The sequence below is a fragment of the Soonwooa buanensis genome, assembly GCF_900167905.1.
GTDB lineage: Bacteria > Bacteroidota > Bacteroidia > Flavobacteriales > Weeksellaceae > Soonwooa > Soonwooa buanensis.
Genome location: NZ_FUYZ01000013.1, coordinates 1 through 57,146, shown reverse-complemented (window position 1 = coordinate 57,146; position 57,146 = coordinate 1). Strand labels below are relative to the sequence as shown.

General features: G+C 35.4%; 58 protein-coding genes (1 of these 58 running past the window's edge). 36 read left to right on the top strand and 22 right to left on the bottom strand.

Annotated features, from left to right (window positions below; genetic code table 11):
- Positions 1–489 carry the 3' portion of an FKBP-type peptidyl-prolyl cis-trans isomerase gene (locus tag B5X62_RS14400; protein ID WP_079668186.1) on the top strand. The gene continues 213 nt to the left of window position 1, outside the view, so 489 of the gene's 702 nt are visible here — the last part of the coding sequence; its start codon lies off the left edge, out of view; the stop codon is at positions 487–489.
- 181 nt (positions 490–670) lie between these two features.
- Here the strand turns inward: B5X62_RS14400 and clpB are convergent, their stop codons facing one another.
- Positions 671–3,262 (bottom strand): ATP-dependent chaperone ClpB, encoded by a 2,592-nt coding sequence (clpB, locus tag B5X62_RS14395; RefSeq protein WP_079668185.1) that lies wholly within the window; start codon positions 3,260–3,262, stop codon positions 671–673.
- A gap of 449 nt (positions 3,263–3,711) precedes the next feature.
- Here clpB and B5X62_RS14390 point away from each other — a divergent pair, with 449 nt between their 5' ends.
- The 7 genes from B5X62_RS14390 (at position 3,712) to B5X62_RS14355 (ending at position 8,519) form a co-directional block, all read left to right on the top strand.
- Entirely contained in the window at positions 3,712–3,969 is a 258-nt protein-coding gene (locus tag B5X62_RS14390; RefSeq protein WP_079668184.1) for a hypothetical protein, read from the top strand.
- A gap of 124 nt (positions 3,970–4,093) precedes the next feature.
- Complete coding sequence (locus B5X62_RS14385; protein WP_079668183.1) at positions 4,094–4,894, top strand: enoyl-CoA hydratase-related protein; 801 nt, start codon at positions 4,094–4,096, stop codon at positions 4,892–4,894.
- Position 4,895: 1 nt separating this feature from the next.
- Positions 4,896–5,315: a PaaI family thioesterase gene (locus tag B5X62_RS14380; RefSeq protein WP_079668182.1), complete on the top strand. Its 420-nt coding sequence runs from the start codon at positions 4,896–4,898 to the stop codon at positions 5,313–5,315.
- An 86-nt stretch (positions 5,316–5,401) separates the two neighbouring features.
- Positions 5,402–6,025 carry a hypothetical protein gene (locus B5X62_RS14375; RefSeq protein WP_079668181.1) on the top strand — a complete coding sequence of 208 codons (624 nt, stop codon included), beginning with the start codon at positions 5,402–5,404 and terminating at the stop codon, positions 6,023–6,025.
- A 25-nt stretch (positions 6,026–6,050) separates the two neighbouring features.
- Positions 6,051–6,341: a winged helix-turn-helix domain-containing protein gene (locus tag B5X62_RS14370; RefSeq protein ID WP_079668180.1), complete on the top strand. Its 291-nt coding sequence runs from the start codon at positions 6,051–6,053 to the stop codon at positions 6,339–6,341.
- A 338-nt stretch (positions 6,342–6,679) separates the two neighbouring features.
- Positions 6,680–8,047, top strand: a complete 1,368-nt coding sequence (locus B5X62_RS14360) for a DUF4153 domain-containing protein (RefSeq protein ID WP_079668178.1) — start codon at positions 6,680–6,682, stop codon at positions 8,045–8,047.
- Complete coding sequence (locus tag B5X62_RS14355) at positions 8,019–8,519, top strand: hypothetical protein (protein ID WP_079668177.1); 501 nt, start codon at positions 8,019–8,021, stop codon at positions 8,517–8,519. Before B5X62_RS14360 ends, B5X62_RS14355 begins: the two co-directional genes overlap by 29 nt.
- Positions 8,520–8,595: 76 nt before the next feature.
- On the opposite strand, the gene B5X62_RS14350 is transcribed toward B5X62_RS14355, so the two are convergent.
- The 3 genes from B5X62_RS14350 to B5X62_RS14340 all read right to left on the bottom strand — a co-directional run bounded on the left by B5X62_RS14350 (position 8,596) and on the right by B5X62_RS14340 (position 14,024).
- On the bottom strand, positions 8,596–10,803 hold the full coding sequence (locus B5X62_RS14350) for a M1 family metallopeptidase (protein WP_079668176.1): 2,208 nt from the start codon (positions 10,801–10,803) through the stop codon (positions 8,596–8,598).
- A 113-nt stretch (positions 10,804–10,916) separates the two neighbouring features.
- A complete protein-coding gene (locus tag B5X62_RS14345) occupies positions 10,917–13,070 on the bottom strand; it encodes an alpha-N-acetylglucosaminidase (RefSeq protein WP_079668175.1) in 2,154 nt (717 codons plus the stop codon).
- Between the two features lie 75 nt (positions 13,071–13,145).
- On the bottom strand, positions 13,146–14,024 hold the full coding sequence (locus B5X62_RS14340) for an SDR family oxidoreductase (protein ID WP_079668174.1): 879 nt from the start codon (positions 14,022–14,024) through the stop codon (positions 13,146–13,148).
- Positions 14,025–14,243: 219 nt separating this feature from the next.
- Here B5X62_RS14340 and B5X62_RS14335 point away from each other — a divergent pair, with 219 nt between their 5' ends.
- From B5X62_RS14335 to B5X62_RS14325, 3 genes are read left to right on the top strand one after another with little or no spacing between them, the layout of a single operon-like run.
- Positions 14,244–14,816, top strand: a complete 573-nt coding sequence (locus B5X62_RS14335; RefSeq protein WP_079668173.1) for a Crp/Fnr family transcriptional regulator — start codon at positions 14,244–14,246, stop codon at positions 14,814–14,816.
- Between the two features lie 60 nt (positions 14,817–14,876).
- On the top strand, positions 14,877–15,311 hold the full coding sequence (locus B5X62_RS14330; RefSeq protein WP_079668172.1) for a DoxX family membrane protein: 435 nt from the start codon (positions 14,877–14,879) through the stop codon (positions 15,309–15,311).
- Between the two features lies 1 nt (position 15,312).
- Entirely contained in the window at positions 15,313–15,753 is a 441-nt protein-coding gene (locus B5X62_RS14325) for a carboxymuconolactone decarboxylase family protein (protein WP_079668171.1), read from the top strand.
- 56 nt (positions 15,754–15,809) lie between these two features.
- On the opposite strand, the gene B5X62_RS14320 is transcribed toward B5X62_RS14325, so the two are convergent.
- Positions 15,810–16,466 carry a lysoplasmalogenase gene (locus tag B5X62_RS14320; RefSeq protein ID WP_079668170.1) on the bottom strand — a complete coding sequence of 219 codons (657 nt, stop codon included), beginning with the start codon at positions 16,464–16,466 and terminating at the stop codon, positions 15,810–15,812.
- The gene (locus B5X62_RS14315) at positions 16,438–17,772 is read right to left on the bottom strand and encodes a dihydroorotase (protein WP_079668169.1); all 1,335 of its coding nucleotides are present in this window, start codon (positions 17,770–17,772) and stop codon (positions 16,438–16,440) included. Before B5X62_RS14315 ends, B5X62_RS14320 begins: the two co-directional genes overlap by 29 nt.
- Before the next feature lie 180 nt (positions 17,773–17,952).
- Between B5X62_RS14315 and B5X62_RS14310 the strand changes: the two genes are divergently transcribed.
- The 9 genes from B5X62_RS14310 to ribA all read left to right on the top strand — a co-directional run bounded on the left by B5X62_RS14310 (position 17,953) and on the right by ribA (position 27,285).
- Positions 17,953–20,247: a GH92 family glycosyl hydrolase gene (locus B5X62_RS14310; protein ID WP_079668168.1), complete on the top strand. Its 2,295-nt coding sequence runs from the start codon at positions 17,953–17,955 to the stop codon at positions 20,245–20,247.
- 48 nt (positions 20,248–20,295) lie between these two features.
- Positions 20,296–21,729 carry an oligosaccharide flippase family protein gene (locus B5X62_RS14305; protein ID WP_079668167.1) on the top strand — a complete coding sequence of 478 codons (1,434 nt, stop codon included), beginning with the start codon at positions 20,296–20,298 and terminating at the stop codon, positions 21,727–21,729.
- Positions 21,730–21,859: 130 nt separating this feature from the next.
- Positions 21,860–22,879, top strand: coding sequence for a sugar phosphate nucleotidyltransferase (locus B5X62_RS14300; protein ID WP_079668166.1), 1,020 nt, complete (start codon positions 21,860–21,862; stop codon positions 22,877–22,879).
- 117 nt (positions 22,880–22,996) lie between these two features.
- Positions 22,997–23,803 carry a lipoprotein insertase outer membrane protein LolB1 gene (locus B5X62_RS14295; RefSeq protein ID WP_079668165.1) on the top strand — a complete coding sequence of 269 codons (807 nt, stop codon included), beginning with the start codon at positions 22,997–22,999 and terminating at the stop codon, positions 23,801–23,803.
- Complete coding sequence (locus B5X62_RS14290) at positions 23,800–25,359, top strand: murein hydrolase activator EnvC family protein (RefSeq protein WP_079668164.1); 1,560 nt, start codon at positions 23,800–23,802, stop codon at positions 25,357–25,359. The genes B5X62_RS14295 and B5X62_RS14290 overlap by 4 nt, the downstream gene beginning before the upstream one ends.
- Positions 25,360–25,397: 38 nt before the next feature.
- Positions 25,398–25,595, top strand: coding sequence for a twin-arginine translocase TatA/TatE family subunit (locus tag B5X62_RS14285; RefSeq protein WP_079668163.1), 198 nt, complete (start codon positions 25,398–25,400; stop codon positions 25,593–25,595).
- Between the two features lie 3 nt (positions 25,596–25,598).
- A complete protein-coding gene (locus B5X62_RS14280; RefSeq protein ID WP_079668162.1) occupies positions 25,599–26,213 on the top strand; it encodes a DUF4254 domain-containing protein in 615 nt (204 codons plus the stop codon).
- Complete coding sequence (locus B5X62_RS14275) at positions 26,210–26,671, top strand: hypothetical protein (RefSeq protein ID WP_079668161.1); 462 nt, start codon at positions 26,210–26,212, stop codon at positions 26,669–26,671. Before B5X62_RS14280 ends, B5X62_RS14275 begins: the two co-directional genes overlap by 4 nt.
- 17 nt (positions 26,672–26,688) lie before the next feature.
- Entirely contained in the window at positions 26,689–27,285 is a 597-nt protein-coding gene (gene ribA / locus B5X62_RS14270) for a GTP cyclohydrolase II (protein ID WP_079668160.1), read from the top strand.
- 52 nt (positions 27,286–27,337) lie between these two features.
- Here the strand turns inward: ribA and B5X62_RS14265 are convergent, their stop codons facing one another.
- Positions 27,338–27,862 (bottom strand): hypothetical protein, encoded by a 525-nt coding sequence (locus B5X62_RS14265; RefSeq protein ID WP_079668159.1) that lies wholly within the window; start codon positions 27,860–27,862, stop codon positions 27,338–27,340.
- A 113-nt stretch (positions 27,863–27,975) separates the two neighbouring features.
- Here B5X62_RS14265 and B5X62_RS14260 point away from each other — a divergent pair, with 113 nt between their 5' ends.
- On the top strand, positions 27,976–29,661 hold the full coding sequence (locus tag B5X62_RS14260; protein WP_079668158.1) for a glycoside hydrolase family 3 protein: 1,686 nt from the start codon (positions 27,976–27,978) through the stop codon (positions 29,659–29,661).
- Between the two features lie 99 nt (positions 29,662–29,760).
- On the top strand, positions 29,761–30,885 hold the full coding sequence (gene bshA / locus B5X62_RS14255; RefSeq protein ID WP_079668157.1) for an N-acetyl-alpha-D-glucosaminyl L-malate synthase BshA: 1,125 nt from the start codon (positions 29,761–29,763) through the stop codon (positions 30,883–30,885).
- Here bshA and B5X62_RS14250 read toward each other — a convergent pair whose 3' ends face one another.
- A complete protein-coding gene (locus tag B5X62_RS14250) occupies positions 30,886–31,659 on the bottom strand; it encodes a class I SAM-dependent methyltransferase (RefSeq protein ID WP_079668156.1) in 774 nt (257 codons plus the stop codon).
- A gap of 176 nt (positions 31,660–31,835) precedes the next feature.
- On the opposite strand from B5X62_RS14250, the gene B5X62_RS14245 reads away from it, so the two are divergent.
- Positions 31,836–33,104, top strand: coding sequence for a DUF2851 family protein (locus B5X62_RS14245; protein WP_079668155.1), 1,269 nt, complete (start codon positions 31,836–31,838; stop codon positions 33,102–33,104).
- Positions 33,097–33,318 carry a PspC family transcriptional regulator gene (locus B5X62_RS14240; protein WP_079668154.1) on the top strand — a complete coding sequence of 74 codons (222 nt, stop codon included), beginning with the start codon at positions 33,097–33,099 and terminating at the stop codon, positions 33,316–33,318. Before B5X62_RS14245 ends, B5X62_RS14240 begins: the two co-directional genes overlap by 8 nt.
- An 83-nt stretch (positions 33,319–33,401) precedes the next feature.
- Here B5X62_RS14240 and aspS read toward each other — a convergent pair whose 3' ends face one another.
- The 4 genes from aspS to B5X62_RS14220 all read right to left on the bottom strand — a co-directional run bounded on the left by aspS (position 33,402) and on the right by B5X62_RS14220 (position 36,520).
- Positions 33,402–35,156: an aspartate--tRNA ligase gene (gene aspS / locus B5X62_RS14235; RefSeq protein WP_079668153.1), complete on the bottom strand. Its 1,755-nt coding sequence runs from the start codon at positions 35,154–35,156 to the stop codon at positions 33,402–33,404.
- 152 nt (positions 35,157–35,308) lie between these two features.
- Positions 35,309–35,512, bottom strand: a complete 204-nt coding sequence (locus B5X62_RS14230) for a helix-turn-helix domain-containing protein (RefSeq protein ID WP_079668152.1) — start codon at positions 35,510–35,512, stop codon at positions 35,309–35,311.
- 3 nt (positions 35,513–35,515) lie between these two features.
- On the bottom strand, positions 35,516–36,112 hold the full coding sequence (locus B5X62_RS14225; protein ID WP_079668151.1) for a DUF2975 domain-containing protein: 597 nt from the start codon (positions 36,110–36,112) through the stop codon (positions 35,516–35,518).
- Between the two features lie 54 nt (positions 36,113–36,166).
- A complete protein-coding gene (locus tag B5X62_RS14220) occupies positions 36,167–36,520 on the bottom strand; it encodes a bleomycin resistance protein (protein ID WP_079668150.1) in 354 nt (117 codons plus the stop codon).
- 293 nt (positions 36,521–36,813) lie between these two features.
- Here B5X62_RS14220 and B5X62_RS15775 point away from each other — a divergent pair, with 293 nt between their 5' ends.
- On the top strand, positions 36,814–37,041 hold the full coding sequence (locus B5X62_RS15775) for a 30S ribosomal protein THX (RefSeq protein ID WP_079668148.1): 228 nt from the start codon (positions 36,814–36,816) through the stop codon (positions 37,039–37,041).
- Positions 37,042–37,073: 32 nt separating this feature from the next.
- On the opposite strand, the gene B5X62_RS14205 is transcribed toward B5X62_RS15775, so the two are convergent.
- Genes B5X62_RS14205 through B5X62_RS14195 form a run of 3 tightly spaced genes read right to left on the bottom strand, consistent with a single transcriptional unit; the run spans position 37,074 to position 38,773 of the window.
- Complete coding sequence (locus B5X62_RS14205; RefSeq protein WP_079668147.1) at positions 37,074–37,727, bottom strand: DUF937 domain-containing protein; 654 nt, start codon at positions 37,725–37,727, stop codon at positions 37,074–37,076.
- Positions 37,728–37,783: 56 nt separating this feature from the next.
- Positions 37,784–38,248 (bottom strand): nucleoside deaminase, encoded by a 465-nt coding sequence (locus tag B5X62_RS14200; protein WP_079668146.1) that lies wholly within the window; start codon positions 38,246–38,248, stop codon positions 37,784–37,786.
- 12 nt (positions 38,249–38,260) lie between these two features.
- On the bottom strand, positions 38,261–38,773 hold the full coding sequence (locus B5X62_RS14195) for a DUF2480 family protein (protein WP_079668145.1): 513 nt from the start codon (positions 38,771–38,773) through the stop codon (positions 38,261–38,263).
- A 101-nt stretch (positions 38,774–38,874) separates the two neighbouring features.
- Here B5X62_RS14195 and lpxB point away from each other — a divergent pair, with 101 nt between their 5' ends.
- The 5 genes from lpxB (at position 38,875) to B5X62_RS14170 (ending at position 45,425) form a co-directional block, all read left to right on the top strand.
- Positions 38,875–39,981 (top strand): lipid-A-disaccharide synthase, encoded by a 1,107-nt coding sequence (lpxB, locus tag B5X62_RS14190; RefSeq protein ID WP_079668144.1) that lies wholly within the window; start codon positions 38,875–38,877, stop codon positions 39,979–39,981.
- 64 nt (positions 39,982–40,045) lie between these two features.
- Positions 40,046–41,830 (top strand): ComEC/Rec2 family competence protein, encoded by a 1,785-nt coding sequence (locus tag B5X62_RS14185; RefSeq protein WP_079668143.1) that lies wholly within the window; start codon positions 40,046–40,048, stop codon positions 41,828–41,830.
- Positions 41,831–41,941: 111 nt separating this feature from the next.
- Positions 41,942–42,607, top strand: coding sequence for a succinate dehydrogenase cytochrome b subunit (locus tag B5X62_RS14180; protein ID WP_079668142.1), 666 nt, complete (start codon positions 41,942–41,944; stop codon positions 42,605–42,607).
- A gap of 13 nt (positions 42,608–42,620) precedes the next feature.
- Positions 42,621–44,633, top strand: coding sequence for a fumarate reductase/succinate dehydrogenase flavoprotein subunit (locus B5X62_RS14175; RefSeq protein WP_079668141.1), 2,013 nt, complete (start codon positions 42,621–42,623; stop codon positions 44,631–44,633).
- Positions 44,634–44,657: 24 nt separating this feature from the next.
- Positions 44,658–45,425: a succinate dehydrogenase/fumarate reductase iron-sulfur subunit gene (locus tag B5X62_RS14170; RefSeq protein ID WP_079668140.1), complete on the top strand. Its 768-nt coding sequence runs from the start codon at positions 44,658–44,660 to the stop codon at positions 45,423–45,425.
- A gap of 143 nt (positions 45,426–45,568) precedes the next feature.
- Here the strand turns inward: B5X62_RS14170 and B5X62_RS14165 are convergent, their stop codons facing one another.
- Both B5X62_RS14165 and B5X62_RS14160 read right to left on the bottom strand, forming a co-directional pair.
- Positions 45,569–47,143 carry a GMC family oxidoreductase N-terminal domain-containing protein gene (locus B5X62_RS14165; RefSeq protein ID WP_079668139.1) on the bottom strand — a complete coding sequence of 525 codons (1,575 nt, stop codon included), beginning with the start codon at positions 47,141–47,143 and terminating at the stop codon, positions 45,569–45,571.
- A 32-nt stretch (positions 47,144–47,175) separates the two neighbouring features.
- Complete coding sequence (locus tag B5X62_RS14160; RefSeq protein ID WP_079668138.1) at positions 47,176–47,910, bottom strand: SDR family NAD(P)-dependent oxidoreductase; 735 nt, start codon at positions 47,908–47,910, stop codon at positions 47,176–47,178.
- A gap of 97 nt (positions 47,911–48,007) precedes the next feature.
- On the opposite strand from B5X62_RS14160, the gene aroC reads away from it, so the two are divergent.
- From aroC to B5X62_RS14140, 4 genes are all read left to right on the top strand, one after another.
- Positions 48,008–49,069: a chorismate synthase gene (gene aroC, locus B5X62_RS14155; RefSeq protein WP_079668137.1), complete on the top strand. Its 1,062-nt coding sequence runs from the start codon at positions 48,008–48,010 to the stop codon at positions 49,067–49,069.
- Positions 49,070–49,141: 72 nt separating this feature from the next.
- Positions 49,142–49,708 carry a thioredoxin family protein gene (locus B5X62_RS14150; RefSeq protein ID WP_079668136.1) on the top strand — a complete coding sequence of 189 codons (567 nt, stop codon included), beginning with the start codon at positions 49,142–49,144 and terminating at the stop codon, positions 49,706–49,708.
- A 183-nt stretch (positions 49,709–49,891) separates the two neighbouring features.
- Entirely contained in the window at positions 49,892–50,449 is a 558-nt protein-coding gene (locus B5X62_RS14145; RefSeq protein WP_245797205.1) for a TlpA family protein disulfide reductase, read from the top strand.
- A gap of 73 nt (positions 50,450–50,522) precedes the next feature.
- Complete coding sequence (locus B5X62_RS14140; protein ID WP_079668135.1) at positions 50,523–50,867, top strand: YkvA family protein; 345 nt, start codon at positions 50,523–50,525, stop codon at positions 50,865–50,867.
- Between the two features lie 60 nt (positions 50,868–50,927).
- On the opposite strand, the gene B5X62_RS14135 is transcribed toward B5X62_RS14140, so the two are convergent.
- The 3 genes from B5X62_RS14135 to B5X62_RS14125 form a co-directional block, all read right to left on the bottom strand.
- Positions 50,928–51,185, bottom strand: coding sequence for a NifU family protein (locus B5X62_RS14135; RefSeq protein ID WP_079668207.1), 258 nt, complete (start codon positions 51,183–51,185; stop codon positions 50,928–50,930).
- 5 nt (positions 51,186–51,190) lie between these two features.
- Positions 51,191–52,291, bottom strand: a complete 1,101-nt coding sequence (locus B5X62_RS14130; RefSeq protein WP_079668134.1) for an Mrp/NBP35 family ATP-binding protein — start codon at positions 52,289–52,291, stop codon at positions 51,191–51,193.
- A 93-nt stretch (positions 52,292–52,384) separates the two neighbouring features.
- The gene (locus B5X62_RS14125) at positions 52,385–53,917 is read right to left on the bottom strand and encodes a dicarboxylate/amino acid:cation symporter (protein ID WP_079668133.1); all 1,533 of its coding nucleotides are present in this window, start codon (positions 53,915–53,917) and stop codon (positions 52,385–52,387) included.
- Between the two features lie 157 nt (positions 53,918–54,074).
- Here B5X62_RS14125 and B5X62_RS14120 point away from each other — a divergent pair, with 157 nt between their 5' ends.
- Complete coding sequence (locus tag B5X62_RS14120) at positions 54,075–54,908, top strand: UDP-2,3-diacylglucosamine diphosphatase (protein ID WP_079668132.1); 834 nt, start codon at positions 54,075–54,077, stop codon at positions 54,906–54,908.
- Positions 54,905–55,885 carry a glycosyltransferase family protein gene (locus B5X62_RS14115; protein WP_079668131.1) on the top strand — a complete coding sequence of 327 codons (981 nt, stop codon included), beginning with the start codon at positions 54,905–54,907 and terminating at the stop codon, positions 55,883–55,885. Before B5X62_RS14120 ends, B5X62_RS14115 begins: the two co-directional genes overlap by 4 nt.
- A gap of 49 nt (positions 55,886–55,934) precedes the next feature.
- Here B5X62_RS14115 and B5X62_RS14110 read toward each other — a convergent pair whose 3' ends face one another.
- Positions 55,935–56,351: an SH3 domain-containing protein gene (locus B5X62_RS14110; RefSeq protein ID WP_079668130.1), complete on the bottom strand. Its 417-nt coding sequence runs from the start codon at positions 56,349–56,351 to the stop codon at positions 55,935–55,937.
- Positions 56,352–56,357: 6 nt separating this feature from the next.
- The gene (locus tag B5X62_RS14105; RefSeq protein ID WP_079668129.1) at positions 56,358–56,837 is read right to left on the bottom strand and encodes a BON domain-containing protein; all 480 of its coding nucleotides are present in this window, start codon (positions 56,835–56,837) and stop codon (positions 56,358–56,360) included.
- Between the last annotated feature and the right edge of the window lie 309 nt (positions 56,838–57,146).

Sequence of the window (57,146 nt, the reverse complement as noted above, 5' to 3'; positions counted from 1 at the left end):
AAGTCGTTACCAGCTGAAGACATGGATAGCTTTATGCAAGAGTTTATGCAAAAACAACATGCAAAAAAACAAGCTGAAGCTGTTGCAGGTGCAGGTGAAAACAAGAAAAAAGGTCTAGAATTTCTTGCAAAAAACAAAACCAATCCAAAGGTGAAAACGACTGCTTCTGGTTTGCAATATGAAGTTTTACAAGAAGGTGACGGTAAAACAAAACCGACGGCATCTAGTGTTGTTTTAGTAAAATATACTGGTAAATTGTTGGACGGAAGTGTTTTCGATTCTACTGACAAACATGGTGGAGCGCCAGCGGATATACACTTAGATCAAGTGATTAAAGGTTGGACAGAAGGTATTCAGTTAATGAGTAAAGGGGCTAAATACAGATTTTATATTCCTTCAGATTTGGCTTATGGTGACCAAAATATGGGCGATGCTATTCCTGGAGGATCTACTCTTATTTTTGATGTAGAATTATTGGATGTAAAATAACAGAAATTCAAGGATAAATTGTTCTTTTTATCATGTCGTCGCTTCGAGTAAAAATCTGCAAGATTTTGTATCGAGAAGTTTTTAAGATATGAAATTAAGAGTGATTTTACTATAAAACAAAAAACCTCGGCTATTTAAGCTGAGGTTTTTTAGTTTAATATGAAAAAAATTTAGTTTCTAATTATTCCGTAGGTCTAAAAACCAAACCACTTTCTGGGAAGAAATCCATTGTGATTCTATCGCCGTCGTTTACGTTTCCGGCTAAGATTTCTTTAGATAACTTGTTCAAAACATCTTGTTGAATCACTCTTTTCAAAGGTCTTGCTCCGAAAACTGGGTCGTAACCTTTGTTCATCAAATAATCCAAAGCGTCCTGAGTTGCGGTCATCATGATGTTTCTTTGTGCAAGAAGCGTATTCAATCCTCGCAATTGGTATTGTACAATTTTTCCAATATTCTTTTTGGTTAAAGGTTGGAACAATACAATTTCATCAATTCTGTTCAAGAATTCTGGTCTTAAACTTTGTTTTAAAAGGTCAAAAACTTCTTCTCTTGTTTTGTCAAGAACTTCATCGAAATTGTTGTCATCTAATTTTTCAAAGTTTTCTTGAATTAAATGCGAACCTAAATTCGAAGTCATAATGATAATCGAATTTTTGAAATTCACGACACGCCCTTTATTATCAGTTAAACGACCATCGTCCAATACTTGCAATAACGTATTGAAAACATCTGGATGCGCTTTTTCGATTTCGTCCAAAAGCACCACAGAATAAGGTCTTCTTCTCACGGCTTCCGTCAATTGTCCACCTTCATCATAACCAACGTATCCCGGAGGCGCACCAACCAAACGAGAAACGCTGTGACGCTCCTGATATTCACTCATATCAATTCTCGTCATGTTATTTTCGTCATCGAAAAGCAATTCTGCCAAAGCTTTTGCCAACTCGGTTTTACCAACCCCAGTTGTTCCTAAAAATAAGAACGAACCAATCGGTTTTTTGTCATCGCTTAAACCAGCTCTGTTTCTGCGGATTGCGTCTGCAACGGCTTGTATTGCTTCATCTTGACCAACCACACGTTTGTGTAATTCGTCTTCCAAGTGCAATAATTTTTCTCTTTCGGATTGAATTAATTTGGTTACCGGAATTCCAGTCCATTTTCCAATCACTTCTGCGATATTTTCAGAAGTTACTTCTTCTTTAATCAATTCGTTTTGATGGTTTTGCATTTCCAATTCTTGTTTTTGCAAATCATCTTCTTTTTCGCGAAGTTTTCCGTATTGTATTTCGGCAACTTTTGCGTAGTCACCAGCTCTTGAAGCACGTTCAGCTTCCAATTTTAGAGCTTCTATTTCTTTTTTAATGTTGGTTAAATCTTCAGATTTTTGTTTCTCTTTTAACCATTTTGCATTAATATCATTTCTTTGTTCAGTGATTTTCGATAAATCTTCTTTCAAATGGTCGATTTTCGTTTGGTTGCCTTCTCTCGAAATAGCCGCCAATTCGATTTCCATTTGCATGATTTTTCTATCCAAAACGTCCAGTTCCTCAGGTTTAGAATTGATTTCCATTCTCAATTTTGCAGAAGCTTCATCAATTAAGTCGATGGCTTTATCTGGTAAAAATCGGTCAGAAATATAACGCTGAGACATTTCTACCGCCGCAATAATCGCCTCGTCTTTGATGCGAACTTTATGGTGAGCTTCGTATTTATCCTTAATTCCTCTCAAAATCGAAATCGCAGATTCGGTATCTGGCTCTTCCACCATTACTTTCTGGAAACGTCTTTCAAGGGCTTTATCTTTTTCAAAATATTTTTGATATTCATTCAAAGTAGTTGCACCAATTGCTCTTAGTTCTCCTCTTGCTAAAGCAGGTTTCAAAATGTTGGCTGCGTCCATCGCACCTTCGCCACCGCCAGCGCCCACCAAAGTGTGGATTTCGTCGATGAAAAGGATAATTTGTCCATCAGATTTCGTTACTTCATTTACCACTGATTTCAAACGCTCCTCGAATTCACCTTTGTATTTTGCGCCAGCAATCAAAGCGCCCATATCCAATGAATAAAGGGTTTTATCCATCAAGTTTTCTGGAACGTCACCCGAAATAATTCTATGTGCGATTCCTTCTGCAATTGCGGTTTTACCAACACCAGGTTCCCCGATAAGGATTGGGTTGTTTTTGGTTCTTCTCGAAAGAATTTGTAAAACTCTACGGATTTCTTCATCACGACCGATAACTGGGTCTAATTTTCCTTCGGCAGCGAGTTCGTTAAAGTTTTTTGCGTATTTATTTAAACTTTGGTAAGTTTCCTCAGAACTTGCAGAAGTCGCTTTCGATCCTTTACGAAGTTCCTTAATTCCGCCTTCCAAAAGGCTTTTTGTAACGCCCATGTCTTTTAACATTTGCGAAACGGGAGAATTCACTTCAATTAAAGACAACCAAAGATGCTCAATGGTAACGTACTCGTCGCCCATTTTTTTAGCAATATTGGGTGCGTCTAGCAAAACTTTATTTGCGTTTTGAGAAAGATAAATGTTTCCACCTTCAACTTTTGGAAGTTTCTCGATACTTTCGCGGTTTCTGGCTCTTACCAAATCGGCATCAGCTTCGGATTTTTTCAAAAGGAAAGGCGATATATTTTCATCCACTTGGAAGATTCCCTCCAAAAGATGTTGTGGCTCAATCTGTTGGTTGCCAAACTCCATAGCTACTTGCTGTGCAGCTTGGATGGCTTCTTGTGATTTTACTGTGTACTGATTTAAGTTCATATTATGTTGTGTGTTTTAATCTTGTTTAAAATTTTTAGAGATTGAGTTTTAAACTATCTTTTGGAAACTACTTTCATATTGTCATCTAAAACTCAACTTCTAAATTCAATCATTTAATTCTGAATCTTAGTTTGCAAAAACTGTTCTTTTGTGAAATTCACTAAAAATTACGCCAAAATTTCCGAAATATTAAAATTTAACCTAAGTTTAACTTGACAAAATTTCCGAATTGATTGTTTTTGTAAGTTTTCGGGAGGTTAATATTTCCGATGTCTTTTGTTAGTGGGCTTTTCTAAAAATCTGAATATTTATTTAAAACAAGATAAATAGATTCAGTCTCGTTTTCAATATTACAATGCGAAACATTGATGTCTAATTTAGATTGATGCTAAATTATTATTAAAGATAAATTGTAAATTAGAATATTGTTAAACTCTAAAAATTAGAGCATGAAAAATTGGAAATTTGCTTCGTTTATCGAAGTTGATAAAGAATTTAGAGTGGAAGGTCTTAATATTTGGAACCACTATTGGCATTGCTATGATCGTAATGTGGAAGTTTTACATCCTACAAAACATCATCAATACCGTTTTAAAGAGTATGAAATACGTACGCAAGAGAAATCTGTAAATTTTGTTGCAGGTGAGTTTTCTGATGGGCAAATTGGGATTTTTCTCAGAGATGAATTGCAAGAGGGGATTTTGTGAAATCAATGGTATGTGGCAAAGTGATTTTGACGATGATGTTTTAAACTATGTTTTGCGTTTTAATTTCTTAATTCGGGTTTTGTAAGTCTGCAAATAGTTTTATCTTTGGGAAAACCCTGTTGGTATGTACACACAATTTGAAGTTGAATCCCACTTTGACGGGAGATTACAAGTTATATTTCTTAATCAGCCAGAAGTTTTTAACAGCTTGAATAAAGTGATGTTAAAAGAATTACGTTCTGCTGTTGAAGCTTTCGGAAAAGATGAAACAGTTAGATGTATCGCTATTTCTGGACGTGGAAAAGCTTTTTGCGCTGGTCAAAACTTAAAAGATGCGGTTGATCTTAAAGATCATGTTGATGATGACCGCGAAATCCAAAGAATCGTTATCGATTATTACAACCCGTTGGTTGAAGCGATTACACATTCTAAAAAACCTATTATCTCATTAGTTAACGGTCCTGCAGTTGGTGCTGGCGCCATGTTAGCCTTGATTACAGATTTTACTTTGGCGACAGAAAGTGCTTATTTTTCTTTAGCTTTTGCAAATATTGGATTGATTCCTGATACTGCGGGAACTTATTATTTGCCGCGACTTGTTGGTCATCAATTAGCGAGCTATCTTGCTTTTACTGGTAAAAAAGTGCCAGCAATGGAAGCTAAAAAATTAGGGATGATTGCAGATGTTTTCCCAGATGCGGAATTTGCAGAGAAGTCTTTTGAAATCCTTGGACATCTTTCTTTTGCAGCGACTAAAGCAATTGGATTGACTAAGAAAGCATTCTTCGAGGCAGAGTCTAACACGTTGAAAGAACAATTGGATCTAGAGTCTATTTATCAACAATCTGCGGCGCAGTCGCACGATTTTAGAGAAGGAATTACAGCTTTCTTGGAAAAGCGCAAACCAAATTACATTGGGAAATAGTATGAGTAATCCTTATTTTGAAGAAGCGCAAAAACTTTATTCGCAAGATGCATTTTCGCAATGGATGGGCGTTGAGTTGGTTGATGTTAAAGAAAATTACTGTCTTATCAAGATGCCAATAAAAGCAGAAATGATTAATGGTCTTAAAACCGTTCATGGTGGTGTGACGTTTTCGTTGGCGGATTCGGCTTTGGCTTTTTCATCAAATACTAAAGGCGATGCTGCGGTAGCACTTAACTGTTATATAAACTTTATGAAAGCAGTTCGTCTTGGTGATACGCTTTCGGCAGAAAGTATTTTGTTAAACGAAACTCGAAAAACTGCCGTTTATGAGATTTCTGTAAAGAATCAAGAGGATGAGTTGATGGCGAGTTTCCGGGGTACAGTTTATAAAATAGGAAAGAAAGTCGCTGATTTATAATTTGTTAGTTTTAAAACTATAGAAAGTTCAAAATTTATTTTGGACTTTCATTTTAATTATTAACTTTGTATTTCAAAGTGCTTTTTATGGAGTCAAATAATATTCAAAACGATTTGCAACACATCCGTCAAATGATGGAGCGCAGTTCTCGATTTATTTCTTTGAGTGGTTTGTCTGGTGTTTTCGCTGGAATTACCGCTTTGGTAGGTGCTTTTTTTGTTCATCAAGTTTTTCAAAATGAAGGCATTTCTTATTTTGATAATTCTGGACGCGTTTACGAATTTCACTTTATCAAAAAATTATTTTTAATAGGTTTAGGAATTTTAGTGGTTGCTTTGTTTTTTGGATATTTTTTTACTGCTCGAAAATCCAAACAACAGAATCAAAAAATTTGGGATGCGACGACAAAACGTTTATTGATTAATTTTGCAATTCCGTTGGTTACGGGAGGATTGTTTTGCATAGGTCTTATTTATCAACATTATTTTGCGATGATCGCACCAGCAACTTTGATATTTTATGGACTGGCTTTGGTTAATGCAGAACGTTACACTTTAACAGATGTCAAATATTTGGGAATTTCCGAAATTGTTTTGGGATTGTTGTCCTTATTCTTTTTAGGATACGGATTGCTGTTTTGGGCAATTGGCTTTGGCGTTTTGCATATTGTTTACGGTTTAATGATGTATAAAAAATACGATTCGAAATAGGTTTAGAATTGTCAATATTTTAGAAATGCTTAATATTAATTTACTCAATAAAGAATTTGAAAGTAGGGTACGGCTTGGCATCATGTCGGTGCTGATGGTCAATGACTGGGTAGATTTTAACGAAATGAAACAATTGCTGAATATCACCGATGGTAATTTGGCGAGTCACAGTTCGGCTTTAGAAAAGAATAATTACATCGAGATTAAAAAAGAATTTGTTGGTAAGCGTCCGCGCACATCATATCGTGTAACGCAAGTTGGGAGAGAAGCTTTCCAGAAGCATATTGATGCTTTGGAAGCGATGTTGGGGAAATAATATATTTTTTTATCTAAAAACTTTGAAATACAAAGTACTTTGTTTTATGAATAAATCAATGATTCTTTATGTGAAAATTAGTTGGGTTCTAGGCGTCCTTTGTTGCGTGTTGAAAGATGTTTTACATAGCGAATTGGCTTTTTTTCTCATTATGATTTTAGTGCCTATTAATCTGTTAGTAACAATTTGTTTTCTGTTGTTTTTTGCTGTGATGTTGTTTGTTTTCCCCGAAAAGAAAGAAGACTTTATTAAAACACAAATCTTGCTTTGTTGCAATTTTCCAATCGTACTTCTTCTTTTCATCATCATATTTTACTGAATTTTTAAATACTAAAAAAATGAAAAAACTACATTTAATTTTATGCTTTAGCATTATGTTTTTCCTACTGTTCTACGACGAAACACCAGGAATCAATTTAGCTTTGTTAGGAGCAGTTTACTCGATTGTAATTTATGCTTTAACGCCAAAATTTTTAAGATCCGAACGACTAAAAGTTATGTTGATTTTTAGTTTGGTTTCGTGCGGCGCATTTGCTTACTATGGTGATTTTATCTCATTTTTTGCGATTGTAATATCAGTGTTTTTACTTCGATTATTTTCGTTGTCAAAAGAGCTAAAACCAATTTTGACCATTCCGCTCGCATTGTGGCAAGGCTTAAGTTTTCCTTTTCGATTTTTTACATTTAAAGAATGGCTTCCGAAAACCAACACCGAAAAATCAGTCCAAAAAGTCTTGGCGGTTGTGGTTATTCCGAGTGCTTTTTTAATGGTGTTTTTTGCGATTTACACTTATGGAAGCGACACTTTTGCCAACTTTTTCGGGAACATCAATTTTAATTTTAATATCTACGAAGTTCTTGCTTTAAGTTTTCTTGGATTTTTTATCGCTTTTAATGTTTGGAATATTACGATCCCAAGTTTTATTTATTCAACAAATCATCATTTTAGAAATGATTTTGCAAATGAAGATATTGTACAAAAATCGACTTTCAATTTTTTAGATTTAAACTTGGAACGTTTGAGTGGCGTTGTTTCTTTATTGTTATTAAATGTGATGCTTGTTTTCTTTTTGTTCAGTTTTAATTATGAACAATTTTATGTTGGTGAATCTTCTGCTGCCGAACTTTCTGGCGCAACACACGAGCGCGTTAATGCTGTCATCTTAAGTATCGTTATGGCGGTTTTGGTGATTATGTTTTATTTTAAATCAAATTTCAACTTTGATAATCAAGCAGTTTGGTTACGTCGATTGGTGTACATCTGGATTTTACTCAATATGCTTTTGGTATTTTCAGCTTTAATTAAAAATTTAGAATATGTTACAGAATTCGGTTTGACTTACAAAAGACTTGGCGTTTTTGGATTTTTGCTGATGGCTTTGCTAGGATTGGCTTTTACTTTCTACAAAATCTATAAACGAAAAACTAATCTTTTCTTGGTAAATACGATGCTTTGGGCATTCTATGGAATGGTTTTGGCTTGTAGTGTGGTCAATTGGGGAAACTTGGCGACGCGTTATAACTTGGCGAATAATAAAGGAAGTTTCGATTATTTGAAAAGTCTTAACTTTAATGATGATATTTTAAAAGAAGTCGATCCAAATTTTGAAAAGTATACAACGAGTTACTATTTTTCGGAAACCGCCAACTCAAGTTTTCTCTCAAAAAACATTTATTATGAAACATTATCTAAGCAAAAACCTTAATCTTTCAATTCTAAGTTTTGTCTTGCTGGCTTTCGTTTCTTGTAAAAAAGATACTGAAAAGATTCCTGAAGATGTACAACAAGATACCGTGACAACAGTCGAAAAACCTATAGATAGTTTATCTACGGTCATGGATAGGAAAACGGAAACTAACCAATTTATCATCGATGTAGATGCGAGCAAGTTACCGATAAAATTAGTTGAAGAAGTTAAATTGCAAGATCAGCAAATTATTTTAAGACTTTTGAATTATGATAAACCAACACTGAAAGCTTTTATTAAACCTGACCAAGCCGATATGAACATCCGACTTAATCAGATCAGAAAACCTGATAATACTTTTGATGGTCCTTTCAGCCAAACAATAGAATACAAAACGCCACAAAAAGGCGAATATTGGCTGGTGATTTCTAAAAACAATATGGCTTCAGGAAATCCAGTTGGTAAGTTTTTTATTAAAGTTGAAGATTAACTAAAAAAACTTCCCAATAAAAATCAATGTTTATCGGGAAGTTAATATTATTAATTAAAACTGAAATAGGAAATTTCTAATTCTTTGTAAACGTCAATGTGTGGCCAGCTTGCGTTATGTCAAAACTCTTCTTGTCTTTTGCAAATTTGAAACTGATTTCGGCCATTTCAAAAACAAAAACATTATCGCCATTGTAACTTAACGGAAACGCAGGTTGATCTCCCAATTTTGCCATTAAATTTCCACCATCAGCTGATAACACAAACTTAACTGGAGCTTGTTTACTACTAAAAGTACCAGTATAATCGCTAATATTTATTTTTTCGCTAGCTTTTGCAGCATCCATTTTAAAAACATTATTTGACAGATTAACATCAGGAAGATTTCCTTTAGGATCAAGGCTTACCGACGTTATTTCTTTAGTTGTAGGCGCTTTGAAAGTCCACTCTGTATTTCGTCTCCAAACATCAACTGGCAGATTAACTGCTTGAGTCGTTCCGTCTTTATACTTGACTTCCATCGTAACAGGCATCGCCATTTTTTCTAAATTAGAAATCGAAATCATCGCCCCCTGTGTCGCATCGTTATTCACATATTTAACATTGGTAATCGCTTGATCCAACTTCCAATTATTCTGAATCCAGCTTCTCCAGAACCAACCCAAATCTTCACCAGCAACATTCTCCATCGTTCTGTAAAAATCGTCTGGCGCAGGATGTTTAAACGCCCAACGATCGATATATTCTCTAAAAGCTTTATCAAAACGTTCAGCACCCAAAACATTATCACGTAAAACCTTTAGTGCAGCGCCTGGCTTATAATAAAGCAATGCCCCAATACTCGCTTCTCGCATATTATCTGGCGCAGTATCAACTGGTTCTAGACGTTCATTAAACAAGAAATTCGTCATATTTCTAATACTCGGATTTTTGTAATATTCTCCTTTATTAAACGCTTGCGTCGAAAGGTCATTAATAAATGTGTTGAAACCTTCGTCCATCCAACCATGCTTACGCTCGTTAGAACCAACAATCATCGGAAACCAAGTGTGTCCAAACTCGTGATCAGTCACACCCCAAAGACTACTTCCCTTTGCTGTATATTCACAGAAAACAATCCCAGGATATTCCATACCGTTGGTAATCCCCGCAACGTTAACCGCCGCTGGATAAGGAAACTCAAACCACTGTTTAGAATAATGTTCTATCGAAGCTTTTGTATATTCTGTCGAACGTGACCAAGCGTCCTGACCATCACTTTCTACTGGATAAGCCGAAATTGCTAAAGATTTTTTCCCAGATGGCAAGTTGATTCTCGCAGCATCCAAAATAAATGCCGAAGACGCCGCAAATGCAAAATCGCGACTTTGATTCATTTTGAATTTCCAAGTTTTGGTACCTGTACTTTTCGTAGCAGTATTTGCTTCCGCCGCCGAACGAATTGTCACCGTCTTTTCGCTATTTGCTGCTTCGTTCCATTTTTTAATTTGTTCGGCTGTGTAGACATCTTTTTGATTTAATAATTCACCGGAACCAACAACATAAAGATTATTAGGCGCCGTGATACTAACATCAAAATTTCCGTATTCTAGATAAAATTCGGACGGTCCAAGATAAGGTATTGTGTTCCATCCTCTAAGATCATCATACACAGCAACACGTGGATACCATTGCGCAATTGTGAAAATTTTCCCGTTTTTAGTTTGTAAAACGCCCATTCTGTCCGCACCATTTTCTGGCGAAACAAAAGAATATTCAATAGTGATTTTGGCGTTGCCTCCGTTGGCTTTTAATTCTTTCGGGAAATCAACTTGCATTTGTGCATCGTTGATAGTGTATTTAGCATCCTTTCCGTCAACTTTAACAGATTTAATCGTATAGCCTCCATCAAAAGTTGAACTACTAGAACCGTATCTCGAATTGGTTGTCGGAATCATCGAACTTCCACGAGAATCTTTTTTAAATAAATTTTGATCCAATTGAAACCAAATAAATTTCAAAGCATCTGGACTATTGTTGGTATAAGAAACCTCTGCCGAACCAGTAAATTTATTCTGCGTATCATCTAAAGTAATATTCAGATTATAGTTAACCGCTTGTTGCCAATATTTAGGTCCTGGTTGCCCGCTTGCAGAACGGAACTCGGTGCCGTTTGTTGTATAGAAAGGTTCTTTAAAAACATCTTTATAATCATAATTAGATTTTCCAGTTTGTTGTGCACTTGCATTTACAAACATTAAAAAACTTGCTGATATCGCTATCGATTTAAAAAATTTTGGACGCATTCTTTCGTTTTTTATTTAAAATTAGGATAAAAGTACAGAACATCTTTCATTAAAACAAAAAAATAAAAGCCGAACAATTGGGAATTACACGGCTATCTTTAAGGAATTTAATACTATTTTAAAATAAGATCTTCAAGTTCTTTCATTCGAGATTCTGAACTTTTTGTAGGAACATACATTTCTTGTTTCTTCGACCAATTGACTTCCATATTGTAAAAATCCTGCGGTTTTGTAAACTTTCCTTCTTTAGCATTTTCTATAAACAACTTCCAACGATCGACGTACAAAGAGCCCAGAAGTCCGTTCCATTCTTTATGAGCATAATCTCGCAAAGTTGTTTTTGGATTGTTATCTGGTCCCCAAAATGTGATTTGCGCTTTTGCATTGTACATCGTATTGTCAGAATCTGGAAGTTTTACGCCGTAATTTTTAGCTTGTTGCAACCAACGATTTAGTGTAAAATAAGGACTATTTCCGAGTAATTCATTTTGAATATTAATCATTTCTAAAAAAGTTGATGACGCTTTATCCATGCGATTTTTGTCTTGAGAATTAATACTTCTAATAAGTGAATCGTAGGCTACATCACCTTTGTCCGCCCAAACTTGACGAAGAAAATCTATTTTGTCAGCTTGATAAGTTTCCGAATTTTTAAAATCAGAATCAGCTTTTAAAAACACTTTTACCGCTTCTCTAAAACGTACAATATCGTAATTTCGAGTTCTTGTTCCCCAAGACGAAACAGGATCGACATTCATCGATGGACGAGCACAAAATATACTTTCGGAAGGACCTTCTTGATAGACTTTTGGATCACTATAGACAGTTTGTGCAAATTCTTTCCAGGCTTTGATAACGTCTGGATTCTCTTTACCATAACGGTATTTGGTATAATCTATCAGCCAGTCATCGAGATTAAATTTCTGCTCATGCCACGCCATATCTAACATCAAATCATAAGCAACTGGATTGTTATAAATCCCTTCCGGAATAATCCCCACACCTTTTAGATTAGCACCATAAGGACTTTCTTTAGCGCGATACACCTCATCGATAAAACGTTGCAACTTCCCGTACAGTCCATTTTTTTCTCCAAAATTGCTAACATTTGACCAAATAAAATTAGTTCCGTTGTAGCCTTTTCGTTCTTCCCAATTGCTTGTATTTTCACCAAATAATTCGATAATGAGTACTTTTTCACGATTAAGTCCAGCCAATAATTTATCAGAAGGATTCTTTTGCCAACCTTGCAAAACCCAAGTACTGTTGGGATAATGCTTTTGCATTTCTTGTTGAACACTTTTACCAACCGCAGTTATATCGATATCATTAGACTTTCCGCCTTCATGGAATGGTTCTCCACCAAAATACTTGATGTCTTTACCATAAAGTTTTTTCATTTCTGAGTAATAAACATCCGCAACTTTTTGAAAATCGGAAGATGTTGGCGTTAAAATCCCTGGCCGAATAAACTCGGTAAACACCCATTTCCCTTGATCAATTATCGGTGCATTCTTAAGCGAAGCAACTTTCTTGTTCATATCATGCGGAACCATCCCATAGAAACCCTGCAAAATAGGCTCAATACCTAACTCGTTCATTCTTTTCAGAATCTTTTTTTGAAGTTCTTCTTGTTGTTTGATACTTGCCAAACTTACAGGTCCACCCCAACCTTCTAAATTGCCCATCAGCCACCAAGCTATAAAACCTGGCCCAGGAATAAAAGCACGCGCATCAGCATCTGAATATCCTAATTTGATCAACGTATTATACCAAACCATTTCTGTCCCAACAGGCGCCAGCATAATATTAACGCCATTTAGTGCCATCCAATCGAGCTCCTTTTCCCAATCTTCCCAAGTGTAAAAACTAAATGAATAATTAATTGTACAATAATTGAGCGCATATCGATACGGAACAAACGATTTCTTCTTAATAGGATCAGGAACTTCTGGCAACGAAACTAAATTTTTAGTTTGATTTCCGAAATGTGAAATACTTTGATGTGCATAATGCTTGACATACCAATCCAAAGCTCTCGACGCCGCGCTCGTCGATGATGCCGAAATCTCTAATCGATTAGCTTTGGTTTGCAAAATAAAAACATCGTCGTTATTTTCTTTTGGAATTGATTTAAAAACCAACTTGTCAGCAATCCAAGGAAACTGCCTTTTTGCAACTTCTTTGACAGCGGAAAAATTTTGAGCGCTTAATTGACTAAAAAAAGATGATAGTAAAATAAATATTGTAAGAATAAATTTCTGCATAATAAGTCTTTATGTAAAAATAAAAAACTTCCTCATTTATGAAGAAGTTTTTAGTTGTATTTTTTGAAACCGAAATTATCCGTTCTTTTTAGCTTTAATCATCGCTTCCAGCATATCCCACATTTCTGTTGGGATCTGGTCTAACATATTGAATTGTCCTGCCCCTTGCAACCATTCGCCGCCGTCGATAGTAATAACTTCGCCATTAACATAAGCCGAAAAATCTGAAACTAAATAAGCTGCCAAATTCGCTAATTCTTGGTGATCGCCAACACGACGCAATGGTACTTTTTTGGTCATATCGAATTTTTCTTGCAAATCTCCCGGAAGCAATCTATCCCACGCACCTTTGGTCGGGAATGGTCCTGGCGCGATAGCATTAGTACGGATTCCGTATTTTGCCCACTCGACAGCCAAACTTCTTGTCATTGCTAAAACACCAGCTTTTGCCGTTGCTGACGGAACAACATAAGCCGAACCAGTCCACGCATACGTCGTTACAATATTAAGAACAGTCCCTTTAGTTTTAGAATCGATCCAATGTTTCCCGATAGAAAGTGTACAGTTTTTGGAACCTTTCAGAACGATGTCGATAATCGTGTCAAATGCATTTGCAGAAAGTCTTTCGGTTGGGCTGATAAAGTTACCCGCCGCATTGTTAAGCAAAATATCAATCTTTCCAAACTCTTTAAGCGCTGCTTCTTTCATCGCTTCGACCTCATCGTAATTTCTAACATCGCAAGCGACTGCAAGGACTTTTCCGCCAGTTTCGGCTTCGAGTTCTTTTGCTGTGTTTTGAAGTTTTTCGAGGTTTCTTGAAGTGATCACAACTTTGGCTCCTAATTGTAAGAAATATTTGGTCATGGCTTTTCCTAAACCGCTTCCACCACCTGTAACGATGGCAACTTTATCTTTTAATGCGTCTTCGCGAAGCATTGGTTCTGCATAATTCATAAAATGTATTTATAATTTTGAAGTTTAAAGTTATGAATATTTCTTCGATCTGTGAGGATTTCTGTTATTCGACAAATAATGTTTTGAGGCAGAATCTGCGCCCCGAGCTGAGTGGAGCTCATTTTGCGAAGCGCAGCGGAGCAAAATAGCGGGAACGGAGCGCGGAAAAGGCGCCCAAATAAATTTTGTTTTATACATTTGGGAGACAATTGGACGGACATGGAAATTTTCTGGACGCATTTGCGGAAATTTGTTGAGATTGACGAAGCGGAATATGCAGCGGTTACGACGTATTTCGAGGTTTTGGAATGCAAAAAAAAGGAAAATTTGTTGGCAGAAGGTGAGCTTTCGAAATTCAATTATTTTGTATTAAATGGTTGTCTGCGAAAGTTTTTTGTGAAGCAAAATGGTGCGGAACAAACGACGCAATTTGCGCTAGAAACGTGGTGGATAGCGGATTTGTTCAGTTTTGAAAAACAGCAAGTTGCGGATTGTTACATTCAGGCGGTTGAAAAGTCAACGGTTTTGCGGATTTCTTATCAAAATTATGTTAAACTTTTGGCGGCACATCCCGTTATGGAAAGCTATTTCCGAAAGATTTATCAAATAAATACAGCAGCATCGGAAAGGCGAATTCGGTATTTATATGAATTTTCGCGAGAGGAATCTTATTTGCATTTTCGGAATTTGTTTCCAGATTTCATTCAAAGAATTCCGCAGTATTTGTTAGCGTCTTACTTGGGTTTTACGCCCGAATATTTGAGTGAAATAAGAGCGAAGTTACGTTCTTAAACTGGTTTAAGTTTTTTGAAGAAATAAAATCTGAAATTTGCTTCATCAAAAACAAAATAAATGTTCAGCACAAAACTTTCCATCGCTCAGCTTTTTCTACGAATTGCTTTAGCCGTTACAATGCTATCCGCAGTAGCCGACCGTTTTGGATGTTGGGGAAACAATGCAGTTTGGGGAAACTGGACTGCTTTTGAAGGCTATACAAGAACACTAACTTTTTTCCTCCCAAATATTCTGAGTAAAATCGGTGCCTATTTTGCCACTTTTTGTGAAGTTGTATTTTCGATATTGCTGTTAATTGGCTTCAAAACTAAGGTTATAGCTTATGCGACTTCAATCTTACTTCTCAGCTTTGGAATCGCAATGACAATTGCCTTGGGCGTAAAAGCACCTTTGGACTATTCAGTTTGGACAAGCGTAGCAGCGGCTTTTCTGTTGGCTGCACAAAATAAATTTCCATTTAGTATCGACAATTTAATCAATAAAAATAAATAATATGTCACAAAGATTGAACATGGCTCGATTAGCGCCAGAAGCTTACAAAGCAATGATCGCATTGGATGCAACAATGTCAACATTTTTCCTAAACAACACTCAAAAAGAACTCATCAAAATACGAGCGTCGCAAATTAATGCTTGTGCATTCTGTTTGGACATGCACACAAAAGATGCCTTAAAATATGGCGAAACGCCTCAACGGATTTTTCTGTTAAACGCATGGTGGGAAACGACTTTGTACACCGAAGAAGAAAGAGTCATGCTAAAAATGACTGAAGAAATCACGAAAATTTCGGAGAAAGGCTTAACTGAGGAAACTTATCAAAACGCAAAAAAATTGTTTGATGACAAGCAAATTGCTGAAATTATCATGGCAATTAACATCATCAACGCATGGAATCGTATCGGAATTAGTACGCATTTGCAGTTGCCAAAATAGTTTGGTTTTAATTAAAATACTAAAAAATCATCTTGAAAAAATTCGAGATGATTTTTTTATGTTGTTGACTTTTTAGATTTTAAAAACCCGAAAGCTAAAAACGTCTGCGCCAAAACATAAGTGAACATCACGAGAAAGCCTAATATTTTAGAAGGATTTACAAATAAATTAATGGCCAAAACTGAATCTGAAATCACAAAGAAAACCGCTCCTATAATGAGTAAAGTTTGTTTGGTTTTGAGACTGAAATACAACATCCCCGAAATGCAAAGTGCATACAAAATAACAGGGATTTTCATATCGCCCAAATGCGGAAACAAAAAAGTAAGAAAAGTAAAAAGATAAATTATAATTAAAGGAAGACTCCACAAAGCTTTGGAAATCGACAACTTTTTAAGACAAAAAATGTAGCAAATATGTGCCAATAAAAAACTTCCTAAACCTGCAATAAATCCCCAATCAAAAAGTAAAAACACATCGCCAAACCATGATAAAATAAGACCTGCGATAAAGAGGTTTTGTTTTGGTTGATTCGACTTCTGACTTGCCAACCAATAAAAAACTAATAGCAAAGGCATTAACAAAGTTTTGGAGAACAAGCGCAATTGCTCCCTCCCCAAAACAATGAATAACAAATCGCAAATGAACATCAGCCCTAAAACCAACAATGCGATTTGTGATTTTTTATCGATCAAACTCCAATCTTTCGCCATGTTTTTCTTCTGAGAAAATTCCGTTGTCGTAAGCCAAATGACCGTTGACAAAGGTTTGGGTAATTTTAGATTTTAGATTTGTACCTTCTAACGGACTCCAACCACATTTGTATAAAATATTATCCTTCGCAATAGTCCAAGGATTATCCATGTCTATCAAAACCAAATCTGCTTTATAACCTTCTTTTACAAAACCTCTTTTATCCACCTCGAACAAAATCGCAGGGTTGTGACACATCTTCTCCACCAATTTTTCTAAAGAGATTTTTCCGTTGTGGTAATTTTCTAACATGACAGGCAAAGAATGCTGCACCAAAGGCGCTCCCGATGGACAACTTGTGTACAGATTTTGCTTTTCCTCCCAAGTATGTGGCGCGTGATCGGTTGCAATAACGTCAATTCGATCGTCCAAAAGCGCCTCCCAAAGGCCATCTTTGTCAGCTTGTGTTTTCACCGCGGGATTCCATTTGATCAAAGAACCTTTGGTTTCGTAATCGTCATTGGTAAATGTCAAATGATGAACACAAACTTCCGCCGTTATTTTTTTATCTTTTAAAGGAATATCGTTTCGGAACAAAGCCGTTTCTTTCGCCGTTGACAAATGGAAAATATGCAATCTTGCACCTGTTTTTTGCGCCAATTCAATTGCTTTTGAAGATGATTTGTAACAAGCTCCCTCACTTCTTATCAAATGATGAAACTTCACTGGAATATCATCGCCGTATTCGGATTTGTATTTTTCCGTATTGGCTTTGATGGTGTCTTCATCTTCGCAGTGAACGCAAATTAACATTTTGGTAGAACTAAAAATCTTTTCCAAAGTTTCGGGATTGTCCACCAACATATTTCCGGTGGAAGAACCCAAAAACAATTTGATTGCCGATACATTTTTAGGATTTGTTTTTAAAACTTCTTCCAAATTATCATTAGTTCCGCCCATCGAAAACGAATAATTGGCATAAGATTTCTCGGCGCCCAATTTGTATTTCTCTTCCAGCAATTCTTGCGTCACCGCGTTCGGAACGGTATTTGGCTGATCGATAAAACTGGTTACGCCACCAGCAATTGCCGATTTCGATTCCGAAGCGATATCGCCTTTATTCGTTAATCCTGGCTCACGGAAATGCACTTGGTCATCAATGACACCAGGCAACAAATACTTTCCCGTTGCATCAATCACTTTGTCCGCTTCCGATTCGGGAATATTTTTAGCAATTTTTGAAATTAAATCATTTTCGATTAGCAAATCACTTTCGAAGATTTGACCTTCGTTGACGATTTTAGCATTTTTGATAAGGCTTTTCACTTTTATTTTATTTAGATATTAAATTTAAGATGTGAGATTTTAAGATATGAGATTACAGACTTTAAAAATACTAAGACTAATTTTTTCTTTACTCTATCATCTTTCTTCTTTCCTCTCCTGTACAAATTTAGAATATTTAAAAAGATTTATTTAGCTAAATTGCTTCTTTAAAAGTAATTAATGTCAATCAAAAAAATATCCTTAGCACTGGGAATCGCTGTTGCTACACTTACAAACGCTCAAAAAATGGAAAGTCTTGTCAAATTTGTCAATCCATTAATTGGCACCGAAAAAATGGGACACACCTATCCTGGCGCAACAACGCCCTTTGGAGCCGTGCAACTAAGTCCCGAAACCGATTCGATTTCTTACGAGTTAAACGGCAAATACAATGGCGAAGTTTACAAATATTGTGCGGGTTATCGCTATGAGGACAAAACGATAACAGGTTTTAGCTCGACGCATTTTAGTGGAACGGGGCATTCGGACTTAGGCGATTTTTTGGTGATGCCGACAGTTGGCAAACTTCAATTAAATCCAGGAACGGCAGACAAACCTGAAAGTGGTTACAGAAGTCGCTTTTCCCACAATACCGAAGTTGCGGAAGCGGGTTATTACAAAGTGCAATTGGATGATTATAATATTTTGGCAGAAATGACGGCTACAACGCGTGTTGGCGTGCAGCGTTATACTTTCCCCAAATCGGATCAAGCGCACATCATCTTGGATTTGATGGCGGGAATCTACAATTATGACGGCAAAAATGTTTGGACTTATGTTCGCGTCGAAAACGGAAATACCATCACAGGTTATCGTCAAACCAACGGTTGGGCGCGCACGAGAACTGTTTATTTTGCCATGAAATTTTCAAAACCTTTTAAATCTTATGGTCAAAAGAATTTTGATGGAAAACAAGTTTATGGTGGATTCTGGAGAAAGTTTGACCAAAACAAAAACTTCCCCGAAATCGCTGGCAAAAACCTAAAAATGTATTTTGATTTCGACGCTCAAGAAAACGAAGCCATCGAAGTACAATTGGCGATTTCGCCGGTTAGCCAAGCCAATGCTTTGGACAATTTAAAACAAGAAGTCGGCAATCTTTCCTTTAACCAAATAAAAGAAAAAGCCCAACAAGATTGGAATAAAGAGCTTAATCGAATTGTGATAAAAGGCTCTGACACAAAGAAAACCAATTTCTATACGGCGATGTACCATACTTTTATCAATCCAACAATTTATATGGATGCCAATGGCGAGTACAAAGGACTTGATCAAAACGTTCACAAAGCTGATGGATTCACAAACTATACTACTTTCTCTCTTTGGGATACGTACCGTGCTTTGCATCCTTATTTCAATATTGTTCAGCCAAAACGGAACAATGACATGGTCAAATCGATGATGGCACATTACGACCAGTTCTCGATGAAGATGTTACCGATTTGGTCGCACTACGCCAACGAAAACTGGTGTATGAGTGGTTATCACAGCGTTAGCGTTGTTTCGGACGCGATTATCAAAGGAAATTATTCGGGAGACGCAAAAGCTGCGTTGTTAGCTTGCGTTGCGACAGCAAACAAACGCGACTACGAAGGTATTGGCGAGTATATTGATAAAGGTTTTATTCCGGCTGAGAAAAATGGAACTTCAGTTTCTAACACTTTAGAATATGCTTATGACGATTGGGCAATTGCACAACTGGCGAAACATTTGGGCGAAACGGAAATTTATAATCAATTCACTAAACGCTCTGAAAACTGGAGAAATGTTTACGATAAAAGTGTTGGATTTATGCGTCCAAAATTAGCAAATGGAACTTTCAAAAAAGATTTTGATGCTTTGGAAACGCATGGACAAGGTTTTATTGAAGGAAATTCTTGGAACTACAGTTTCTTCGTGCCGCAAAATCCAAAAGGTCTAATCGAAGCGATGGGTGGCAAAAAGAAATTTGGCGAAAAACTGGATGAACTTTTCAGCATGCATTTGCCAGACAAATTCTTTGCAGATACCGAAGACATAACAAGAGAAGGAATTATTGGCGGTTACGTTCATGGGAACGAGCCTGCGCATCATGTTGTTTATCTTTATAATTTTGCTGATCAAGCATGGAAAACACAGCAACAAGTCCGTCACATTTTGGAAATGCAGTACAATGCGACACCTGATGGCTTGGGCGGAAATGATGACACGGGACAAATGAGTGCTTGGTATATTTTGAGCTCGCTTGGTTTTTATCCAGTCGCGCCAGGTTCCGAAGATTATTCGATTGGAAGTCCAGCGGTTGATCATGCAATTTTGAATTTAGAAAATGGGAAAACTTTTGAAATTGAAGCGATTAATCAAAGTCCGAAGAATGTTTATGTTGAAAAAATTCTCCTAAACGGAAAGGAAATCAAAGACTTTACATTGAAGCATTCCGAGATTATGAATGGTGGAAAGTTGACTTTTTATATGTCGTCGAAACCTAAAAAATAAAGTTTCGGAAATTCAATAATAACTTACATTTGCAAAAATTTTTCAGTTTTGTATAAGAAACTTTTAACGCAAACATTAATCTACGGAATCGGCGCTATTGCACCGAGGATTATTTTGTTTATCCTAAATCCGCTGCTAATCCATCAAATAAAAACTGATGAGTTTGCAATTTTCACTAATTTATATGCAGTCATTTCGGTTTTCAATGTCATCCTTTCTTTTGGATTTGAAACGGCTTATTTCAGATTTTCGGCAGAGAAAGACAATGAAAAGAAAACGTTTAATACATCGTTTTGGTTTCTTTTTGCAATGTCATCGATCTTTCTGATCTTATGCTATATATTCAACCAACCAATTGCCGATTATTTAGGATATTCCGAAACACCTCAATATATCAAATGGTTTGCGATCATAGCCTTCGTTGATAATCTTTTGGTTATCCCTTTTGCATGGCTAAGGTTTCACAACATGCCTATTAAATATTCGGCTGTGCGAGTTGTACAATCCATTTTTCAAGCTTTATTTACCGCAGCCTTATTCTTTTGGATTCCTGAAACGCTATCTCAAAAAATGGGATTATCTCATAAAGTTGACTATCCTTTTTTTAGTAATTTAATCACAAGTGTATTAGGTCTTATACTTTTAACACCTATTATTTTAAAAGTAAGATTTCAGTTTGTAACCAACTTATTTTTAAGGATGATTAAATATTCTTATCCTTTAATGCTGGCTGGGATTGCGTTTACCATTAATGAGAATTTTGACAAGATGGTTCAGTTAAGATTCATAAGTGCAGAAGAAGCAGGAGCTTATGGTGGTTGTTATAAATTAGCTGTATTAATGACGCTTTTCGTGACCGCTTATCGAATGGGCATCGAACCTTTTTTCTTTAAACAAATGGATAAAGGTGACGCTACAAAAACCTATGCTAACGTCACAGAATATTTCACCTTCTTTGCGGCTGTTGTTGCAATGGGAATTATAGCGAATATTTCTTGGTTAAAAATAATGCTCATCCCAAATCATACTTATTGGTCTGCAATTGACATCATACCAATTATTGTCATTGCTAATCTTTGTTTTGGGATTTATTATAATTTTTCGACTTGGTACAAAGTAACGGATAGAACTGGTGTAGGAACTCTTATTTCGTGGATTGGTGCCCTAATTAATATTGCTTTAAACTTTATTGCATTGAAATATTACAAAAGCATTATAGGTTCGGCATGGGCCACTCTTATTGCTTATTTAATAATGATGCTAATTTCCTACTTATTAGGTCAAAAATATTATCCAATCCCTTACCGAATGAAAAAAATGAGTTTCTTCTTGATTCTTCTTTGTGTTTTTAGCTTCTTGATTGTAAGGTATTTCAATTACAATTTTTGGTACAGCAATATACTTTTCGTCGTATTCGCTGGAATTCTAATCTATAGTGAAAAGGATATGTTATTATCCAAACTCAATCGTAAGAAAATTTAATTATTCTAAAATACAATGCATTACTAAATATTAAAGCAGCAAACTTGCTTTACAAAACTTATATTTTTACATTTGGCAAATTGTCAAAAACTTATAACAATTACAAACTAAAACAAAACACTCTTTTATAATGAAAATTATTGTTCCAATGGCTGGACGCGGTTCTAGACTTCGTCCACACACATTAACTGTTCCTAAACCTCTTATCCCAATTGCAGGAAAACCAATCGTACAAAGATTAGTTGAAGATATCGCAAAAGTAGCAGGTGAAAAAATTGACGAAATTGCATTTATTATTGGTGATTTTGGGCCAGAAGTTGAAGCTTCTTTGGTTAAAATTGCTGAAAATCTTGGTGCAAAGGGAAGCATCTATACACAAGACGAACCTCTAGGAACTGCCCATGCTATTAAATGTGCCGAAAACTCTATGAAAGGCAATGTTGTCGTAGCTTTTGCTGATACACTTTTCCGTGCGGACTTCCAATTAGACACCAATTCTGACGGCGTTATTTGGGTTAAAAAAGTTGAGGATCCATCAGCGTTTGGTGTTGTAAAACTAGATGAATATGGCTTTATCACCGACTTCGTTGAGAAACCACAACAATTTGTTTCAGACTTAGCAATTATCGGTATTTATTATTTTAATAGTGCTGAAAAATTAATGTCTGAAATTAACTATATCATGGATAATGGTATTAAAGAAGGTGGCGAATATCAATTAACGACAGCTTTAGAAAACCTTCGTCAAAAAGGCGCTAAGTTCTCTTTAGGAAAAGTTGATGATTGGATGGATTGTGGTAACAAAAATGCGACTGTCGAGACCAATGGCAAGATTCTTCAATACGAGAAAGAATCGATGGCACAATTCCCAAGTTCTGCAAAAATCGAAAGTTCGCTAATTATTCCTCCTTGTTTTATTGGTGAAAATGTTGAAATTAGCAATTCTAAAATTGGACCTAATGTATCTCTAGGAAACGGGACAAAAGTAATTAACTCAAACATTGACAACTCATTAATCCAAGAAAAAACGGTTATCGATCATGGCAACCTTTCTAACTCGATGATTGGCAACTCCGCACAATACTATGGTGTTGCAAGAGAAATTTCTTTGGGCGATTATTCGGTATTGGATTTCCTTTCTAAAGATTAAAAAAATAATCATATAACTTTTTGAGATCTAGCGTCTAATTATTTTTAGAAGTTAGATCTCAAAATATTTTATAGCCTGTTGGCGTTAATTTTGCAAAGCCTATCTAAAATTTAGAAAATGAAAAATTTAGGAATCATCATATTTTCAGCGATTGCGCTAACCTCTTGTCACACTCAAAAAACTGTTACAGAAAGCAATTCTACACCGATAAGCACTACAGAACCTATCAAATCTAATTCGGCATTTTTTAATAAAGTAACCGAAAAATCCACTTTTGAGCAAGTAAAAATTAATAGCAAAATTAATGTTGAAAATGGAAGTTTTATTCCGACACTTAATGCAACTATTTATATTGAAAATGGTCAAAAAACATGGATGAATTTGACGGCTTTGTTTATCAATGTTGCTCGAGGTATTGCGACGCCTGAAGGTGTAAAGGGCTATGAATCCTACAATAAAACTTATATCGATTCAGATTTTTCTTATTTAAATAATCTTTTGAAGGTCAACTTTATCGATTATCAAGCCTTGCAAAATTTAATTTTAGGAAAAACTTTTATTCCAACTAACGAAAAAGATTTTGAATTAACTCAAAATGCTCAAGGTTATACTTTATCGTCTAAAAATAATATTAAAATAAATGTTGACGGTAAGACAACGGAATACACAGTAAAAAGTGATTATTCTAGTGATTTTAATTTAACAAAAGTCACGCTTAATAATTTAAGCAATCAAGACCAACTTGAAGTTTATTATAACAATTGGGAAAATTTTGAAGGAAATTCGTTCCCAAAAAACGTTAAAATAATTATAAAAGCTAAGAAAACAGACCAAATCTTAATCGAAAACACGAAATTTGATTTTTCCAAAATGGCAACCCCTTATTCGGTGCCAAATAATTATAAAAAGACCGCGATTAAATGATAAAGAAGATTAGTTTTTTACTAAGCATTTTATTTTTCGGAAGCATTTTCGGCCAAAATACAAAAGAACAGCTACAGAAGCAAAACGCTGATATTAAGAAGCAAATCGCAAACATTAACGCAGATTTAGCTAAGACTAAAAACGAATCAAAATTGTCGTTAGCATACCTTAATGCTGTTAATCAAAAAATTTCTCTTAGAGAAAAATCTTACAACAACACTCAAAAAGAAAAGCGTTTTATAGAAGATGACATCTATAGATCTCAGCTTGAAATCAACAAAAACAAACGCGAACTCGGAAAATTACGTGAAGATTACGCTGCAATTTTGGTAAAAGCGTACAAAAACAAAGGCGTACAGAATAAAGTAATCTTTATCCTTTCATCAAAAAGTATGGGAGAAGCTTTGCGTCGTATCCAGTATTTAAAACAATATTCGGAATATCAACAACGTAAAGCTGCGGAAATCAACGACAAAGCAAACGAAATTCAGAAAAACATTGCTAAAAAACAAAAAGCTGTTGGTGAAAAAGACAATCTTCTTCTTAACCAAAAGAAAGAACTAGCAACTATCGAAGTTGAAAGAGGTCAAAAGGAGGCGCTTCTTGCTGAATTCAAACAAAACGAAACAAAATTAACCGCCGAGTTAAAACAAAAACAAACGCAACAAAAATCTTTAGAAGGTCAAATTCGTGCCATCATTAATGAAGAAATTCGTGCAGCTAAAGCCAAAGCGGAAGCGGAGAAAAAGGCAGAAGAAGAACGTAAACGTCAGGCGATGATTGCTGCGGCTAAAGAAAAAGCCAGAATTGACGCAGAAAATAAAGCTAAAGCAGAAGCACTAGAAAGAGAACGTAAAGCCCTAGAAGAGGAAACTCGTAAAGCAAGAGAGTTGGCTGTTAAAAAAGCTGCGGATGAGAAAAAACGCTCTGACGAAGCTGCCAAAGCAGAGTCTGACGCCAAAGCGGAAGCTAGAAGAATAATTGCAGAAAAAGAAGCAAACGAAGCTAAAGCTAGAGCCAAAGCGGCGGAAGATCGTCTAGCAGCTGCGAAAGCGGCAGAAGCTGCCCTTGACAAGAAAAAAGACGAGGAAAAACAAGCTGTCGAAACCAAAACAATGAAGGCGTTTGGCGTTGGTAGCGTAACGGCTGGTAGCAATTTTGCAGAGAGTAAAGGGCGAATTGGTTTCCCAGTAGAGAGAGGAAATATCACACACCGTTTTGGACGCCAACAGCACCCTGTATTTAAAAATATTTGGGAAGAAAACAATGGTATTAAAATCGCTGTAAGTGCTGGTACAAAAGCACGTTGCGTATTCCCTGGTGTGGTATCAACTGTTATTGTTGACGGCGGAACCAAAACTGTTATGGTAAAACACGGTAATTATTTTACAGTATATTCTAATCTTTCTAACGTGTATGTAAAATCGAACCAAACTGTTTCTGCAGGAACACAAATTGGAGAGATAACAACAAGTCTAGATGGTTCTTACACATTAGATTTCCAAATCTGGAACGGGACAAGTCCAGTCGATCCAATGGGTTGGGTATCATATTAAAAAATAATGTAACTTTGTCAAATCAAAAAACGTAAAAAATGTATCATTCATTAGCCATATTAGCAATTTCTTGGCAACACATCTTAATCGTTGCTCTAGTTCTTTTATTATTATTCGGAGGTAAAAAAATCCCTGAATTGATGAAAGGTTTAGGCTCAGGAATTAAAGAATTCAAAGATGCTGTAAAAGAGGAAGATAAAAAGCCTGACAACAATAATTCTACGACTAACAACTAGAAAATGAATTTTGTAGAGAAGGCTTGGGATATCTTTAATCAGTCGATTAAGGACTATCATCAATTAGACCACGTCGATACTTTAGAAAATAATCCGTTCCAAACTTCAAGCTTGGAACATTTTTTGTATACAAAGAATTGGATTGACACCGTACAATGGCATTTGGAGGATATTATCCGTGATGAGAATATCAATCCGGTTGACGCTCTACAACTAAAACGTCGTATCGATTCTTCTAATCAAAAAAGAACAGATTTAGTAGAAAACATCGATGATTGGTTCTTGGAGAAGTTCAAAAATATTACTCCGAAAAATGATGCAAAAATTAACTCTGAAACATTAGCTTGGGCTATTGACAGATTATCAATTTTAGCATTAAAAATATACCACATGAATCAAGAAGTTATCCGAGAGGATGCTTCCGCTGAGCATGTTGCCAAATGTTCTGCTAAGTTAAATGTACTTTTAGAACAGAAAAAAGACCTCATGACTGCGATAGACCAATTGCTAATTGATATTGAAAACGGTGATGTTAAGATGAAAACGTATAAGCAGATGAAAATGTATAATGACGAATCTCTTAACCCAATCTTATATCAAAAAGCACAAAAAAAATGATTCGCGGGATTGGATTTTTATTACTCATATTTTCTTTAGGACTTAGCTCCTGCTCGACAGAGACAGGCTTCTACGCAGAAAATACTTTTTCATCAGATTTACCTTTGGCTACCGAAAGAAATGTCTCTCCGGAAAGAATTACTTATAGTTCTACAATATCTAATTTGGTATCGACTTTTCCGAAGTTTAAAAATGTTGCGGTTAACAATCAAGTAAGAGAGTTAAAGCAAAATTTGACAAATTATCTTTACGCTATCCAAACCTCTAATGCCAAAGAAAAAAAGAAATCCTTAAAATCTTTCGAAGACAATTACAAAAGCATCCAAAAACTTAGAAAGCATCTTAAAAGCGATGACGACCAAGTCCTTAACCGATATCTAGTTAAAATTAAAACTAATGTTAGTCTTTTGGAGGCTGTTGAAAAAAGCGAATCGCAAACTACAATTAGCTCCAACTAATAAACTTTCTAAAACACATGCTCAAAATTCAAGCTGAAGCACATGTACCGACAGAATTGGGCAACTTCAGAATCGTAGCTTTTTCTGATCGCGACGACGATTGGATGCCTCACATGGCGATTATTGCTAACAATACAGATTTTTCTAAAGCGGTTAATGTAAGATTCCATTCAGAATGTATAACGGGTGAAGTTTTCCACTCTTTAAAATGCGAATGTGGACCTCAACTAGATGCCGCACTTTCTTATATTGATAAAAATGGTGGCGTTGTTGTATACCTAAGACAAGAAGGTCGTAACATTGGCATCATCAACAAACTTAAAGCTTATGCACTGCAAGAAAAAGGTTTTGACACCGTTGAAGCTAATCTAAAATTAGGACTTCCTGCAGATGGTAGAAAGTTTGATGTAGCTATAGAAATTTTAAATATTTTAGATATTAAGGAAGTCAACTTAATGACCAACAACCCAGAAAAACTAAAATATGTCGAGGAAAGTAATATCAAACTAAACTCACGTATCCCATTACAGATCAAGGCGAACGAAAATAGTTCTTCTTATCTTAAAACTAAAAAAGAATTCTTCGGTCATCTTCTTAACGACAAAGATTTATAAATTAAAAAAGCGAGAAGTTAACTTCTCGCTTTTCTGTTTATTAAGTTGTAATTTATTTTAAAACAACTACTTTAGAATCATCAATTTTGTAACGCTGGATAACTTCGTCGTAACTCATTTTTGATAAGTTGTTGGTTGTACCTTTACCAAACTCAGCAGGAACAAGTACCACTCTGAATGTTTGATTTGAAGCAAACTCAGGCAAAGTAAATGATGTATTTGTTCCACCTAAATACAAAGTAAAATCATTAACTGAAAAATCGTAGTTATAATCAACTTCGTCCCCATTTTGCAGATAAATCGTTGTTGGCACTGGTTCCCAAATTGGTTTCCCATTAGTTAGTGTTCCACTTTGATGATAGACAACAACATAATCTTGATCTAGCATAGGTTTTGTAAAGCCTTTATTATATGAATAATTGTTATTAGCTGTAAAATTAACACCCTTAACATCATATACTTGTGGATAATCAACAGGCGTTGGAACTTCTTGGATGACCTCTCTATCTGTTGTACAGCTAACTACTGTCCCAAAAGCAAAAAGAGATAATGCTGATATAGTCAAATACTTTTTCATAGTTTTAAAATTTATTCGTTAAACAATTGCTCGCAAAATATGTACCACAAATCTTTTTTAATAAAAAATGAAGGTATATCTTTATACTCACTTAATTTTTAGATAAGGAAAAAATGAAAAGGTTAATTCTAGCAGTCACAATTTTTGGTTCAATTTTTAATAAAGCGCAATATGTTCCTAAAAACATTAGCGAAGATGATACAAAAAAGGCTAAAGAATGGATTGACAAAACCTACAATCAACTTTCTGAGGACCAAAAGCTAGGACAACTTTTCATTGTCGCATTATACACTAACAAAGGCATTGATCACATCCAAGAAATTAGAAATTTAGTAACCAAAGAACAAATCGGCGGACTTATCTTGATGCAGGATGATGCTGCGATGGAAATTAATTTGGTTAACGAATTCCAATCAAGGTCAAAAGTTCCGATGATGATTGGCATGGATGCCGAATGGGGACTTTTCCAAAGAATTGCGAAAGCTTACAAATTCCCTTGGGCAATAACCTTAGGTGCCATCCAAGACGAAAAACTAGTCTATGACATGGCAGCCAAAATCGCCGCTGACTGCAAACGAATGGGCATCAATTGGGATTTTGCGCCAGTTGTCGACGTTAACACCAACCCAAGTAACCCGATTATTGGGAATCGCTCTTTTGGTTCGGATGTTAATAATGTTATTAAAAAAGCGAGTTCGTACTCTCATGGTTTACAAGACAATAACATACTTGCCGCGATAAAGCACTTCCCTGGACATGGCGACACAAGTGCAGATTCTCATTACGATTTACCGCTTGTTGATCATAAAATCGATAGACTTGATCAAATCGAATTAGCGCCTTATAAAAACTTAATAAAAGAAGGAATCGGCGGTGTAATGGTCGCGCATCTTTATGTTCCTGCTTTAGAAAAAGAAGCTAATGTTCCTGCCTCTATTTCAAAAAGTATTATCACAGATTTACTTAAAAACAAACTTGGTTACAAAGGTTTGATAATTACAGATGCTCTTAATATGGGCGCTGTCGCCAACCGTTATCAACCTGGACAACTGGATGCTTTAGCCTTTAAAGCGGGCAACGATATTATGCTTTTCTCGCAAGGTGTTAAAGAAGGAAAACGTCTTATTGCTGAAGGTCTTTCAAAAGGAGAAATTTCAAAAGATCGTTTGGAGGAAAGTGTTAAAAAAATTCTCCTAACGAAATATTATTTAGGTTTAAATAAATACGAAAATAAAAATCCAGAAAATATTATTGCCGACATCAATAACGCTTCGCACCAACAATTGGTACAAAATCTTTATGAAAATGCTTTAACACTTTTAAAAGACAATAAGCAACTTCTTCCGTTAAAATCAACTGATAAAATATATTATCTTCCTTTGGAAGAAGCGCCTTACAACACTTTTGCAAATAGTTTAAAAAATAATCTTAATGTTGAAGTTATCACGACTTCTCAATTAAATAAACTTCCTAAAAATTCGAAGTTAATCATCGGAATTCATAAGGATAATAGCACAGCTTACAAGCCTTACAAAATTTCCGAAACATCAAAGCAAACGATTGTAAAAGCGGCAAAAACCAATCAAGTAATTCTTGATATTTTTGGAAGTCCGTATGCTTTACGAGATTTGGACACTACGAATATTTCGACGGTTTTGGTATCATACGAAAACAACGACGATTCGCAAAAAGCTAGTGTTAATGGATTAACTGGCAAAACTAAAATTTCTGGTAGACTTCCTGTTTTGGTTAATGACACATGGCAATTTGGTGCAGGAACGACTTTAGAAACTAAATAAATTTCAACTTAAAAAACGGAATTTATCAATGAGCGAAATTGTAGAAAACAATAACATCGCTTTAATAATTTTGATAAATTGTCACCACAAAATAATACAATGAAAATAGGAATTTTATGCTACCCGACTTATGGTGGAAGTGGTATCGTCGCAACCGAATTGGGAATGATCCTCGCCAACCAAGGTCACGAAGTACATTTTATAAGTTCGAATTTGCCAGCAAGATTGGACATGACGCGCGCCAACATTTTCTTCCATAAAGTACAAGTAGAAAATTATCCTCTTTTCAAATTTCCGCCTTATGATATTGCGTTATCGTCGACAATCTATCAGGTTGTGAAGCTTTATGATTTGGATATTTTGCATGCACATTATGCGATTCCCTTTGCATATTCCGCATTTTATGCCAAACAAATGTTGAAGGAAGACAACAAAGATATTCCGTTAATTACAACACTTCACGGGACGGATATTACTTTGGTTGGGCAACATCCAAGTTACAACAAAGCTGTTGAATTTTCAATAAATCAATCAGATGCGATTACATCAGTATCAGAAAGTTTAAAACAAGATACACTTAAAAATTTCCATATTAAAAAGGAAATTCAAGTGATTAATAACTTTATTGACAACAAACTTTTTGATGTAGAAAATATTTGTTGTCGCGATCAATTCGCGAATAAAGGTGAAAAGATTTTAATACACGTTTCTAATTTACGACCAGTAAAGCGAATTCAGGACGTTTTAGAAATATTTAAAAATGTTGAAAAAAGTATAAATTCTAAATTGGTCATTATCGGCGAAGGTCCTGATATGGAAGTCATCAATAACTTTCTGAGTGACAATCCTGAACTAATTACTAAAATTAGACTTCTCGGAAAAGTTGACGATTTACAACGAATTCTGAAATTGGCAGATGTCTTTTTGTTACCTTCAGAACAAGAAAGTTTTGGACTTGCAGCCTTGGAAGCTATGGCGGCTGGCGTACCCGTCATCAGTAGTAACGCTGGCGGAATACCAGAAGTTAATATTAATGGCAAAACTGGCTTCGTAGCAGATATTGGCGACGTTGAGACTATGACAAAATATGCGATCGAATTGCTTTCTGATGAAAAACTATTAGCAGAAATGAAACTTAATGCCAAAGAAAATGCGGAACTATTTGATATCAAAAATATAATTCCGCAGTATATTGCGCTTTACAACAAGCTTTTAGAAAAATAATTACTTAATCACAAAAGCTGCATATTTATCATCGAATCCAACAATATGCGGCTTTAGATTATTCTTCACACAATAATCCATAAACGCGGCATTATCCGACACATCATCACTCATTAGGATGCCACCTTTTCTCAGCTTCTCCCACAAAATCGGATATGCCCACATTCTGCCATTATAAGATTTATCACTGTCATAGTGCATAAAGTCAAATTCATTTTGCTCAGCAAAAATCTTCGGAAGTGACTCTTTATCAGCAAAACGGAAAAGTTTCCAATTTGGGCGAAGATGCTCTGCAACGACACAACCAACATATTTATCTCCATTTTGCGCTAAATACGGCATGTCAGAACTGTACAATGTGCCATTTCTTTTTTGCAATGATAATAAGGCAGCTAATGAAGACCAGCCATAAGCAACGCCAGTTTCTAAAGAATTTTTTGCAGAAGTATATTCGTTTAAATAATAAATTAAATCCAATGCACCAGCACCTCCCATTTTGATTGGGCAGCTTTTTTCAGTTTCAGAAGCCTGCTTCATAATTTCTGGATAAAGACTATTAATCGATTGATAATCTTTAAAATTAAGTACATTTTTAATCGCATCATCTTGACTTATCGCCAAAGAACGGCACCACTCTTCTGCGTTATCTTTTCCTTTGAAGGCCGCTTGTCTTTGAAAGATATTTTTATAAATCTTTCTGAAAAGTTCTGGATAAAGTTGTGGGCGAATTAAATAAGCAAAAAAAGTTTTAAAAATGCTTGCAATTTCTTTCATCTGATTGTGTTATTCGTTTTTATATGCCTGCGAAATTAGCATAATTTTTTCAATTTTTAAACTTCATATTTAACAATCTATGAAACTTTAGTTATCATTTTACTTTTTTAAAACTTAATTAAAAAGAAATTCATAAAAATAAAATGTAATTTTATGAAACACAAAGCTAAAACGCCATGATGAACGAACACATTTTGCAATACATTTGGAGTAAAAAGCTGTTTTCAAATTTAGAATTTCGGTGTACAAAAGGTTTTCCCATCGAGGTTTTAGATTTTGGAAAATGGAATTACAATCAAGGTCCAGATTTTTCTTTGGCAAAAATTAAATGTCAAAACACAACCTTTGTTGGCAACATCGAAATCCATATCAAAAGCTCGGATTGGTATCTTCATCAGCATGAAAAAAGCGATCATTATGATTCTTTAATTCTTCATGTTGTCTATTTTGATGATTGTGATATCGAAAGTTTAAAACAAAAAAATATACCTTGTCTAGAACTTAAAAACTATGTTTCGGAATCGGTTTTAAATAAACTCATTAATCTCAATGACAATCCTTTTGATTTTATTGCTTGTGAGAAACTTATAAAACCAAATGATATTCCTTTATTTTTCGCTGAGCAAAAACTTCTGGAAAAGCTTGAAAGAAAGCGACAATCCATTTTTGAACGACTAAAAAACACACAAAACAACAAAGAGCAAATCTTATTGGAACAACTCGCTTATGGTTTTGGTTTAAAAGTAAATTCTGAATTGTTTAGCGAAATGATTTCGTATTTAGGTTTTAATATTTTAAGCAAAACAAGAGCGAACCAAACAAGTTTGGAAGCTTTGCTTTTAGGAACTTCAGGACTTTTAAATATTAATGAAAACATTGATGAACAAACTAAAATTTGGCAAAGAGAATATCATTTTTTGGTTTCAAAATTTAAGTTGAGTGATTTGAAGTTTAATCCAAAATTCTCGAAAATGCGACCACCCAATTTTCCAACAATTCGCTTGTCACAATTATCGTTTTTAATACATCAAGAAGCACATTTATTTTCAAAAATAATCAATGCAAAAAGTTTAGAAGATTTTAATTCAATTTTAAAAAATATAAAAACTTCTAAATATTGGGAAACACATTATCAGATTTCAAAACCAACAAAAGAACATTCGACGGCGCTTTCTAAAGATTTTATGGATTTAATAATCCTCAATGTTTTTTTGCCGATTAAATATTACTTTTCCGAAGACGAAGACATTAATGATCAAACAATCGAATTTTATAAAAATCTAAAACCCGAAAAAAATCAAATTATCGACCATTGGAAGCATTTGCAAATTCCTATAAATTCAGCTTTGGAATCTCAAGCTTTTCTTCAACATTATCGCGAAAACTGCATCGAAAAAAAATGCTTAAATTGCGGTATCGGATTTAAGATTTTAAAACATGATTGACAATATACGTCACCGCTTTGAGAGAGAATGGTTTGGGGTTTTGACCAGAATGGGAAGCAAATTGGGAATACCCGTTTCTAAGTTGCGCGTGTTCTTCATCTACTCTACTTTTGCAACAGCAGGTATTTTCTTTTTATTCTATTTAGGTTTAGCCTTTACACTTTGGATAAAGGATTGCATCGTTGTTAAAAGACCGAATGTATTTGATCTTTAAGATTTAATTTAAAAATAAAAAACGCCTTTCAAAAATTTGAAAGGCGTTTTTTTATCTATGTCTAATTTGAAAAATAGTAATTTCTAATTCTTCAAATCCAATTTCAATTCTAATTCGTCTAATTGCGCATCTGCAACTGGAGCAGGCGCATCAATCATTACGTCGCGACCAGAATTGTTTTTCGGGAATGCAATATAATCTCTGATTACTTCGTTTCCGTCCAAAATAGCAACCAATCTATCAAATCCGAATGCTAAACCTCCGTGTGGTGGCGCTCCGTATTTGAAAGCGTTCATCAAGAATCCGAATTGAGCTTCCGCCTCTTCCTTCGTGAATCCTAATAAATCAAACATTTTAGACTGCAATTCTTTATCGAAAATTCGGATAGAACCACCACCGATTTCGTTTCCGTTTAACACCAAATCGTAAGCGTTAGCTCTTGCTTTTCCAGGGTCGGTTTCTAATAAACTAAAGTCTTCGGTTTTCGGAGAGGTGAATGGATGGTGCATTGCGTGGTATCTTCCAGTTTCTTCGTCCCATTCCAAAAGTGGGAAGTCGATTACCCAAAGTGGTGCAAATTCATTGCCTTTTCTTAATCCTAAACGATTTCCAAGTTCCATTCTCAAAGCAGAAAGTTGTGCTCTAACTTTGTTTTCAGAACCCGAAAGAATTAACATCAAATCTCCAGCTTTTGCTCCAAATTCCTCAACAATTTTCTTTAAATCTTCTTCGTTGTAGAATTTGTTAACCGATGAAGTAATCGTTCCGTCCGCTTGATATTTTACCCAAACCATGCCTAAAGCTCCAATTTGTGGGCGTTTTACCCAATCTGTAAGCTCGTCGATTTGTTTTCTTGTATATTCTGCAGCACCTTCAACATTGATTCCGACAACCAATTCCGCATCATCAAAGATTTTAAAATCTTTTCCTTTTGTTAAATCATTTAATTCGTGAAACTCCATCCCAAAACGAATATCTGGTTTGTCGTTTCCGTATTTTTTCATGGCGTCAGCAAACGTCATTCTTGGGAAATCTTGAAAATCTTTTCCTGTAATGTCTTTTAACAAGGTTTTAGTCATGCCTTCAAAAACATTCATAATGTCTTCTTGCTCCACGAATGCCATTTCGCAATCGATTTGTGTAAACTCTGGCTGTCTGTCGGCTCTTAAATCCTCGTCACGGAAACATTTCACAATTTGAAAATATTTGTCCATTCCGCCAACCATCAACAATTGTTTGAAAGTTTGCGGAGACTGTGGAAGTGCATAAAACTGTCCAGGATTCATTCTACTTGGAACGACGAAATCTCTTGCTCCTTCTGGTGTCGATTTAATTAAAACGGGTGTTTCAACCTCGATAAAACCTTCATCAGAAAGATAATTTCTAACTTTTTGCGCCATTTTGTGACGGAAAATTAATTTGTCCTTCACTGGATTTCTACGGATATCCAAATAGCGGTATTTCATTCTCAATTCTTCGCCGCCATCGGTTTCGTCTTCGATGGTGAATGGTGGCAACTGAGATTCATTTAAAATCGTTAATTTTTCAACCAAAATTTCAATATCACCCGTTGGGATTTTTGGATTTTTAGAAGCTCTTTCGATTACTTTTCCTTGAACTTGAATCACAAATTCACGACCTAATTTCTTCGCTTCCTCCATCAAAGCAGCTGTTGAACGCTCTTGATCAAAAACCAATTGTGTAATTCCGTAACGATCTCGCAAATCGATCCAAATCATAAAACCTTTGTCACGAATGGTTTGTACCCATCCTGAAAGTGTAACTTCTTCATTTAGATTCTTTAGCGTCAATTCGCCATTGGTGTGTGTACGGAACATAATTTTGATTTAAAGTTTTGCGTTTAAGGTTGTTTGTTTAAACTTTCAACGTGAAACTTTTGACCTTAAACTTTACGGGTGCAAAGATAGGGAAAATCAAAGAAAAAGCCTTTTGATTTTTTGGTCAAAAGGCTTGAGGTTAAGAAAATATTTTAGTCTTTATATTCTAGGATGTCGCCAGGTTGGCATTCTAAAGCTTTGCAAATCGCTTCTAATGTTGAAAGTTTGATGGCTTTTGCTTTTCCTGTTTTTAAAATAGAAAGGTTTGCTTGTGTAATACCAATTTTTTCTGCCAATTCTTGAGATTGCATTTTGCGCTTGGCGAGCATTACGTCTACGTTTATGATTATTGGCATAATTTAAATTGTTAAATCGGTTTCGTTTTGAAGTTCTAATCCTTTTTTGAAGAAAGCGACGACGAAGAATAATGTAATTCCGAAAAAGATAAACATGATGAAAGTTAAAAAAGTCGCGCCAGAGCTCGAATGATTGTAGAAAAATTGAAATAACCCAATGCTTCCAAATATTAAATTTAAAACGCTAAAGCTTTTCAACCACTTGATTGCTTTGTTGTTGAATATCTGATCTTGAGACATTTCTTTAAAGCACTTGTAAGCGAAAAAGAAAAATAATGTAAGGAACGACATTCCCAAAATGTTATAAAGAATTTGGCTAAAAGAATAGATACCCGTTACTAATTGGATATCTGTAAAAGGATAATTTATCCGAAATTTCAACACATTTTGTAATGGGTCAGTCCATTTATTTGATGACCATCCCACATCATTTCCGAGGATAAATGTGTTAGAAAATATTTTGCTATCTGTATTGTATTTATAAGCTAGAAATAAATGTCCGATAATTTCATACACCAAATGGAATAATGTCACCGCAAATAAAAAGCATAACAAATAAGCAATGTAAGTTGAAACTGAATTTTTACCAATGATTTTCATTTTGCAATATTTTTTTATTGCAAAATTATAAAAAATTATCGTAAAACAATAAAATTATTTTAAATTTTCCCCAAAAGTTAATAATGTTCCGTTCGGATCGATGATGGAGAATTCTGTTTGATTCCAAGGCTTTCTTTCTAATGCGCCGTTGGGATGGATTTTGACATTGTTCTTAATAAGCGTTTGGTAAAATGTTTCGATGTCTGTTACTCGAATGTACAACATGAAATCTGACTTTTCCTTTTCTAAACTTTGATAACTAAAAAAGTGAATTTCTAAATTGTCTTTTTCTAAAATCATATAATCGCCATAATCGGAAATTAAATTGAAACCTAATTGCTTAAGATAAAAGTCTAATGTTTTTTCTTTTTCTATAAACGGTATTTTGGGAATGATAGCTTGTAACATGTTTTGGTTTTTGGATAAGTAAATTTAGTTTTTTCTGTAATAATTGTTTGACGGTTAGTAGTCGCGTGAGCGATGGTAGCGGATATCCTTTTGGGTTGGCGCGAGGCGGCGGAGCGCAGCGGAGCCGTCCGAGCGCCAACCCAAAAGATAGAAGCGGACGTAGCGACCCGAGGTTTTTCGGAAGGTTGTTGGGTTGGAGGAAAACTCGGGATACGCCCTAGTTATCGAACTTTTTGTGAATTAAATTTTATTTCCTAAATTCGTAATAACCAAATACTTAATCTTTTAAAAATATGGGAAAAGGAGATCAAAAATCTAGAAGAGGTAAGATAACTGCAGGAAGTTATGGGAAAAGAAGACCTCGCAAATCATCAAATTCTGTGGTAGTTGCTGAAAAACCAGTGAAAGCGAAAGCGGAACCAAAAGCAAAAGTAGCAAAGCCGAAAGCCGAGAAAAAAGTGGAAGCCGACGTTGAAGAAAAACCGAAAGCTAAAAAGACAACAAAAAAGACCGAAGAATAATCTTCGGTCTTTTTATTTATCTGAAATAAAAATTATTTTCCAAAAAGGCTTCCCAATAATCCACCAAGTCCACCTTGTTGAGATTGTTGTTGGTTACCGCCACCAAGTACGCTTCCTAAGATATCGTTAAGTGGATTGCCAGACGATTGTGATTGTCCACCACCAAGTACGCTTCCCAAAATATCGTTAAGAGGATTAGATTGTTGTGCTTGTGCTTGGTTTTGAGCACCACCAAGGATACCACCAAGAAGATCACCTAGACCACCAGCACCAACGTTGTTTTGTTGTTTTTGCTGACCGATGTAACCCATGATAACTGGCGCTAGCATTGCTAAAACTGGACCGATTTTATCCATAGAAATACCAGTGTCTGCAGAAAGTTGATTTTCAACTGCTGATTTGTTACCTCCGAAAATATGATCAAGGATCGAGTTGCCTTCAGCTTGTCTGTTAAGCGCTTGCGAAGGATCGTTAAGGATGCTACCGTCATGGTCTTTATCTAAAGCATTGTTAAGCGCTTCTGCTTCATTAGCGTCTTTGGATTTGTTTCTTAGGTAAGAAATTACCAATGGCGCAGCAACTGCTAGTAATGCGATAATTTGATTTTTGCTGATTCCGAATTTGTTTTCAGCTTGTTCTGCAACTTGGTTGCTAGAGTTTCCAGTTAATAGGTCTAATAGACTCATAGTGTTTTTATGTTTTTAAAATTAGTGTAACGAAGTTAGGGAATTTTTGTTAGCAATTAGTATTCCGTTTTATCCGACTTTTCTGTCCATTTTTTAAAAGTTTGTAAAGCTTCATCTCTTAACATCGAATACATTGGGATTTTTCGATCTTCAATGGCTAATGGGATTTCATCATATATTAAAGAATCATCAAAACCGATATTCTTTGCATCTTCTCTCGTATTTGCATAATATATTTTGTCAATTCTTGCCCAATAGATAGCGCTAAGACACATTGGACAAGGTTCACACGACGTGTAAATTTCGCAACCTGAAAGATTAAAATCATTAAGATATTTAGCAGCATTTCTAATCGCAACAACTTCTGCATGTGCAGTAGGATCTTTGTTAACAGTGACTTTGTTGCTGCCTTCCGCTATAATTTTTCCATCTTTTACAACCACTGCGCCAAATGGTCCTCCACCAAGATCTAGATTTTCAGAAGAGCAAGCTATGGCTCTATGCATAAATTCGGGATTCATAGTTACTTTGTTTTAGTTTTTAAAAATAGGAACATTGCTACAAGCTTCGCCAAACATCAACGATTTAACCATTGGTTTTAGTTGTTCAACCAATTCGATGTAGGCGTTATTCGGCATATCAACGTCGGAGCAACCTTTTACAAGAACGCGCTTGTCTTTTAGTTCAGAGTAATCGTAAGTTTTAATGGCATTGTGCATCAACAGAACATTAAGATCTTCTAAATTCCCAAAAACCACTTTTTTAGTTGTATCTGTTAATTTTGCAGCAATTAAAAAATAAGCCCACAACGGAATTATTACATCTTCAGAGCAATAGATGTATACGTAAGCATCGCGATAATCTTCAGGATTTATATTTTCTATTTTTTCACGATAATCTTTCTCGCGAAGGATAAGACCTTCATATAAAAAGTTTTTTAGGTCGATTCCTATTTTTTTGCCTTTCGGCATCAAAGACGATAAATCAAAATTTACCAAACTCGTATTTTCTGCAACTTTATTTCTGATTTCGAATTCTTCTGACATGATATTATTTTTATCTTTACAACAAATTTACTTCAAATAATTGATTTTTGATTCATGTTAAAAAGAATCTGAAATCTAAATTCTAAAACCTCAATTCTACTTTGAAATACTACATTATAGCAGGTGAAGCCTCTGGCGATTTGCACGCAAGCAACCTTATGAAAGCCTTGAAAGAAAAAGACCCAAACGCTGATTTTAGATTTTGGGGTGGCGATTTGATGGCAGCGCAAGGTGGACAAATGGTGAAACATTATCGCGATCTTGCTTTTATGGGATTTTTAGAAGTGGTTCAGAACTTAGGGACGATTCTCAAAAATATTAAATTTTGTAAAAAAGATATTGCGAGTTATAAACCAGATGTTTTGGTTTTGGTCGATTATCCAGGTTTTAATCTCCGAATTGCAAAATTTGCAAAATCTTTAGGAATTCGTGTTGTATATTATATTTCGCCACAACTTTGGGCATGGAAAGAAGGCCGTGTCGAAACCATCAAAAAATATGTTGACGACATGATGGTTATTCTTCCTTTTGAAAAGGATTTTTATAAAAAACATCAGGTGGATGCACATTTTGTTGGACATCCGTTGTTAGATGCAATCTCGGACTTACAACCAGTTGATGTAGAATTATTTAAGTCTGAAAATAAGCTCAATCAACAACCGATTATTGCGCTACTTCCTGGTAGTCGTGAGCAAGAAGTTGTCAAAATGTTAGAATTGATGTTGTCTGTTCGTCCTTATTTTAAAGATTATCAATTTGTTATAGCGGGTGCGCCGAGCTTGCCGAAGTCTTTTTATGAGCAATTTGTAGACGCTGATGTTCATTTTGTATCGAACAAAACTTATGATTTGTTGCGCTGTTCGGAAGCCGCTTTGGTAACGTCTGGGACTGCGACTTTAGAAACGGCGCTTCTCAATACACCAGAAGTTGTGTGTTACAGAAGTAGTAAAATCTCTTATGAAATCGCAAAACGCCTTGTCAAACATATTAAATATATCTCTTTAGTCAATTTGATTATGGATCGCGAAGTTGTTACGGAGTTGATTCAAGATGATCTTAACACGACGAATTTGGTTAAAGAATTGAACAAAATTTTAACAGGAAAAGAGCGTGGCATTATGCTTTCGGATTATACCGAACTACGAAAAAAGCTTGGCGGAAAAGGAGCAAGTCAACATGCTGCGGATGTGATACTTAACATAAAATAATTTTTATTTTTTCGTTACAAAAATTCATTACTTTTAGTTTAAACAAAAATTAAAACGATGAATCATGTCTCGCCAGCCACTTTTTGCAACGCTGTTGGCATTTTGTCTTGGAATTTTACTTCAAGATAAAATTGGTTTTGAGATTTGGATCGGGCTTCTGTTTTTTATAGTTTTTACATTAATAATTCTTTTTTCTTTTATTTTTAAAAATGCATTCCTCGTTAAATTTCGAAGTGTATTTTTACCTTTAAGTTTCTTTGGTTTCGGTTGTTTAGTTCATTATTTCAATGTTTCTGATTATCAAAAATTAAGTTTAAACGGAAAACACGAAACGCTTTTTCAAATTGAGAAAAAACTTAATTCCAACGAAAAGTATAGAAAGTATCAAGCGAAAATATCGAAGATTGATCATCACAATTCGTCGATTTCTATCGTTTTACAAATTCCCAAAAATGCTTTAGAATTAGATTTTAAACACGTTTATAAATCCAATCTTTATTTTTCTGAATTAAAATCGCCGCGCTACGATTTTCAATTTGATTATCCAAAATATCTTGAGCGTCAAAAAGTTTCTGGTTTGGCTTTCGCTAATGAAAATATTTTGCAAGCTTCAAAACAACAAGTTTCTTTTGCGGACAAAATCAAACAAAAACGTTTGAAAGTTTTGCAAAGAATAAATAGCTCGCAACTCAATTCTCGTCACAAAGAGTTTCTGAAAGGAATCATCCTCGCTGACCGAACTGGGATGGACGAAGTTACGGTTTCGGATTTTAATAAGTCTGGATTGGTGCATCTTTTAGCGATTTCTGGATCGCACATGTTGATCATTTTTTGGTTAATTCTGTTGAGTTCTAAAACTGCTTTTCCTGTTAAATGGCGGAAAGTTGCGATTTGCATGGCTTTAGTCGGTATTTGGTGCTTTGCAATTTTTATTGACTATGGAAGTTCTGTCGTTAGATCATGTTTGATGATTAGTTTTTATTATGTGACAAAACTTTTGAATCGCCCTCCTAATCTCGTTCATTCGATGGCGTTGTCAGCTTTTGTTATTTTGATTTGGGATTCTCAACAGATTTTCGATGTCGGTTTTCAGTTGAGTTATGTTGCAGTTTTTGGGATTTATTGGCTTAATCAACCAATTATAAAATGTTTTCCAGAACGAAATAATGTTATTTATAAGTTTTTGTTAGCGATTTTTAGTTTGTCACTTTCGGCGCAATTAGCGACTTTGCCATTGGTTTTATATTACTTTCATCAATACTCTTTGGTATCAATTCTTGCAAACTTATGCATTATTCCGTTTTCAGAAATTATTATCATTTTCTCTTTATTGATGGTGGTTTTGTTTGCTTTTAATATTGAATTTAGTTGGCTAGATTTTGTCTATGATTGGTTTGTAAAATATTTATTGAAAGCCATACATTGGTTTGCAGATTTTGATGTTTTATTTTTTAAAGATATTGGGTTTAACCTTGCAGAAGTTGCTGCAGTTTTTATAATTCTGTATTATTTCCGTTTTGTTTTAGTTAAGCGAAATTTGAAATATGTAATCAATTTCTGTTTCAGTATTTTGCTATTTTTAGGAATAAGACTTGGTTTTACTTTTTATCAATTTCAAAAAGATGAAAGTTTAGAAATAGCTTCATTTAAAAATAAAACTGTTTTAATAAAGGAAAAGTCACAGGTTTTTGTAATAACGAAAGATGATACTGACATCTCAAAAACTGAAAAATTTCTTATAGATCCTTATTTAGCTTCATCGCGAGCTACAAAATATCATTTAATAAAAGTGCCTAAAGACAATGTTGGATTCACCTATCGTGGAAAATTTTACAAATTGAATGATTAGTCGAATTAATTATTTAGAAAGATTATAAACTACTAAATTGTGACATTTCTCAATAGGCTTCCTATTAACATTTTTTTAACTTTGTGCGTATTCAAAAAATAAAATTAGATTATGGCAGGATTTTCATCTTCGATAGGAAGAAAATATGCAATGGCACTATCGGCGTTTTTTTTGCTGGTTTTCTTGGTGATGCACCTTTTCACGAATATGCTATCTGTATTTAGTGTAAATGGTTTTAATCAGGCATCTTATTTTATGGGTTATAATCCATTCATTCAATATTTGATGCAGCCTATTTTGATTTTTGCGGTGTTTTTCCATTTTATTATGGGATTCATTTTAGAAGCAAAAAACAACAAGGCGAGACCTGTAAAGTATGACGTTAACGGCGCTGCTGCTAACTCTTCTTGGATGTCTAGAAATATGATTATTTCTGGATTGGTTATTTTAGCTTTCTTAGGGCTACACATGTACGATTTTTGGTTCCACGAGATCAATCACAAGTACATTCAAGGGAATATTGATGACATTGGAACAGATAGATTCTGGATCGAATTGCATGAGAAATTTGCTGACCCAATTAAAGTTGTTATTTATGTGGTAGCTTTCATTTTGTTAGGTTTACACTTGGCTCACGGTTTCCAATCGGCATTCCAATCAGTTGGTGCAAGACATCCAAAGTACACGCCATTTATTAAGGCATTCGGAACTTGGTATTCTATACTAATTCCAGCAGGATTTATCCTAATTGCTATTTATCATTTTGTAACTCAATAATATCATAAAGAGAATGAGTAATTTAGATTCTAAAATTCCAGCAGGTCCTCTTAAAGACAAGTGGAGTAATCATAAAGACCATATGAACCTTGTTGCGCCTAACAACCGTGATAAAATTGATATTATTGTTGTTGGTACAGGATTAGCAGGTGGTTCTGCTGCAGCTACTTTAGCTGAACAAGGTTATAACGTAAAAGCATTTTGTTATCAGGATTCTCCAAGAAGAGCACACTCTATTGCTGCTCAAGGAGGTATTAACGCTGCTAAAAATTATCAAGGTGACGGTGACTCTATCTATAGATTGTTCTACGATACTATTAAAGGAGGTGACTACCGTGCAAGAGAGGCAAACGTATATCGTTTAGCTGAGGTTTCAGGAAATATTATCGACCAATGTGTATCACAAGGTGTTCCTTTTGGACGTGATTACGGAGGTCAGTTAGATAACCGTTCTTTCGGTGGGGTTCAGGTTAAAAGAACATTCTACGCAAAAGGACAAACTGGTCAACAGTTGTTATTAGGTGCATATTCTGCAATGAGCCGTCAAATCGGTAAAGGTAGAATTAAAATGTACAACCGTCACGAGATGTTAGATCTTGTAATTGTTGATGGTAAAGCAAGAGGAATTATCGCAAGAAACCTTGTAACTGGTGAAATCGAAAGACATTCTGCACACGCAGTTGTTATCGCTTCTGGAGGTTATGGTAACGTATATTTCTTATCGACAAATGCGATGGGATCGAACGTTTCTGCAGCTTGGAAAATTCACAAAAAAGGAGCGTATTTCGCAAACCCTTGTTATGTTCAAATTCACCCGACTTGTATTCCAGTTCATGGGACGCAACAATCAAAATTAACTTTGATGTCAGAATCTCTTAGAAACTCAGGAAGAATCTGGGTTCCTAAAAACATTGAAGATTCAGTTGCCATCAGAGAAGGTAAGAAAAAAGCAAAAGATATCCCTGAAGCGGACAGAGATTATTACTTAGAGAGAAGATATCCTGCGTTCGGTAACTTGGTACCGAGAGACGTAGCTTCTAGAGCTGGTAAAGAAAGATGTGATGCTGGTTACGGTATCGAAAATAACGACACTAAAGAAGGTGTATTCTTAGATTTCTCAACAGAAATCATGAAAAAAGGTAGAGAAGCTGCTATCGAAAAGCATATTCACAATCCTTCAGAACAACAAATCTACGATCTTGGTAAGGCTTGGATTGAGGAAAAATATGGTAACCTTTTCGTAATGTACGAGAAAATTACTGCAGACAACCCTTATGAAACGCCAATGAAGATTTATCCAGCAGTTCACTACACAATGGGTGGTGTTTGGGTTGATTATAACTTACAATCTACAATCCCTGGATGTTTCGTAATCGGTGAAGCTAACTTCTCAGATCACGGTGCTAACAGACTTGGTGCTTCTGCTTTGATGCAAGGTTTGGCAGACGGATATTTCGTATTGCCTTATACAATCGCAGATTATCTTTCTGCAGACATCAGAACTGGAGCTATCCCAACAGATTCTGCAGCTTTTGAAGCAACAGAAAAAGATGTTAAAGATAGAATCGATTATTTATTGAACAATAAAGGAACGCATTCTGTAGATCATTTCCATAAACAATTAGGACACATTATGTGGAATAAAGTAGGTATGGGAAGAACGCCAGAAGGCCTTAGAGAAGCGATTAAAGAAATCGAAGAAGTAAGAGATGATTTCTGGAAGAATGTAAAAGTACCTGGTTCTAACGATGAGATGAACCCAGAATTGGAAAAAGCACTTCGTGTGGCTGATTTCCTTGAGCTTGGTCAATTGATGGCTATCGATGCGCTTAACAGAAACGAATCTTGTGGAGGACACTTCCGTGAAGATCATGCAACACCTGATGGAGAAGCAGAACGTGATGACGTTAACTATAAGTATGTTGCTGCTTGGCAATATAACGGTCCAAATATTAACGACGAAGTAATGCACAAAGAAGACCTTGTGTACGATAACATCGAAGTTAAAACAAGAAGTTACAAATAATCTCCAACCAATAAATATAAAATTATGAGTGCAAAAAAAGGCTTAAATCTTACGCTGAAAATTTGGAGACAAAAAAATAATAAATCCAAAGGTCAATTTGAGACCTATAAAATATCTGACGTTTCTACAGATTCTTCTTTCTTGGAAATGTTAGACATTCTAAACGAGAATTTAATTAACGAAGGTAAAGAACCAGTAGCTTTCGACCACGACTGTCGTGAGGGTATTTGCGGTATGTGTTCTCTTTACATCAACGGTCGTGCGCACGGTCCAGATACAGGTATCACTACTTGTCAGCTGCACATGCGTCACTTCAAAGATGGAGAAACTATCGTTATCGAACCTTGGAGAAGTGCGGCTTTCCCAGTAATCAAAGACTTGGTTGTGGATAGAAGTGCTTTCGATAGAGTAATGGCAGCAGGTGGTTTCATTTCTGTTAACACTTCTGGTAGAACGACGGATGCTAACAATATTTTGGTTCCAAAAGAAGATTCAGACAGAGCAATGGATGCTGCGGCTTGTATCGGATGTGGAGCTTGTGTAGCAACATGTAAAAACGGTTCTGCAATGCTTTTCGTTGGAGCAAAAGTTTCTCAATACGCTTTATTACCGCAAGGTCAAGTAGAAGCGAAGAGAAGAGTTCTAAACATGGTTACGGCTATGGACGAAGAAGGATTCGGAAACTGTTCTAACACTGGTGCTTGTGAAGTAGAGTGTCCGAAAGGAATTTCTCTAGAAAACATCGCAAGAATGAACAGAGAATATATGTCTGCTTTTGTTGATAAAGGATAAAAGTATGAACTTATAAGGCTTTTCAGCTTAAATAAATTAAAAATCAGATTAGATATCTTTCTAATCTGATTTTTTTTTCGAAATAAAATAATATTTAAATCTAAAATCAATGCAACTTTAAAATAGACACTTCAAAAAAAAAATTACCCAAAAGCCTTCTCCTTTAACAAATTCTCCATGCAATATTCTACCAAGGCTGTGATTGTAAGAAATGGATTAACTCCAATACTCGCAGGAATTAACGAGCCATCCAAAACAAAAAGATTCTTGTGGTTTTTTAATTGTCCGAATTCCGTGGTTGCTTTTCCTAAAACAACACCACCCAAAGGATGATAACAAACATCATAACCTAAACCGTTATGAAAAAGCATGTGACTTCGAGTTCCGCCGTTTACTTTATTCATTTTACGGAGGAAAAATTTTGCATTTACTTCCATTTTAGAAGTATTTTTCCGTGACCAATCTAAAACGAGTTTTTTCGTTGAAGCATCAAAACTCACACTTCCTGGTTGATCAACTTTATTAATCATCAAATACAAAGCGGTCGCAACATTCATTCCCATCGGAAGTGGCGCCAATTCAGCGAAAAAAGTATGTTTAGGATCATCCCAATTGTCAATTCCACCAACGGGAATCGTCGAATGTTGAAATCCCAAACCTCCTGAAAAGGCTTTCACCCAGTTTCGTCCCGTCATAAAATTCCCGTTGTTTCCCCAATGTTTTCCGACTTCTTCGTTAAGTTGCAAACCGTTTTCAGCATGAGATTTTAAAAGCAACTCTAAAGTTCCCATCGTTCCAGCAGCCAAAATTAGTTGTTGACAATTCATCAATTTTTTAGCAACGATTTGTCCAGAAGTATCAATTAGATGAACTTCTAAACAATAACCTTCGTTTTCATTTTTAATATTTTGAACTGAATGTAAATCCAAAATTTCTAAATTTCCAGTTGCTACAGCCTTTTTTAGATAGGTTTTATCCAAAGAATTTTTTCCGTGATTATTTCCGTAAATCACTTCTCCATCCAATGCAGACCTTGGAACTTCATTTCGATATTCTTTTTCCATGTAGTCAAAATCATAGACATTGGGAACCCGAATGGTTTTAAAACCTGCTTTGCGAGCTTCTGCTTCACCAACTTTATTGAATTTATAGAACTTACAATCATTTAGAAATTCTTCGCGGGCAACATTTACTTTCAATTCTTGTTGTGCTTTCGGGAAATATTTATCAAAAAACAATTTACTATCCAAATTTGGAAAAATCTCTTCAAAATAATCTCGTTTCGGAAGAACCGCCATTCCACCGTTCACCAAAGAACCGCCACCAACGCCACGTCCAACCCAAATCTTAATATCCTTAAAATCCAATCGATCCAAAGCTCCCGTAAACGGTTCCAATGAAAATAGATTAAAAAAAGGCGCAATAGATTGCTTTTTTAACCAAGCTGCACTTTTACCAGGTTTTTGCATTTTAGAAAATGAAATTCCAGATTTCGCCCAATTCAAGCCCATTTCCAGCATACACACTTTCTTCCCAGCTTCGCATAAACGCAAAGCCGCAACGGCGCCACCGTAACCTGAACCAATGATAATAATTGGTCGATTTTCTTCGGTAGTTTCGATACTTGAAAATGAGTTGGCTAAAATATTTTGAGTTCCTAAAAAGAACAAAGCTCCAATTCCTAGAGCTGTGGTTTTAATGAAAGTTCCTCTATCCATGCGAAGAAACTTGCAAATTGCGTGCTATAAAGCTACGGAAGTTTAGCAACCAGGAATTCTGGTGACCATTTTAGAATTTGATAAATAAGTTTCCATTTCCAATTTGGGACGATGGTGAATGTATTTCCTGCTTCTACAATATGTTTTGCGACATATTCAGGTTCCATAATTAGGTTTTTATTCAACTCTAAACCTTCATTGATTTTTGTATTGATATAGCCGATTACCAGTGCATTCACTTTAATATTTCGATGTGCTAATTCTTGTCGAAGTCCCGCCAAATATTGTGTAAAAGCTGATTTTGTACTTCCATACACAAAATTGGATTTACGACCACGAACGCCTGAAAGTGACGACAAACCAATTATTCGTTCTAAATTATTATTACTTGAATCAAATGCGATAATATTTAAAATGGAAACCGCACCAGCATAATTGACCTTCATCATCTGAAAAGTAGCATCAAAATCATGAAATGCTTTTTCATTCTGAACTAAAAAACCAGCTGAATAAACAACAATATTGGGTTTTGTCGGAAGTTGATTATAAAAGTCTTGATGCGACGAAAAGTTGGCAGCATCGAAATACAACAATCGAATTTTCGATGAATCTAAATTATTTTCTCCTATAAATTTCTCAATTGAAGTCAAATCCCTCGAAGCCGCCATCACCTCAAAACCTTTTTGCAAATAAAGTTTCATCGCTTGTTTTGCAACATCGGAATTGGCTCCAAGAATAAGAACGGATTTTGAATTTGGCTTCATCATTTTGCAAAGATATTTGATTCTTTTTTAAAAGAAAATCTTACTGTAATTCTTTTCAGCGAAATATAAAAGGCATCCGAAAATTGCATAAATTTGTAGTATGTTCAATGTATTAGGAAACTTTTTGACGCTATCGTCTTTTGGTGAAAGCCATGGTGAAGCTTATGGCGGTGTAATCACCAATTTTCCGGCAGGCTTAGAACTAAATCTAGACGAAGTTCAGAAAGATTTGGATCGCAGAAAGCCCGGACAATCGGCGATTGTAACACAACGAAAAGAAAGCGACACAGTTCGTTTTCTATCAGGAATTTTTGATGGAAAATCAACAGGAACGCCCATTGGTTTTATTGTTGAAAACGAAAATCAACGTTCTAAAGATTACGATCATATTTCGGGCGCTTATCGTCCGAGTCACGCCGATTATACCTACGACCAAAAATATGGCATTCGCGATCATCGTGGCGGTGGAAAATCGTCTGCACGCGAAACACTAAATTGGGTGGTTGCAGGAAGTCTTGCAAAACAATTAATTCCCAATGTGGAAATTAACGCTTACGTGTCATCGGTTGGTGATATCTTTTGCGAAAAACCTTACCAAGCTCTAGACTTTTCTAAAACTGAAAGCAATATTGTGCGTTGTCCAGATGCAGAGACTGCCGAAAAAATGATTGAACGTATTAAAGAGGTTAAAAAAGAAGGCAACACGATTGGCGGTACGATAACTTGTGTTATTAAAAATGTACCTGCTGGTTGGGGCGAACCAATTTTTAACAAGTTACATGCAGAGCTTGGAAAAGCGATGTTAAACATTAACGCTTGCAAAGGTTTTGAATACGGAAGTGGATTTTGTGGTGCAAAAATGACAGGTAAAGAGCATAATGATCTTTTCAATGCGGATGGGACAACAAAGTCAAATCTTTCTGGAGGCATCCAAGGCGGTATTTCTAACGGAATGGACATCTATTTCCGAGTGGCTTTTAAGCCGATTGCGACGCTTCTTCGTCCACAAGAAAGCATCAACAAAGATGGCGAAATTGTCATTGTAGAAGGCAAAGGTCGTCACGATCCTTGCGTACTTCCACGTGCTGTACCAATTGTTGAAAGCCTCGCTGCTTTTGTATTGGCAGACATGTACATGATTAACAAAATACGTAGAATTTAATTCTTAAAATGTGATTTTTGTTACATTGAAATAGATTAATAAACTGGAAATTTGTAAGAAAGAAAAAAAGAAATGGAAATCAAAAAATACTGGGACAACGCGGTTGACTATAACGAATATCTAAGAGAAGCTGGCGAAAGATTGGGCAATCCAAAAGACGAGCAAGAAGCGGAATTTGGAGAATATTACCGACTTGGTATCCAACGTATGAACAGAATGTTCGAAAAGTATACGCCGAGTGAAGAAGATGTTGCGACTTTGGCAAAGAAAAACTTCCGTGGGAAAATCTTGATAATCTCTGAAGCTTGGTGTGGTGATGCTAGCCAAGTTATTCCGGTTGTAGTGAAGTTTTTCGAACAGTTTGATGTTAGAATTACGTATCGTGATCAAGAGCCATCTTTGATAGATTCGTTTTTAACGGATGGCGGAAAGTCTATTCCGATTGTTATTTTCTTGGACGAAAATCTTAACTACATTAATCATTGGGGACCAAGACCAAAACATGGAAAAGAGCTTTTGGAAAAGTATAAAGCTAATCCTGAGACGATGTCGAAAGATGACTTCTATGTAGAGTTACAAACTTATTATGCTAAAAATAGAGGAAAAGATACTGTTGAGGAATTGCTTCAACTGATCTAAATTTTTATAATTAAACGAAATCTGCGTGAGGGCGAAGTGCATTGTCGGAGCTCTTTATTATTGAACAGCAATGGAGCCTCGCGAAATTGCGTGAAATAATAAAAGCGACTGCACGTAGACCGACCCAATTTGGAGGCTGAAAATGCTGAAGGAAAATTGGGGCACGCCCAAATAATTTTTGATATGACTTTTTTGAAAAAGAATCTTGTCTATGTTATTCTGCTTGTTGTGGTTTTGATTTTTGCATTGGTAAAGCCGTTGCGAGAATTTGTTAGCGATCAATTTGGGATGACAGCAACTGTCGATAAAGTGGTGGCAGAAAGTAGTTTTGCGGATGAGGATTTTGATGTTGATCTAAAAGGGATGAATGTTCCTGATGCAAAGTTGAGCGACTATAAAGGTCAGATTGTTTTCCTTAATTTTTGGGGAACTTGGTGTGCGCCATGTCGTACAGAATGGCCGTCGATCGAAGCTTTGTACAAGTCTAAAAATCAGAAAGTTAAATTTGTTTTAATCGCGATGCAAGATAAGGAAGAGGCTGTCAAAAAATTTTTGGAAGAGAATAAATATACAGCGCCTGTCTATATTGCGCAAAGTCCATTGACGCCGAAAATGTTGCCTGATGTTTTCCCGACAACTTATGTTATTGGCAGAAATCTTCAGATTTTGAAGAAGGAAGATAGCACATTGGACTGGAACTCAGCAGATAGCCAAGCCTTTATTGATAGCGTAAGTAAATAATTTATAATTTGTTAAGATAGCATTGGAATGCTATTTGCAAATGTGATGATGAAAAAATTTTATTAAAACACCAATGAAATATTCTAAAATGAAACTTGCGCAAGAAGCCCTGAAACACAAAGGTTTATTGCAAAAAATACCAGCAGTCTATCGCATGATAAAAGCTTGGCGTAGCGGAAAATATAGTATGAAAATTACCGATATTTTGTTCCCTGCTTTGGCTTTGGTCTATGTTATATCTCCTATTGATATTATACCAGATTTTGTACCTTTTGTTGGGGCTTTGGATGATTTAGCCATTTTGGCTTTCGCAATCCCGATGCTTTTGAAAGAGGTGGACAAATACTTGATATGGGAATTTCAACAGAAAGATAAAAGCCCACAAGGTCAAATTGTTGACGCTGAGATTGTAGAATAAAAAATAACCGCCCGATAACTAAGTTATCGGGCGATTTTATATTAATCAAATATCCTTAGACTAGATGTCGTCGATATTGATAACTTCCAAAATCTCTGGAGCGTGTTGCTTAATCGTATTCTCAACACCCAACTTCATTGTAGAATGGCTTATGTGACAGTTAGAACAAGTCCCTAAAAGTTTTACAAAAGCTTTATTTTCTTTAACATCCACGAGTTCGATATCGCCACCATCTTTGTTAAGGAATGGACGAATACTTTCTAAAGCTTCCATCACTTTGGTTACCAATTCTTCGTGTGTTAGATTTGTGTTTTCCATACTCATTATTTTTTCTTCGGCGAGCATCCCGCCATTGTCGTGATTTTTACGGCTTCTGTTGCTGGCAGATTTTTATTTCTTTCAACAAGGCTTTCGATCATTTTTTGTGCTGTTTCTGTATAGATTGCAGCAATTTTAGAATCTTCTTGCAAAGCTGCTGGACGACCAACATCTCCCGCTTCTCTAATGCTTTGGATTAAAGGAATTTCTCCTAAAACAGGAATTCCTAAATCTTCCGCCATATATTGTGCACCTTGGTTACCAAAGATATAATATTTGTTATCTGGTAATTCTTCTGGTGTAAAGTACGCCATATTTTCGATAAGTCCAAGAACTGGAATATTAATACTTTCCATATTGAACATTGCGATACCTTTTCTAACATCTGCAAGTGCGATATGTTGCGGTGTACTCACGATAACTGCTCCTGTAACCGGAACTTCCTGAATAATAGATAAATGAATATCTCCTGTACCTGGAGGAAGATCGATTAATAAGAAATCTAACTCGCCCCAATTAGCGTCACGCAACATTTGGTTAAGCGCCTTACTCGCCATTGGACCTCTCCAAACAACTGCTTGGTTAGCACCTGAGAAGTATCCAATCGAAAGCATTTTAACACCGTAATTTTCGATAGGCTGCATGAGGTTCTTACCTTCAACTTCTACCGAAATTGGTTTTTGACCTTCAGTATCAAACATTGTTGGAACAGATGGACCATAGATGTCAGCATCCAAAATCCCAACTTTGAAACCCATTTTCGCCAAAGTTACCGCCAAGTTTGCAGAAACTGTAGATTTACCCACGCCGCCTTTACCAGAAGCTACAGCGATAATGTTTTTAATACCTTTAATTTCTTTACCCTTAATCTCAGGTTGAGCTGGTAATTCTGGAGAAGTGATTTTAAGTTTAAGTTGTGTTTCTTCACCAAACTCGGAAGCAAAAGCTTGCTTCATTGCCACTTCTAGTTTTTTCTTTTCGTGCATTGCAGGAGAATGCGCTACCATATCGATATATACGTCGTTACCCATAACATGAAGATTGGTAACTAAATCGTCTACTTCTATCTCTTTTAAAAAGCTTTGAACTCTTTCTTTCGTCAACATAAAATTTTGTTCTCTTTTATAAATACAAAAATACGGAAATTAAAACAATTTCCGTATTGATATAATGTTTGCTAACTATTCTTATAATAGAAATTAACTTTCTTGGGCAGCACCTTCTAGTTGTCCTTCCCATTTACTAACAGCAGACGTTGCTAGAGCATTTCCTAAAACATTGGTCATACTTCTTCCCATATCGCAGAAGTGGTCAATTGGTAAGATCAAAGCAATACCTTCTGGCGGAATACCAAACATAGAACAAGTTGCAACAATAATCACCAAACTCGCTCTTGGTACACCCGCAATCCCTTTACTGGTCAACATTAAAACCAAAAGCATAATTACTTGTTGTCCAATGCTCATATCGATACCGTAAATCTGTGCGATAAAAATCGAAGCAAATGTCATGTACATCATACTTCCATCTAGATTAAATGAATATCCTAATGGTAAAATAAATGATACAATTCTTTTATTACAACCAAATCTTTCTAATTCTTCAACTAATTTTGGAAAAACCGCTTCCGAACTTGTCGTTGAAAAAGCGATTAATAAAGGTTCTTTTATTCTTTTAATTAAATTAAATAATCTGTTTCCTAAAATTAAATAACCTACTAAAAGTAAAACCAGCCACAATACAGCAAGTGCAAAGAAGAAGTCTCGAAGATAGATGGCATATACCCAAAATATTTCGAAACCATTGGTTGCAACAACCGCTGCAATCGCTCCCAAAACGCCTAAAGGTGCAACCCACATAATGTAACCAACCATTTTCAAAATGGCGTGAGCACAGATGTCTAGAGCTTTTACGATTGGTTTGGTATATTCTTCACCCATTGCTGATAAAGCAATCCCAAACATTACTGAGAATACTACAATCTGTAAAACTTCATTGGTTGCAAATGCTTCGAATAAACTTTTGGGCACCACGTGATTTACAAATTGTTCTAGAGAAAGTCCATTGTGTGCGCTTTTCATCAATTCGCCTGCGGCTTCGGCAGCAGGTTTTTCAAGTTGCATCACTTTACCAGGTTCCATCCAATTGACTAAAATCAAACCAATTAATAATGAAACCAACGATGCACTAATAAACCACAACATAGCTTTTGTACCGACACGTCCAATCATTGCAATGTCACTCATCTTAGCAATACCAACAACTAAAGTGGTGAAAACCAACGGCGCAATAATCATCTGTACAAGTCGGATGAAAATTGTCCCTAGAAGTTTTATCATTTCAGAAAAAGAAGCGATATCATCTAGCGCGGTTACACGACCAGCATTTGATTTTTCCACCTTTTCTATTTGAACATCTTTTCCTTTAAGAACAGTCGGTTCAAAAATAGTTTTAGCGCCTTGACCAATAACTAGAAGATCTTGTCCTTGAAAAACTTTGGTAAGAGAATCTTTTTTTTGATCATTCTCTGCAATTAGAATTTTTTGACTGAAACTTTTACCATCACTAGTCTTAAATTTCACCTCGTCTTGTTGCGGATGTTTAGCATCGACAACTTCAGTATTAATACGGATAGTAGTCCCTCTTTCATACTTATTAACAATCCCACCGATGACCACACCGATGATTAAAGCAACGATAATGGCTATAAAAAGTTTGTTCTGTCCTTTCATAATATATTCTAATCTTGCAAATATAAAATTTTGAATCGAATAATATCCGATAATCAGCAGCTTGTTAACCTTGAAGCAACATAATCTTCCCAAATAAATAACAATCGGTTTACGTCCACGTAAAACTAAAATGCGTTTTTTGTAAAAATCTATTGCTATGACAAGAAATCCAGAAATTGTCGTAATCTCCGATATCCATCTCGGTACTTATGGTTGCAAAGCCAAAGAGTTGCACGCTTATCTTCAATCTATTAAACCAAAAATTTTAATATTAAATGGTGACATTATTGATGTTTGGCAGTTCAAAAAAAGTTACTTTCCGAAGTCGCATCTTAAAGTTGTTAAAAAGCTTATCAATTTTGCGACAAAAGGGACAAAAGTCTATTATATTACAGGAAATCATGACGAAAATTTCAGGAAGTTCACAGATTTAGAATTAGGAAATTTAAAACTTTGTAACAAACTAACAATGGACATTGACAACAAAAAAACATGGATTTTCCATGGTGATGTTTTTGATGCGTCGGTTCAACATTCTAAATGGATTGCGAAACTTGGTGGCAAAGGCTATGATCTTTTAATTCAGATTAATAATGTTGTCAATTGGATTTTAGTAAAAATGGGACGCGAAAAGTATTCATTTTCAAAAAAGATAAAAAACAACGTTAAAAAAGCAGTCAAATTTATTGGAGATTTTGAGTTAACTGCCTCAGAATTAGCCATCGAAAACGAATACGATTATGTTATTTGTGGACACATCCATCAACCTCAGATGCGCAAAGTTGTTACTAAAAAAGGGCGTTGCATTTATCTTAATTCTGGCGACTGGATCGAAAATCTTAGCGCTCTCGAATATGAAAATGGCGAATGGAAAATCGTCTATTTTGATGATATTAAAGAAGAACTAAATGCAAATTCTACAAGCGAGGACGAAGAACTTGTTGATTTGCAAATTGCAGATATTATCCAATTAAAAAATATTGCAATATGAAACTCCTTTACGCATTGCAAGGCACAGGAAATGGACATATTGCAAGAGCACAAGAGATTGTCCCAATTTTGAAAAAATATGCTTTGGTTGACGTGTTAATCAGCGGACATCAAAGTCAATTAAAACCAAAAATCGACATCGATTATCGTTTTAAAGGCATTTCTTTACTTTATGATAACCATGGCGGTTTGTCTTACAATCAGACTTTGTTTAAGAACAATTATTGTAAAGCGGTTAAACTCATCAAAAACTTTAATCTAGACAATTACGACTTGATTATCAATGATTTTGAGCCGATAACTGCTTGGGCAGCAAAACTAAAACATCATCAAATAATTGCGTTAAGTCATCAAGCTGCATTGTCTTTTCAGGGTGTTCCGAAACCAAGTCACAAAAGTTGGTTGGGCGAACAAATTTTAAAATACTATGCGCCTTGTAAGGAGAAAATTGGATTTCATTTTGAAGCTTTTCATCCCAATGTAAAAACGCCAGTTATCCGAAAAGAAATCAGATCGCTTGATGCCAAAGATGAAGGATTTTATTTGGTTTATTTACCAAGTTATTCGGACGAAGCTATTTATGAAACTTTATCAAAAATAGATGTCAACTGGAAAGTATTTTCGAAAAAGTCAAAAGATGCGTATCGAAAGAATAATGTAGAATTCTATCCGATTGATCAAAAAAAATTTATCAATGCTTTTACAAATTGTAGAGGAGTACTTTGTAATGCAGGTTTCGAAACACCAGCCGAAGCTTTATACCTTCACAAAAAGCTCTTTGTAATCCCAATTCATAATCAGTATGAACAAGCTTACAATGCTAGTTCTCTTAACAAACTTGGCATCGAAAGTTCGGATAAGTTATCGCTACAACTTCTGCAAGCTTGGGTCGAAGAAGATAAACACTTTACAGTCAATTATCCTGATAATATTGAAAATATTATCATCGAGAACATTCTTAAGAAAGTTCAAAAATAAAAAAACCTCCAAAAAAATTGGAGGTTCTTTTTTTATATAAGATTAAATCTTAAGCTTTTAAATATCTAGCATAAGCATAACCTTCTACACCATCAGCAGTTTTTACTTTCCACCAATCGTCAGAAGATTGCTCAACCAAAGTTACTGTAGAACCTTTAGCTGCTTTTCCTAGGATGCTAGCATCAGTAGAAGGCTCTTGACGGATATTAAGGTTAGACTCATCTGTTGCAACCGTTAAAGCCGCTCCAGCTGCCAAACCACTAACTTGAACATCAATATTGATATCAGTCGCAGTGTAGTTAGGATCAACAGCGCCTAAAGCATTCCAAATTGCATCTTTAGCTGCACTATTACTAGCACCACCTGTGATGTACAAAATACCATCTTGCTCTTGAATATTAAGGTCAGAAAGTCCCGCTCCTTGTGCTGCAGATACTACACCTGCATATTTATCTTGTAAACTCATAACTTCTTATTTAACTACAATTTTGTTATCGTATTTTCCAATTTTCAAAGCATCAACAGACTCTTTTACTTTTCTAGCATCAGCAGAAGAAGCAGTCCCTGTTAGTGTAAGAACACCAGCAACATCTTCAGCTTTAACACCTTTGATATCTTTAATTGCATCACTAACTTTTTGCAAAACTGCAGCATCAACAACGTTAACTTCCACAGCTGGTGTAGCAGGCGCTACAGTAGCCATATCGTGTACATCTTTAACACCTTCTACAGCTTTCAAAGCAGCAATAGCAGCATCTTTATCAGCTTGTGTAGCAAATACACCACTTAGATGTGCTTGTCCGTCCTTAACTTCAACAGTAGTTCCTGGATAAGTTGCAACTACAGTTGTAGCCTTACTTGTCAAATCCGCATCAGATACTTTTTTCTTACAAGAAACAGCAGTCATTGAAACCATCAAAGCCAAAGCTGCCATTTTAAGTGTTTTTTTCATAGGTATAAATAATTTATGTTTATCAAATGTAACGAAAAGAAACGAAATCCAACTTTATATACTGCTAAATTTTTCTTAAATATTTTATTAAATAAGCATTAAACTCACCTAGATTCAAAAGAAATAAAAAAATATAAAAGCTCACTTGAAACCTAGTTACAATTATTTTTAGTAGCTATTTCCCGCTTTCACTACTCGCTTTTTTGTGCTTGGCTTTTGGCCATTACTTACAAAAAGAGCTTCAAACCTAACGAAGTGGTTCGACGAAGTCAAACATGCCGTTCAATCGGGGCTAGGCTCTTTTAGTTA

What these genes read in the sequence shown, in the direction of transcription:
- clpB (WP_079668185.1), bottom strand. Translation starts at nt 3,262, where the DNA reads ATGAACTTAAATCAGTACACAGTAAAATCACAAGAAGCCATCCAAGCT.
- B5X62_RS14390 (WP_079668184.1), top strand. Translation starts at nt 3,712, where the DNA reads ATGAAAAATTGGAAATTTGCTTCGTTTATCGAAGTTGATAAAGAATTT.
- B5X62_RS14385 (WP_079668183.1), top strand. Translation starts at nt 4,094, where the DNA reads ATGTACACACAATTTGAAGTTGAATCCCACTTTGACGGGAGATTACAA.
- B5X62_RS14380 (WP_079668182.1), top strand. Translation starts at nt 4,896, where the DNA reads ATGAGTAATCCTTATTTTGAAGAAGCGCAAAAACTTTATTCGCAAGAT.
- B5X62_RS14375 (WP_079668181.1), top strand. Translation starts at nt 5,402, where the DNA reads ATGGAGTCAAATAATATTCAAAACGATTTGCAACACATCCGTCAAATG.
- B5X62_RS14370 (WP_079668180.1), top strand. Translation starts at nt 6,051, where the DNA reads ATGCTTAATATTAATTTACTCAATAAAGAATTTGAAAGTAGGGTACGG.
- B5X62_RS14360 (WP_079668178.1), top strand. Translation starts at nt 6,680, where the DNA reads ATGAAAAAACTACATTTAATTTTATGCTTTAGCATTATGTTTTTCCTA.
- B5X62_RS14355 (WP_079668177.1), top strand. Translation starts at nt 8,019, where the DNA reads ATGAAACATTATCTAAGCAAAAACCTTAATCTTTCAATTCTAAGTTTT.
- B5X62_RS14350 (WP_079668176.1), bottom strand. Translation starts at nt 10,803, where the DNA reads ATGCGTCCAAAATTTTTTAAATCGATAGCGATATCAGCAAGTTTTTTA.
- B5X62_RS14345 (WP_079668175.1), bottom strand. Translation starts at nt 13,070, where the DNA reads ATGCAGAAATTTATTCTTACAATATTTATTTTACTATCATCTTTTTTT.
- B5X62_RS14340 (WP_079668174.1), bottom strand. Translation starts at nt 14,024, where the DNA reads ATGAATTATGCAGAACCAATGCTTCGCGAAGACGCATTAAAAGATAAA.
- B5X62_RS14335 (WP_079668173.1), top strand. Translation starts at nt 14,244, where the DNA reads ATGGAAATTTTCTGGACGCATTTGCGGAAATTTGTTGAGATTGACGAA.
- B5X62_RS14330 (WP_079668172.1), top strand. Translation starts at nt 14,877, where the DNA reads ATGTTCAGCACAAAACTTTCCATCGCTCAGCTTTTTCTACGAATTGCT.
- B5X62_RS14325 (WP_079668171.1), top strand. Translation starts at nt 15,313, where the DNA reads ATGTCACAAAGATTGAACATGGCTCGATTAGCGCCAGAAGCTTACAAA.
- B5X62_RS14320 (WP_079668170.1), bottom strand. Translation starts at nt 16,466, where the DNA reads ATGGCGAAAGATTGGAGTTTGATCGATAAAAAATCACAAATCGCATTG.
- B5X62_RS14310 (WP_079668168.1), top strand. Translation starts at nt 17,953, where the DNA reads ATGTCAATCAAAAAAATATCCTTAGCACTGGGAATCGCTGTTGCTACA.
- B5X62_RS14300 (WP_079668166.1), top strand. Translation starts at nt 21,860, where the DNA reads ATGAAAATTATTGTTCCAATGGCTGGACGCGGTTCTAGACTTCGTCCA.
- B5X62_RS14295 (WP_079668165.1), top strand. Translation starts at nt 22,997, where the DNA reads ATGAAAAATTTAGGAATCATCATATTTTCAGCGATTGCGCTAACCTCT.
- B5X62_RS14290 (WP_079668164.1), top strand. Translation starts at nt 23,800, where the DNA reads ATGATAAAGAAGATTAGTTTTTTACTAAGCATTTTATTTTTCGGAAGC.
- B5X62_RS14285 (WP_079668163.1), top strand. Translation starts at nt 25,398, where the DNA reads ATGTATCATTCATTAGCCATATTAGCAATTTCTTGGCAACACATCTTA.
- B5X62_RS14280 (WP_079668162.1), top strand. Translation starts at nt 25,599, where the DNA reads ATGAATTTTGTAGAGAAGGCTTGGGATATCTTTAATCAGTCGATTAAG.
- B5X62_RS14275 (WP_079668161.1), top strand. Translation starts at nt 26,210, where the DNA reads ATGATTCGCGGGATTGGATTTTTATTACTCATATTTTCTTTAGGACTT.
- ribA (WP_079668160.1), top strand. Translation starts at nt 26,689, where the DNA reads ATGCTCAAAATTCAAGCTGAAGCACATGTACCGACAGAATTGGGCAAC.
- B5X62_RS14265 (WP_079668159.1), bottom strand. Translation starts at nt 27,862, where the DNA reads ATGAAAAAGTATTTGACTATATCAGCATTATCTCTTTTTGCTTTTGGG.
- B5X62_RS14260 (WP_079668158.1), top strand. Translation starts at nt 27,976, where the DNA reads ATGAAAAGGTTAATTCTAGCAGTCACAATTTTTGGTTCAATTTTTAAT.
- bshA (WP_079668157.1), top strand. Translation starts at nt 29,761, where the DNA reads ATGAAAATAGGAATTTTATGCTACCCGACTTATGGTGGAAGTGGTATC.
- B5X62_RS14250 (WP_079668156.1), bottom strand. Translation starts at nt 31,659, where the DNA reads ATGAAAGAAATTGCAAGCATTTTTAAAACTTTTTTTGCTTATTTAATT.
- B5X62_RS14245 (WP_079668155.1), top strand. Translation starts at nt 31,836, where the DNA reads ATGATGAACGAACACATTTTGCAATACATTTGGAGTAAAAAGCTGTTT.
- B5X62_RS14240 (WP_079668154.1), top strand. Translation starts at nt 33,097, where the DNA reads ATGATTGACAATATACGTCACCGCTTTGAGAGAGAATGGTTTGGGGTT.
- aspS (WP_079668153.1), bottom strand. Translation starts at nt 35,156, where the DNA reads ATGTTCCGTACACACACCAATGGCGAATTGACGCTAAAGAATCTAAAT.
- B5X62_RS14230 (WP_079668152.1), bottom strand. Translation starts at nt 35,512, where the DNA reads ATGCCAATAATCATAAACGTAGACGTAATGCTCGCCAAGCGCAAAATG.
- B5X62_RS14225 (WP_079668151.1), bottom strand. Translation starts at nt 36,112, where the DNA reads ATGAAAATCATTGGTAAAAATTCAGTTTCAACTTACATTGCTTATTTG.
- B5X62_RS14220 (WP_079668150.1), bottom strand. Translation starts at nt 36,520, where the DNA reads ATGTTACAAGCTATCATTCCCAAAATACCGTTTATAGAAAAAGAAAAA.
- B5X62_RS15775 (WP_079668148.1), top strand. Translation starts at nt 36,814, where the DNA reads ATGGGAAAAGGAGATCAAAAATCTAGAAGAGGTAAGATAACTGCAGGA.
- B5X62_RS14205 (WP_079668147.1), bottom strand. Translation starts at nt 37,727, where the DNA reads ATGAGTCTATTAGACCTATTAACTGGAAACTCTAGCAACCAAGTTGCA.
- B5X62_RS14200 (WP_079668146.1), bottom strand. Translation starts at nt 38,248, where the DNA reads ATGAATCCCGAATTTATGCATAGAGCCATAGCTTGCTCTTCTGAAAAT.
- B5X62_RS14195 (WP_079668145.1), bottom strand. Translation starts at nt 38,773, where the DNA reads ATGTCAGAAGAATTCGAAATCAGAAATAAAGTTGCAGAAAATACGAGT.
- B5X62_RS14185 (WP_079668143.1), top strand. Translation starts at nt 40,046, where the DNA reads ATGTCTCGCCAGCCACTTTTTGCAACGCTGTTGGCATTTTGTCTTGGA.
- B5X62_RS14180 (WP_079668142.1), top strand. Translation starts at nt 41,942, where the DNA reads ATGGCAGGATTTTCATCTTCGATAGGAAGAAAATATGCAATGGCACTA.
- B5X62_RS14175 (WP_079668141.1), top strand. Translation starts at nt 42,621, where the DNA reads ATGAGTAATTTAGATTCTAAAATTCCAGCAGGTCCTCTTAAAGACAAG.
- B5X62_RS14170 (WP_079668140.1), top strand. Translation starts at nt 44,658, where the DNA reads ATGAGTGCAAAAAAAGGCTTAAATCTTACGCTGAAAATTTGGAGACAA.
- B5X62_RS14165 (WP_079668139.1), bottom strand. Translation starts at nt 47,143, where the DNA reads ATGGATAGAGGAACTTTCATTAAAACCACAGCTCTAGGAATTGGAGCT.
- B5X62_RS14160 (WP_079668138.1), bottom strand. Translation starts at nt 47,910, where the DNA reads ATGATGAAGCCAAATTCAAAATCCGTTCTTATTCTTGGAGCCAATTCC.
- aroC (WP_079668137.1), top strand. Translation starts at nt 48,008, where the DNA reads ATGTTCAATGTATTAGGAAACTTTTTGACGCTATCGTCTTTTGGTGAA.
- B5X62_RS14150 (WP_079668136.1), top strand. Translation starts at nt 49,142, where the DNA reads ATGGAAATCAAAAAATACTGGGACAACGCGGTTGACTATAACGAATAT.
- B5X62_RS14145 (WP_245797205.1), top strand. Translation starts at nt 49,892, where the DNA reads ATGACTTTTTTGAAAAAGAATCTTGTCTATGTTATTCTGCTTGTTGTG.
- B5X62_RS14140 (WP_079668135.1), top strand. Translation starts at nt 50,523, where the DNA reads ATGAAATATTCTAAAATGAAACTTGCGCAAGAAGCCCTGAAACACAAA.
- B5X62_RS14135 (WP_079668207.1), bottom strand. Translation starts at nt 51,185, where the DNA reads ATGGAAAACACAAATCTAACACACGAAGAATTGGTAACCAAAGTGATG.
- B5X62_RS14130 (WP_079668134.1), bottom strand. Translation starts at nt 52,291, where the DNA reads ATGTTGACGAAAGAAAGAGTTCAAAGCTTTTTAAAAGAGATAGAAGTA.
- B5X62_RS14125 (WP_079668133.1), bottom strand. Translation starts at nt 53,917, where the DNA reads ATGAAAGGACAGAACAAACTTTTTATAGCCATTATCGTTGCTTTAATC.
- B5X62_RS14120 (WP_079668132.1), top strand. Translation starts at nt 54,075, where the DNA reads ATGACAAGAAATCCAGAAATTGTCGTAATCTCCGATATCCATCTCGGT.
- B5X62_RS14115 (WP_079668131.1), top strand. Translation starts at nt 54,905, where the DNA reads ATGAAACTCCTTTACGCATTGCAAGGCACAGGAAATGGACATATTGCA.
- B5X62_RS14110 (WP_079668130.1), bottom strand. Translation starts at nt 56,351, where the DNA reads ATGAGTTTACAAGATAAATATGCAGGTGTAGTATCTGCAGCACAAGGA.
- B5X62_RS14105 (WP_079668129.1), bottom strand. Translation starts at nt 56,837, where the DNA reads ATGAAAAAAACACTTAAAATGGCAGCTTTGGCTTTGATGGTTTCAATG.